Genomic DNA, 56,002 nt, shown 5'->3' on the forward strand with positions numbered 1-56,002 from the left:
GACGCCGGCGGTGAGCAGCGCGTCGCGCTCCTTGTCGGAGTAGACGTACTCGTGGTCGGAGTTGGTCCACTTCAGGCGGTACAGCGGCGGCTGCGCGAGGTACACGTAGCCGAGCTCGATGAGCGGGCGCATGTAGCGGAAGAGGAGCGTCAGCAGCAGGGTCGTGATGTGCTGGCCGTCGACGTCGGCATCGGCCATGAGCACGATCTTGTGGTAGCGCGCCTTCTCGGTGTTGAAGTCTTCGCCGATGCCGGCACCGAACGCCGTGATCATCGCCTGCACCTCGTTGTTCGCGAGTGCGCGGTCGAGCCGGGCCTTCTCGACGTTCAGGATCTTGCCGCGGAGCGGCAGGATGGCCTGCGTCTCGGGGTTGCGACCCTGCACGGCGGAGCCACCGGCCGAGTCGCCCTCGACGATGAAGATCTCGGAGACCGAGGGGTCTTTCGACGAGCAGTCCTTGAGCTTGCCGGGCATGCCGCCCGACTCGAGCAGGCCCTTGCGCCGGGTCGCCTCACGCGCCTTGCGGGCGGCGATGCGGGCGGTGGCGGCCTGGATCGCCTTGCGGATGATGTCGCGTGCGACCGTGGGATTGCGCTCGAACCAGTCGCCGAGCTGGTCGGAGGTGACCTTCTGCACGAACGACTTCGCCTCGGTGTTGCCGAGCTTGGTCTTCGTCTGGCCCTCGAACTGCGGCTCGGAGAGCTTCACCGAGATGACCGCGGTGAGCCCCTCTCGCACGTCGTCACCGGAGAGGTTGTCGTCCTTCTCCTTGATGATGCCCTTCTCGCGGGCGTACTTGTTGACGAGGGTCGTCAGCGCCGCACGGAAGCCCTCTTCATGCGTGCCGCCCTCGTGCGTGTTGATCGTGTTCGCGTAGGTGTGCACCGACTCGGTGTACGACGTCGTCCACTGCATCGCGACCTCGAGCGCGATCTTGCGGTCGGTGTCTTCGGACTCGAAGGAGATGATCTCCTCGTTGACGAGGTCGGACTTCTTCGAGCGATTGAGGTACTCGACGTAGTCGACGAGGCCGCGCTCGTAGAGGAAGGTGTCGGTGCGCTGGCCGGGAGCCGCGGCATCCGCTTCGCTCTCGGCCGTGTCGATGGGATCGATCTCGACGTGCCCGCTGCGCTCATCGGTCAGGGTGATGCGCAGGCCCTTGTTGAGGAAGGCCATCTGCTGGAAACGGCTGCGGAGCGTCTCGTAGTCGAACTCGACGGTCTCGAAGATGTCGGGGCTCGGCCAGAACGTGATCGTCGTGCCGGTCTCGTCGCTCGCCTCGTCTTTCGAGAGGGGCGCGTCGGGCACGCCGACGCTGAACGACTGACGCCACACGTGGCCCTGACGGCGCACCTCGACGTCGAGCCTGGTCGAGAGCGCGTTGACGACGGATGACCCGACGCCGTGCAGCCCGCCCGAAACCGCATACCCGCCGCCGCCGAACTTGCCGCCGGCGTGCAGCACGGTGAGCACGACCTCGACCGTCGAGCGGCCCTCGGTCTTGTGGATGTCGACAGGAATGCCGCGACCGTCGTCGATCACGCGCACACCGCCGTCGGGCAGGATCGTCACGTCGATGGTGGTGGCATGGCCCGCAAGCGCTTCATCGACGGAGTTGTCGACGATCTCGGAGACGAGATGATGCAGGCCTCGTGGGCCCGTCGAGCCGATGTACATACCCGGCCGCTTGCGAACCGCTTCGAGCCCCTCGAGTACCTGGATCTCATCAGCACCGTAAGCCGGTGACTGCTGGGGCTTCGTCGGTTCCGCTGTCATGTGTGAATCGGGCTCCTGACCGTCATTCTGGCGACTCTCGATCCTATCAAATCGAGGGTCGTCGGGGGCCTCGAAGCGCCGTCTGGGGCGTTTTCACATTCCCAGTGACCGAATTTGCCTGCCTAGCCGTAGGTATCGCGCGGACCACGCCCTGGAACCGATCTGGGACCCTTTTTCCAGGTGGGGGCATCCGGGCCCTGAAAGCGGATCGTGTCGACGCCGGCCCCGGGGAATCTCGTGGTGATCTCGGTGACCAGTTGCGTGCGCATCATGCGGAGCTGCGTCGCCCACGCGGTCGACTCGCATCGCACCTGCAGCACCCCGCCCTCGATCGCGATGGGCTCGGTGTGCCGCGCAGTCTCTTCACCGGCGATTTCGGCCCACGATGCGAGCACGTCGTGCTGCGACAACGGACCACTCCAGCCGAGCTGCGCGCTCAGCGAGTCGATCGTGTCGCCGAGCGGCTTCGGGTCGCGGCCCGGGCTGAACGGTTCGCTGCCGGATGCCTCGCGGGTGCGCACCTTTCCCGGCCGGCCGGTGCGCGTGCGCGGCTCTCCACCGAAGATCTCGCGGAAGTGCTGGTAGACGCGGGAGGCCTCAGACATCGGCGGCCTCGCTCTCGGTCGTCGCCGATGAAGGGTCGGGTGGGTCGGTGGGTTCGGCAGCAGCCTCGCGGCTCGGCTCGGCGTCGACGATGCGGCCGGCCGCGATGTGCACGACGCGCGCGGTCAGCGGAGCCGGGACGTCTTCGAGCACGGCCGCCGTGACGAGCACCTGCTCGAAGCCGGCGATCGCGTGGGCGAGCCGCTCGCGCCGCAGGCGGTCGAGCTCGGCGAAGACGTCATCGAGCACGAGCACGGGGTCGCCCGTCATCGAGTCGCGGCGCAGGAGTTCGGCCGAGGCGAGACGCAGCGCGAGCGCGAACGACCACGACTCGCCATGGCTCGCGTAGCCCTTGGCGGGCAGGCCGTTCAGCAACAGCACGACGTCGTCTCGGTGCGGGCCCACCAGCGTGACCCCGCGCTCGAGCTCTTTCGGGCGCAGCATGCGCAGCGCCTCGGCGAACCGCCCGCGGGTGTCGACTGTCGACGCCGTGGCGCCGATCACCTGGTCTGCATCCGCATCGGGGTCTGCACCGTCGATCGAAAGCAGCGGAGTCATGCCCGGCCCGTGATCGGCGTCGACGATCGCCCGGTAGGCGGCGGCGAGCGGTTCGCGGAGCTCGTCGACGAGCGCGAGTCGCTGATCGATGAGCTCGGATCCGAATGCGACGAGCCGCTCGTCCCAGATGTCGAGCGTCGTCAGCTTCTCGACCGCGAGCCCGCGGGCGCGCGCGCTCTTCAGCAGCGAGTTGCGCTGCTTGAGCACGCGCTCGTAGTCGGCCATGACACCGGAGAGGCGGGGTGTGCGCTGGATGAGCAGTTCGTCGAGTACGCGCCGGCGAACCGAGGGCTCGCCGCGCACGATCGCGAGGTCTTCAGGGGCGAAAAGCACGCTGTGCGCATAGCGCGGCAGCTCGCGAGTCTTCACGGGCGAGCGGTTCAGTTGGGCGCGATTCGCGCCCTGCCGGTTCAGTTGCAGTTCGACGAGCAGCTCGCGATCGCCGTGCGAGAGCAGCGCCCGCACGATGGCCGCATCGGCGCCGGCCCTGATCAGCGCCTGGTCGCCCGAGACGCGGTGCGAGCCGAGGGTGGCGAGGTAGCCGATCGCCTCGACGAGGTTGGTCTTGCCCTGGCCGTTGCGGCCGACCAGCACGGTCGCGCCCGGGCCGAGTTCGAGCTCGGCGCGCTCGTAGTTGCGGTAGTCGGTCAGTGAGAGCCGGGCGACGTGCACGCTGGGCTCCCTTCAGCAACGAGGCATCCGGATGCCCCGGAGCCGACGGATTCGCAATTGACCACGCTACCCCGCACCGCCGACGGCCGACCTCCGCTGGCGGCCTCCTCAACCCGCAGGTTCGACCGACGTCAGCGCAGCAGCAGGTTCGGCTGCAGCAGGTAGCGGTAGCTGTCGGCGCCGGCCTGCTCGCGCGACGACTGGCTCGTGATGAGCACGGGGCCCGGCTTGTTGGGATTCTCGGTCTTCGTGAACGAGACGCGCACGAACTCCGAGTGCACCGCGCCGAGACCGTCGAGCAGGAACTGCGGCTTCAGCGAGACGACCGTGTCGTCGCCCGTGAGGATCGCGTCGATCGTCTCGGAGGCCTGGGCCTGCTCGCTGCCGATCGCCTCGAGGGTCAAGCCGTCGGTCGTGAAGCTGTAGCGGAGGGCGGCCTCGCGCTCGAGCACGAGGGCGACACGACGGGTCGCCTCGATGAGCTCGGCCGTGTTGACCACCGCGTAGTTGTCGACCGTCTCGGGGAAGAGGCGGCGCACGGGCGGGAAGTTGCCCTTGATGAGGAGCGACGTGACCGTCTTCTTCTCGGCGCTGAACGCGATGAGTTCGCGGTCGTCGCGGCTCGTGATCGAGACGGAGATGGTGCCGGAGTGGCCGAACGTCTTGCCGACCTCCTGCAGGGTGCGCGCGGGCACGAGCGCCGTGACCGACTCCTCGCTCGCGACGGAGCCGCCGTCCCAGTCGAGTTCGCGCACGGCGACGCGGTAGCGGTCGGTGGCGACGAGGCTGAGGTTGTTCTCGCGCACCTCGAGCTGCACGCCAGTGATGACGGGCGTGACGTCGTCGCGCGAGGCGGCGACCGCGACCTGCGCGACCGCTGCGGCGAACTCCTCGGCGGGAACGACGCCCGACTGCTCGCCGATCTCGGGAATGGAGGGGTACTCCTCGACCGGCATCGACAGCAGCGTGAAGCTCGCTGAGCCGCAGCTCACGGAGATGCGACTCTCTTCGGTCGCTACACGCACGGGTGCGTTCGGCAGACGGCCGGCGATCTCGGCGAGGAGACGGCCGGAGACGAGCACTGTGCCGGTCTCTTCGACGTCGGCCTGGATCTCGGTCTGCGATGAGACCTCGTAGTCGAACGAGGAGAGCACGAGGCCGTCGGCGTTCGCCTGGATCAGCACGCCCGACAGGATCGGCAGCGTGGTGCGCTGAGGCAGCAGCTTGACGGCGAAGGAAACGGCCTCACTGAAGACGTCGCGGTTGACCTGGAACTTCACGGTACTCCCGTCGTGGATGTCGCTGGGTGGCTCCCATGCTATCCGCAGAGATCGTTCAGTCGCGGGCGAATCGAGCACGAACCGGGCGACGAAGACCTTCGTTCGACGTGCGCCGATCCACAAGGTTGTGGGAATCCCCACTTAAACCCTTAACTCTTAACAGTGTTAACCGCTGTGGAAACTGTGGATGGTGTTCGGAGACCCGCGGAACGGCGCTGATCGCGAGGCATCCGATCTGTGCACAGTGTGTGGGTTCATGAGCGGATGCCGCCCTCCGATGCCGAACGCATGACACCGTTCTGCACAGGCGAGCGGGCTGTCTCAACAGGCGCTGGGCGGTTGCTCGTTAACAATCCACAGGTTCTCCACAACTGTGGGAATCGGTCGGCAGAGGCCTGCAGAGGGCGTGCAGACCGTGGTTCGCGACGTTTTCGGGCGCGCCGATGGTCGGTCGAGGGGACGACTCGACCGACCACGCGTCGAACTCAGCGGTAGCGGCTGACCTGCTTGATGCGTGCGGTGAGCTCGGTGACCTGGTTGTAGATGGAGCGGCGCTCCTTCATGAGTTCCGAGATCTTCTTGTTCGCGTACATGACAGTGGTGTGGTCGCGGTTGCCGAAGAGCTGCCCGATCTTCGGCAGCGAGAGACTCGTGAGTTCGCGGCAGAGGTACATCGCGATCTGACGCGCGGTGGCCACGGCCTGGGATCGGCTCGAACCGTAGAGGTCGTCGACCGTCAGCTTGAAGTAGTCGGCCGTCGCCGTGATGATGTCGACCGGCGAGACGACGTTGTCCGAGTCATCCGTGATGAGGTCTTTCAGCACCGTCTGCACGAGCGGCATGTCGACCGGCGTGCGGTTGAGGCTCGCGAACGCCGTGACCCTGATGAGAGTGCCCTCGAGCTCGCGGATGTTCGACGACACCTTCGACGCCATGTATTCGAGGATGTCGTCGGGCACCTGGAGCCGCTCTGACTGCGCCTTCTTGCGGAGGATCGCGATGCGCGTCTCGAGGTCGGGGGCCTGGACATCGGTGATGAGGCCCCACTCGAAGCGGCTACGCATGCGGTCCTCGAAGCCCGTGAGGTGCTTCGGCGGCACATCGCTCGTGATCACGACCTGCTTGTTGTGATCGTGCAGGGTGTTGAAGGTGTGGAAGAACGCCTCCTGCGTCTCCGCCTTGCCCTGCAGGAACTGGATGTCGTCGATCAGCAGGATGTCGATGTTGCGGTACCGCTGCTGGAAGAGCGAGCCGCGGTTGTTGGCGATCGAGTTGATGAAGTCGTTCGTGAACTCCTCGGAACTCACGTAGCGCACCCGGATGCCTGGATACAGGCTCATCGCGTAGTGGCCGATGGCGTGCAGCAGGTGGGTCTTGCCGAGGCCCGAGTCGCCGTAGATGAAGAGCGGGTTGTACGCCTTCGCCGGCGCCTCGGCCACCGCGACCGCCGCGGCATGGGCGAACCGGTTGGACTGGCCGATGACGAAGCTCTCGAAGGCGTACTTCGGGTTCAATCGGGTGTCACGCGATGCGACGGGACTCGTGTTCTCGAAGACCGACTGCGGCGACGCCGGCGTCTCGACCGGGTCGAGCATCTCGTCGACGAACGGCGACTGCGGTTCGGCCGCGCGTGCCTCTTCGAGTTCGGGATTGACGACGACGTAGAAGGAGGTCACCGGCGACGGAGCCTCGACCACGCTCATGGCCGACAGCAACGACACCCGCATGCGCTGGTTGAGCATGCTCGCGGTGAAGTCGTTCGGGACCTCGAGATAGAAGGTGCCCGCCGCGATGCCCTTGGGTTCGACCAGGTTCAGGAACCCCTGGAGCATCGGAGTGATCGCGTCGTCGTCTGACAGCCGATCGAGGATCGTCGCCCACGTATCCGTGATGGGCTGTTCTGTCATCGTTCCCCGCAATCATTCGGTAGCCGTCGTTCTAGCCGCTCATCGATCCCCCGATCGACGGAGCAAGCGGCGCGAGGCGCGTGTTCTCTGCGTTGTCCACGGCCTGTGGGGAGATTTCGGAAGAAGCCCGAGAATCCGCGCACCAAGCTGGGGATAACTGGTGTCAAACGCTATCCGAGGAAGGCGCTCCCGACAAATGCCGATTGGGGGATTCGATAGCTCGGGTGTGTCGTTCCACAGGCGATCCCGAGGTTCGGGCGATACTGTCTCTTTTGAACTGCGGCCGTTTCGGACTCGGTTCGGTTTGACCCCGAGCCGTCGAGGCCGTAGTTTTAATCAGTTGACCCCAGCCCGTCAAGGGCACCCAGTTTTCCCGCCACCACGCAACCAGCGAATTCGGCGAGGAGATCCGAACGCCGGAGAAGAAGAATGAGCAAGCGTACCTTCCAGCCGAACAACCGTCGTCGCGCCAAGAAGCACGGCTTCCGCCTTCGCATGCGCACCCGCGCCGGCCGTGCCATCCTGTCGGCACGCCGCGGCAAGGGTCGCACCGAACTCTCCGCGTAGTTCTTCGGTGCTCGCCAAAGCCAATCGCATCACGAGCGCCGACGACTACCGAGTCATCGTGCGCCGTGGGGCGAAGGTCGCCGGTGCCCACACCGTGAGCTATGTGCGCTCACGGGAGTCGGGCACCGACGCACGCTTCGGCTTCATCGTCTCGAAGAAGGTCGGCGGCGCCGTCCGTCGCAATCTCGTGCGCCGACGGCTCAAGGCCGTCTGCCACGAGGCACTCGGCGACGGCATCTCCGATGTCGACGTCGTCGTGCGAGCACTGCCGTCGGCGTCCCTCGCCGACTGGAACGAGATCCGTGCCGAAGTACTCGGCGCACTCCAACGTCGGCGCGCACGATCGTCGGCCGCAGCAGCGCAGGAGAAGGGCGAATAGCGTGAAGAACGCCGTCCTGTTCGCCGCGCTCATCCCCCGCAACGCCGGGGTCCTCCTTATTCGCGGCTATCGTGCCGCGATTTCGCCGTTGTACGGCGACGTCTGCCGGTACTACCCGTCATGCTCGGCCTACGGCCTGGGCTCGGTGCAGCAGCGCGGCCTCGTCATCGGGTCGGCCCTCACGGCATGGCGCATCCTCAGGTGCAACCCCTGGACGGCCGGCGGCATCGACGACGTCCGCGCCGCGAAGCACTCCAGGTATCGCGTCACCCGGTTCGGGTGGGTCATCCCCGCCGGGTGGGCCGGCCCCGCGGCATCCGCTTCGCTCGACGCGACACCTCACGACCACTCCCATGCTTCCGCCGCACCTCTCCGCGACGACGCGGAGCTCGCACTCTTCTCCCCCACCCTGTCCCGGAAGGACTGATCCAGCTCAATGGACATCATCAGCATCATCCTCTGGCCCATCAAATGGGTCATCGAGCTGATCCTCGTCGCGTTCCACTCCCTGTGGACATTCGTGGGACTCGACCCCAATGCCGGCGTCACCTGGGTGCTGTCGATCGTCGGTCTCGTGATCGTCGTGCGCGCCGCGCTCATCCCGATCTTCGTCAGGCAGATCAAGAGCCAGCGCCGCATGCTCGAGGTGGCGCCGCAGCTCAAGAAGATCCAGGACAAGTACAAGGGCAAGAAGGATCAGTTCTCCCGCGAGGCCATGTCGCGCGAGACGATGGAGCTCTACAAGAAGACCGGCACCAACCCGCTCTCCTCGTGCCTCCCGCTCCTCCTGCAGATGCCGATCTTCTTCGGCCTCTTCTCGGTGCTCAACGACGCGTCGATCCACTCCGCGCGCGGCGGCGTCGGCGTGCTGACGCCGGAGCTGGCCGGGTCGTTCTCGAATGCCGAGTTCCTCGGGGCGCCGCTCAACGAGACCTTCATCAACGCCTGGAACAACAACTTCCAGCCGTGGCAGGTGATGGTCGTCGCGTCGGTCATGATCGTGCTGATGACGGCGTCGCAGTTCATCACGCAGCTGCAGATCGTCTCGAAGAACATGTCGCCTGAGACCAAGGCGAGCCCGATGTTCCGTCAGCAGCGGATCATGTTGTACCTGCTCCCCCTCGTCTTCGCGTTCTCGGGTGTCGCCTTCCCGATCGGCGTCATGTTCTACTGGCTCGTCTCGAACTTCTGGACCATGGGTCAGCAGTTCGTGGTCATCCGCAACATGCCGACGCCCGGCAGTGAGGCCGCGAAGGCACGCGAGGAGCGCCTCGCCCGAAAGGGCAAGCTCGTCGTCGAAGAGAAGACGCAGACCGAGATCGAAGCGACTGAGGCGAAGAAGACCCAGCGCCAGCAGCCCGTGAGCAAGGCTCGCGCGAAGAAGCAGGGGAAGTAACCCATGACCGACGTACAGCACGACGCCGCAGAACGCTCCACCTCGCAGCTCGAGGAAGAGGGCGACATCGCGGCCGACTACATCGAAGAGCTCCTCGACATCATGGATCTCGATGGCGACATCGACATCGACGCACGCAACGGTCGCGCTTACGTTTCGGTGAACGCCGGTGAGGGTGCGAACCTCAACCTGCTCGCGAAGCCCGAGACGGTGAGCGCCTTCCAGGAACTCACCCGCCTCGCCGTGCAGACGAAGACCGGTGCGTTCTCGCGCCTCATCCTCGACATCGGCGGTTCGCGCGATGCACGTCGCGACGAACTGGCCGGCCTCGTCGAGCGCGCCGCAGAGCGCATCGAGGGCGGCGCCGCCGAAGCATCCCTGCCCCCGATGTCGTCGTACGAGCGCAAGCTCGTGCACGACCTCGTCGCCGAGCGCGGGCTGCACTCGGAGTCGCGTGGCGAAGGCTCCGACCGTCACACGGTCATCACCCGCGTTGGCTGATGTTTCACGTGAAACGATGACCGACGGACTCGAGCCCGAACCGGCCGCCGCGGTCGAACTCTTCGGCGAGCACATCGAGGGCGGGCGCGCGTTCGCGAACGCCCTTGCTCGTCACGGCGAAGAGCTCGGCCTGATCGGCCCGCTCGAACTGCCTCGCCTCTGGACGCGTCACATCCTGAACAGCGCTCTGGTCGCACCACTGCTGCGACCGGGGCGGGTCGGCGACGTCGGTTCCGGTGCGGGCTTGCCCGGCATCGTGCTCGCGATCATGCGACCGGATGTCTCGTTCACGCTCATCGAGCCGATGGAACGCCGGGTCGCATGGCTCGAGCGTCAGGCCGACGAGCTCTGTCTCGAGAACGTGACGGTCGTACGTGCCCGCGCCGAGGAGTCCAAGCTCTTCGACTCCCTCGACCAGGTGACGGCGCGGGCGGTGAGTGCCCTGCGCACGCTGATCCCGGTGACCGCTCCCCTGCTGCGCCCCGGCGGCGAACTGGTGCTCATGAAGGGCGCTGGCGTCGACGGCGAGATCGGCGCGGCCGAGAAGGTCATTCGCAAGTACCACCTGCACGATGTCGAGGTGCTCGTGCTCGGCGAAGGCGTCGTCTCCGAGGTCACGAGGGTTTTCCGCGCCACTGCGGGCTGATCACTCCCTTGCGCAACTCGCGGGGCATGAGACGGTGCGCTGGCGTGCCGAACTCCTGGCTGACCGCAGTCGAATCCGTCTCGATGCGCTGATCTTGGCCATTGCTGGTCGCAGCTCGTCCGTGACCGGTCATTGTCGAGAGGGTCGTCGATGTTTCACGTGAAACATCGGCTCGTGGAACGCTCTTCAGGTTGTCTCCCGTGCTCTGCTGCCCGACTGAGCGCAGCAGATGACGAGGCGCTTGCACCTCGATGCCACTACGGGCGGGATGTGTTCCGCTGAGCCTGCACCTTCGCTTCTCTGTTGTGCACGCTGCCGGGCTCGGAGACGAGATCGCGGGCGGGGATCGCAGATGTCGCGTCGGGATGCGGAGTCGCTCGAGGCGCGGGGTGCGAGTCCTCGCACTTGGACGCTCGTTCCTGAACGCGCACTTTTGCCCACCGATGTGAGGAGCGCACCGTTTCACGTGAAACGCTCCCGGCCGGGTGCCGCATCGCCGTCGCGTCGCTTCGGCTGTCCTCCCCGGTCAGCGCTACGAGGTGGATTGGCCTGTGGTGCGTCGATGCCGTGCAGGCGTACGTACGTCGAGACGATGCGGCTTGACTCCATCCTCACTCGCGGTCCGTGGTTGCCGACTCAGCCGAGCAGGTTGTCGCCCGCTCGACAACGTCGACGATCGCGGACTTCCCGTTGCCTGCTCCGTTGCGCGCTCCCCCGGGCTAGCCGCGCCCCGGTATTCCGCTCCCAGTCGCGGTCTGGCGATCGATGCATCGGGGGCGCGGGCTCAGCGCTCGCACGGCAGAGCTCATGCACCGCCCGCACATCGTGAGACACGGATGTGCTCTCGCCGCCGAATCGTCCGGTGGGCTATTCGCCATCAACGGAGCGCGTTCCCGGGTTTCGGCACCAAGTCGTTCCGTAATCGACCGATCTGCCGTTACTCGTCCACGACGCTCACTCATCGAGTTGTTGCGCACTCGCGCCGCGGAACCGCGCGCTCATTGCTGGCGTCGAACCCACTCGTATGGTGAACCACCGCCTCATGCTCGTTCGTGAACTCGCCGGAAGGTTCACGCCCGTACCAGGGCCGGCGCTTCAGGCCGGGGTGACTCACGCTCCTCGTCGGCTGGCCGCGCACCTTGCATCGCGTTCCCTCGGTTCGCGGCATTCGCCGCGGTGCCCGAGCCAGGTCTCGCGTGCGGGTCAACCCGGCGCGATCGAGTTCGGATGAGCGCGTGCAGAAGCACGCCTTCGACGCACCGTGAATTCCGGCATCAGCTCTCGCGCTCTTCGTCCTCCGAGCGCCGCCTGGATCAGGAGTTCCTGCGGGTGATGCAGCAGTTCGCCAGGTGTTCCGCTCCCGCGTTCGACCTTCGCCGCGCACCGCTCCGGCTTCGAGCCGGCGCCGGCGTCGCACGGGCCGCAGTCTGACTCGTCGTCGTCACGTCAGAGTGCCCGTGGAGCTCGAGGAGCTCCAGCACCCATGGCGAAAGTGATTGCGAGACGAAGAACGAGATGTTTCACGTGAAACACTGCTCTCGAGAGGATGGTTCATCAGTGGTGCCGTGACTGAGCGTCGCCGTCCTCCGGTCTCCTTGGTGTCGTCGGCAACTCGGGTCGAGCGAAGATCCGTGTTGTTCAAGTCCGCCCTGATCTGGATCAGTGATGCGCGGAGCGCTGCAACGTCAGTGGCGGAGCGTAACCTCGGCCTCGTGGCAGCGAACACGACACGACGACCCCGCGTCGTGATGATGTGCGCGCCTGGTGGTGCCGGCAAGACCACCTACGCCAAGCGTCTGGAGCGCGAGGGGTGGACGCGGCTGTCGTTCGAGGTGGAGTTCTGGGATCGCGGAATCTCGACGATGCCCTCCGCTGCAGTGGTCGCCGAGGTGGCAGCAGACCTGAAGACGCGCCAGCTGCGCCATGTTTCGGCGGGCGACGATGTTGTACTCGACTTCGGATTCTGGTTCCGCCGACAGCGCGATGAGTTCCGTGCTCTGCTCGCACCCAAAGACATCGTGCCGGAGACGGTCTACATCGCGACGAGTCTCGAGACCATCCTGAGCCGCGTCGGCGACCGACACGGCAGGCGGGCCGACGATTGGCCGCTCACCGAGCAGACGGCGACGGAGTACTTCGATCGGTTCGAGCCGCCGACGCTCGAGGAGGGACCACTCGCTGTGGTGCGCTCGGCCACCTGAATCAGGTCAGTCCTGATCCAGACCAGCGTGGTGGCGAGAGTGATCGCGGCACGAGAACTTCGGATGGTCTTGGTTGAAGGCATGCCTTTGTCTCGCCGATGCGCGACAGTGTTGAATCACTCCCCCACATCGCTGCGGTCCGCGTAGTGCTCGTCGCTGATCTTGAGCGATCTTCTCGGGTTCCTCTGGCCGAGGCCGATCTGGACATCGGGCTCGGGGATCTCGTCACGGCGGTACTCGCAACCGCAGCAGAGCCCGGCCGTCCTCGACGGGTGGCGTTGTCTGCGCCGATGGGCACGCTGAGCGGCCGGTTCGCGTGGCGCTCGGCACCCTACAGTTCGTGCGGCTCCACGAGTGTCGCATGGCTCGTGCGTCGACTCACCTCTACCTCTCTTGGCTCCTGCGTGCCGCTCCCCAGTCGAGCGGTTCCGCCTTCAGGCCGGACTGAGACTGGCGCGTCACGCCCGCGTCACGCCCGCGTCACTCGTGCACCGCGCGGCGGCCGTGCAGCCAGAACGATGTTCGCGCAGATGTGTGCGTTCGGGATGCCACCGTTTCATCACGCGGCTCTTCGGTGCTTTCGTCCGCCTCGCACTGTTGCACGACCCTCGCGGGTGGCGTATGCACACCCACTTCACATCCCGCCACGCGTGTGCCGCCGCCTCACGGCCCCCGAGCTGCGCCACCCTCGGCGCCCGTTGGTTCACGCGTGCCGCGCGTCTCGTGTCACGCGCAGCACCGACTCCTCGAGGCGCGCCGCTCCCGAGGGTAATCCGTTGCTGGAGGTCGAGCGTCATGAGCACAAGAGGAATCCGGCGAAGTGCCCTGTGTTTCACGTGAAACATCTGAGACGACAGTGCCGATGGGTGTGCCCCGTAATCGCGGTGCCGAGGGCTTGCTGGCCGCATGAAATGGCAGGGGCGGGCGGGGAAGGACGTGACGGGACGCACGGCGGCCACAGGGCATGACTGTCACCATCGCGTCATCCAGTCGAGATCGTGGGCTGTTCCGCCACCGAGAATTCAACAGCCCGATACGCGGCGGCTCCTCTGCGACGCGGAGCGGCCGGCACTGAGCAGCAGTGCACTGACCCACTCGTCGATGACCTCGGGGCGGCGCGACCCAGCCCACTGTGAGCTCCGGCAGACGGGGTCGGTCCGAGCATCGTCAGGAGTTCGCCAACGCGTGGGATGCCCGCGTTTGGGCGCATGCCGCTTCGATGTTTCACGTGAAACATGACCGTGCTGGCGACGCTCGGTGTCGATGCACGGCACGCACCAGGCCTCCACACAGGACGATCGGCACGGATCTCCTCGAGTTCGCACGTCTTTCAACTCGAGAGTCGGTTGCGCCGGTTAGGCTTGACTCTCGGATCGAAGACACCGCAAATGCGGTGATTCTCTCGAAAACCAAAGGATTTGGAGCAGGTATGGCACAGGGCGGGGGACGTGGATGGTTTCACCGCAAGCGCCCTCAGCCCTCCCCTGATGAGCCTGCTCGCGGCACCACACACTCGAAGTCCGGGCCGCTGACGCAGCCCGACATGCCGACCGGAGCGCCGCAACCGGCACAGTCCGTGCCTCCCGAGGTGCAACGCCCCGACGAGTGGAGTCCGGAGGCTCGGGTGGGCGCAACGCCCGTCGGCGCTGATACCGATGCAGTAGTGACCCACGGATCCCTTGCCGAGCAGTCACCGTCCCTCGAGCAAGCCGTGGTTCGCACAGCGGTTCGTGAAGCAGACGATGCACCCTCGCCATCGCCAACGAGCGAAGCCGCTGAGGGAGCCGGTGCGCCGGATCCAACTCCAGCGCCCGCAGTTGACACACCGGCGTCGTCGGGCATCGATTGGGATGCTGCGACGGCGGCGGCGCTCAGCGCAGACACGGATCCCGAAACCGACGCCGTGGAGCACCACCCCGCTGCGCCCGACCGCCTCCTCGAAGATCTGATCCGGGAGATCGTCGGCGATGCGGCGGCAGAAACTGCGTCATCACTTCACCCCACCCGCTCCCCCGGCGAGTCCGCACTCAGCGCACACGTCAGTGTGGAGTCGGACACTCTTGCACCGAAGGAGTCGGCGCAAGCAGGTCATTCACCAATCGCCGAGCCGGGCGTGGTCGAGCCGCCGCAACCGATCGCGCACCAGGCGTTCGAATCGACCGCGTCGCCAGTGCTGCCCGCGCCGCCTGCGCAGGCGTCGGCATCACTCGCTCCTGAGCCCCAGGCAGGCACAGACGTACCGGCCGCGCCAGCCATGGTGCCCGAAGCCGAGGTGCCCGAAGCCGAGGTGCCCGAAGCCGAGGTGCCCGAAGCCGAGGCGCCCCAAGCACCAACCGAAGCCCCCGATGTTTCACGTGAAACATCGTCAGATCACGGAGGAACCCCCCTGGCCTACGAACTCGCCGACGAGACCCGTCGGCGCACCGCTCTCGACGAAGCGGTACTTCCGCTTCCTCCCTCGACTCGCGTGCTGACGATCTCCAATCAGAAGGGCGGCGTCGGCAAGACGACCACCGCCGTGAACCTCGCCGCAGGGCTCGCCCGATCGGGCGCACGAGTGCTCGTGATCGACCTGGATCCGCAAGGGAACGCCTCGACGGCGCTCGGCGTCGATCACCGATCCGAGCGCAAGAGCGTCTACGAGGTGCTCGTCTCCGATGTCTCACTCGCCGAGGTCATCCAGCCCTCCACGGAACATGAGCTGCTCGACTGCGTGCCGGCAACGATCCACCTTGCCGGTGCCGAGATCGAACTCGTATCGCTGGTGGCTCGCGAGCAGCGTCTCCGCCGAGCACTCGACGCGCACCTCGCCTCGATGGATCGCCCGTACGACTACGTCTTCATCGACTGCCCGCCATCACTCGGCCTTCTGACCATCAATGCATTCGTCGCCGCTCGCGAGGTGCTCATCCCCATCCAGTGCGAGTACTACGCACTCGAGGGTCTGTCCCAACTGCTCAGCAACATCGAGCTGATCGAGAAGCACCTCAACCCCGAGCTCAGACTCTCGACGATCCTGCTGACCATGTACGACTCGCGCACCAATCTCGCCCAGCAGGTGGCGCAGGAGGTCCGCGACCACTTCCCCGAGCAGACCCTCGAGACGATCATCCCCCGATCGGTCCGCGTCTCGGAGGCACCCAGCTACGGCCAGAGCGTGATCAGCTACGACTTCGGATCGACTGGATCCCTGTCGTATCGAGAGGCCGCCGCAGAAATCGCTCGTCGCGGAGCGGCAAGACCCGAGGAGTCCAACTGATGGCAACGAAACGAACCGGCCTCGGACGTGGAATCGGTGCACTGATTCCGAGCGGTGAAGACAGTACCCGAGCTCGCCCGGTCGATGTGTTCTTCCCCGAATCTGAAACACAGACAACCACCGCGGTCGCGGTCGTCGAACAGGCGGCCGCTGCGGAGGGTCTGGTCACCGTTCCCGGCGCGCACCTCGCTCGGCTCGACCCCTACGATATCGTTCCCAACGCCCACCAGCCGCGTAGCGTCTTCGACCCCGACGACCTTGCGGAGCTCGTGCACAGCGTGCGCGAGTTCGGCGTGCTGCAGCCGATCGTCGTTCGACGTCATCCCGAGCTCGCCGGCAAGTACGAGCTGGTCATGGGCGAGCGCCGACTTCGTGCCACGAAGGCTGCCGGCCTCGACTCCATTCCCGCGGTCGTCAAGGACACGGCGAACGAAGACATGCTGCGCGATGCGCTGCTCGAGAACCTGCACCGCTCGCAGCTGAACCCGCTCGAAGAGGCGTCGGCCTACCAGCAGTTGCTGGCCGACTTCGGCATCACGCAGGAGCAGCTTGCTTCGCGCATCGGTCGCTCGCGGCCGCAGATCTCGAACACCCTCCGCCTCCTGCGTCTGCCCGAACCGGTGCAACTCCGAGTCGCGGCCGGTGTGCTGAGCGCGGGTCATGCTCGCGCCATCCTGTCGATCGGTGACGACGCGGCCGAGATGCAGCGATTCGCCGACAAGATCGTGAACGAGGAACTGTCGGTCCGTGCCGCTGAAGCGGTGGCCACGAAGGAGCCGAAGGCGTCCCGCCCCAAGCCGGCGGCGGGCAAGCGCCAGGACTTTCTCGAGGACTTGGCGTCTCGGCTCGGCGATCGCTTGAACACGCGCGTGAAGATCACGTTGGGCTCGAGGAAAGGCCAGATCACGGTCGATTTCGCGACGGTACAGGACTTGCGCCGCATCCTCACGGAACTCGGCGAGAATCTCGACGGCGTGTGATCGCATTTCGCCCGGAGAATCCGTCCTGACGAACCGAAATCCTGCGATTTCAGCTTGATACGCGGCGCACGGGCGCACGGTGCGCTGGGGATCGGAGCATGAAAGAGGGTCGGCCCGAATGGGCCGACCCTCTTCGCGTGGCAGGTGTCAGTCGATGCGGCCGTCAGACCGAACGTGCGTGAGCCGCTTCCACGAGAGACCCGTAGATCGCCGCAGCGCTCGAGCCCGACGCCTCGATGGCGAGCGGCACGAGCGACGTCTCGGTGAGACCGGGGATGACGTTCGCCTCGAGGAACCAGGGTCGTCCGTCGGCATCCACGATGAAGTCGACGCGTGAGAGGTCGCGGAGCCCGAGGGTGCGATGCGCGAGCACCGCGGCATCCGACACCGCCGAAACGACAGCGTCGCCGAGTCGCGACGGCGCATAGAAGGTCGTCTCCCCCGCGTTGTAGCGAGCCTGGAAACTGTAGACACCGGCGGTCGGCTCGATCTCCACGGCGGGCAGGGCCCGCGGGCCATCCCCCGAATCGACGACGGCGACTGCGATCTCGGTGCCGTGGATGCGACGTTCGACGACGGCCACATCGTCGTAGGTGAAGGCCTCGACCATGGCGCGCGGCAGGTCGTTCGTGTCTTCGACGATCGTGACACCCTGGGCCGAACCACCGGAGGCCGGCTTCACCACGAGGTCTCCCTCGAGGGCCGAGCGCACGACCTTCAGCACGCTCGACGCACCGAGCTCCCTGAAGGCCTCGTGGGAGAGCACGATCGACTCGGGAACATCGACTCCGGCGGAGGCGAGCAACGAACTCGCAACGGGCTTCGACCAGGCCCGCCGCGAGGCAGCACCCGAGGAACCGACGGTCGGGACCCCGATCGCCGCGAGCAACTCGAGCAGCGAACCATCCTCACCGCTCGATCCATGCAGCGCGGGGAATACGACATCGGGTCGCTCGTTCACGAGGAACGGCAGCAGGCCGGCATCGGGGTCACGGAGCACCACGCGGTGGCCGGCCGCGATCAGCGCGTCGGCCACGCGTCGGCCGGACCGCAGCGACACATCGCGCTCGTGTGAGATCCCGCCGGCGAGAACGACGACGTAGAGACCAGAAGAATCGCTCATGATCAGGGGTTTCTCCACTACTTCAGGTCGGACGGCGGTGCGGAGTCGTATCCGGCACTCGGTGGCAGTTGCAGCGAGCCCGTCCCCGCGAAGGTGTCGAGCAGATCGAGCTCGCCGTTCACCACGGTGGCGAGACGACGGATGCCGAGTCGGATCGCGTCGGGCGTCGGGTAGCAGAACGAGAGGCGCATCGCGTGCCGGCCGCGACCATCGGCGAAGAATGCCGTTCCGGGCGTATACGCCACGAGCTCCTTCACCGCGCGCGGCAGCATCTGCTTGGAGTCGAGCACGTCGGGCATCGTGACCCAGACGTAGAACCCGCCGTTCGGGTTGGTCCAGTTGAGCTGCGGCAGGTACTCCCCCAGTGCCTCGATCATCGCGTCCTTGCGCTCGCGATACACGCCGCGGAAGGTGTCGATCTGCGCGCGCCAGTCGGCCGTCGCGAGGTACTCCGACACGACCATTTGGCTGAAGGAGCTCGGCGAGAGGATCGCGGATTCGGCCGCGAGGATCAGCTTTTCGCGGATGGCGTGCGGCGCGAGCGCCCACCCGACGCGGAAGCCGGGAGCGAGCGTCTTCGAGAACGACCCGAGGTAGATGACCCCCTCGGGATCGAGCGAGCGGAGTGCGTTGGGGGCCGGTTCGTCGAAGTGCAGCAGGCCGTAGGGATTGTCTTCGAGCACGAGGATCTCGTTCGAGCGGCAGATCTCGAGGATCTCGGGCCGGCGCTCGGCCGAGAGCGTGACGCCGGCCGGATTGTGGAAGTTCGGGATCGTATAGAGGAACTTGATGCGACGCCCCTGGCCGCGCAAGGCGGCGATCGTCTGGCGCAGTGCCTCGGGGATGACGCCGTGCTCATCGGTGGCGACGTGAGCGACGTTCGCCTGGTACGAGCGGAAGATGCCGAGCGCACCGACGTAGCTGGGCGACTCGGCGAGGATCACGTCTCCGGGATCGATGAAGAGCTTCGCGACGAGGTCGAGGGCCTGCTGCGACCCGGTCGCGGTCACGACGTTGTCGACGCTGCCGTGGATGCCCTCGAGCGACATGACTTCGAGGATCTGCTCGCGGAGCTCGGGGATCCCCTGGCCGGAGCCGTACTGCAGCGCCACGGCACCGCGCTCGCGCATGACCTTCTCCATCGAGGAGGTGATGAGGTCGTGCGGCAGCGCCGAGACGTACGGCATACCGCCGGCCAGCGAGACGACCTCGGGGCGGGAGGCGACGGCGAACAGGGCTCGGACCTCGGAGGCGGCCAGGCCGGCGGCTCGCTCGGCGTAATTCGCATACCAAGGATCGAGATTGTTGCCGGTCCGCTGGGGGACGCCGTCAGATGTCACTGCGCTGCTTCCGTTCTGTTCAGGGTTTCCACTGTAGTTGCTGGGTTCCGGGGTGGTCGTTCGGTGTCGCGGGGCCGCGACATCCGTTCAACTGACGCCCGAAGCCGAAGCCGAAGCCGAAGCCGAAGCCGAAGCCGAAGCCGAAGCCGAAGCCGAAGCCGAAGCCGAAGCCGAAGCCGCGAGACGCCGGAGACGCGAAAGACCCGCCCGGCTTTCGCCGGACGGGTCTGGAGATCGACCGCCGACTACGAGATGTAGGCGGCGAGGTCGGCCTCGAGTGCGGGCTTCGGTTTGGCGCCGATGACGGTCTTGACGACCTCGCCCTTCTCGAAGACCTTGAACGCGGGAATCGCGGTGATCTGGTACTTCATCGCCAGACCGGGGTTCTCGTCGACGTTGAGCTTGACGATGTCGAGCTTGTCGGCGTGCTCCGTCGCGATCTGGTCGAGGATCGGGCTGACGGCGCGACACGGGCCGCACCACTCGGCCCAGAAGTCCACGAGGACGGCCTTCTCGTTGTTGAGGACCTCCTGCTCGAAGGTGGCCTCGGTCACTGCACGTGCAGTCATTGCGTTCTCCTTTGGTGAAACCTCGGTGATCGGATGCCGCGGAGCGGGGCTTGCGGCGATCGGTGACGTCGCTCGTGAGAGCGGCGAACGATCAGGTGATGACGGCGAACTCCGTCTCGAGCACGGCCTCGGCGGCGTTCTCGTTACCGAGTGCTGCGAGGTAGTGCTCGGCGTCGAGTGCGGCGGCCGCGCCGGAGCCGGCGGCGGTGATCGCCTGACGGTAGTGGGGGTCGATGACGTCGCCGGCGGCGAAGACGCCCGGCTGCGAGGTCTTCGAGGTGCGCCCCTCGAGTGCGATGGTGCCCTCGGGGGTGAGGTCGAGCTTGCCGTGCACGAGGTGCGTGCGCGGGTCGTTGCCGATCGCGACGAAGAGGCCGTCGAGGGCGAGGTCGCGCTCGTCACCCGTGACGGTGTCGCGCAGCGTCACGCCGGTCACGGCCGACTCGCCGAGCAGGCGCGCCACTTCGGCGTTCCAGATGAACTCGATCTTCTCGTTGTCGAACGCGCGCTGCTGCATGATCTTCGAGGCCTTGAGCGAATCGCGGCGGTGGATCACGTAGACCTTGTCGGCGAAACGGGTGAGGAACGTCGCCTCCTCCATCGCCGAGTCGCCGCCGCCGATGACGGCGATGGTCTTCTGACGGAAGAAGAATCCGTCGCACGTCGCGCACCACGACAGGCCGTGGCCCGAGAGCACCTCTTCTTCGGGCAGGCCGAGCTTGCGGTACGCCGAACCGGTCGCGTAGATGATGGACGCGGCTTCGTGCTCGTCGCCATTGCCGAGCTTCACGCGCTTGACGGGGCCGTCGAGTTCGAGCTCGACGACGTCGTCGTAGACGACCTCGGTGCCGAAGCGTTCGGCCTGCTCCTGGAACTTCGTCATGAGATCGGGGCCCATGATGCCCTCGGGGAAGCCGGGGTAGTTCTCGACCTCGGTCGTGTTCATCAGCTCGCCGCCGATCTCGACCGAACTCGCGATGAGCAGGGGTTTCAGCTGCGCGCGTGCGGCGTAGATCGCGGCCGTGAAACCGGCCGGTCCCGAGCCGATGATGATGATGTCGCGCAAAGCCGCTCCCGTCGTTGCTGGTGATTCGTAGCATTCAACGAATCGGATGCCACGAGATGCTCAACACAGTCTAAGCGGCGACTATTCCGCCGCCGGCTCGGTGACCAGCGTGTGACGGATGCCGCGTGGCCGACGTCAGTCGCGACGGAGCCGCCGCACCAGCGGCTCGGCGAACCCGCGCAGCTCGGGGGTGCGGATCATCCAGAGGATTCCGAAGTACACGACCGACATGGCGGTGCCGATGACGATCATGGTCGTGATTGCCGCCGCGATGCCCGACATCGCGAAGCCGGTCTCGGTGAGACCGCCGAGCGCGACGAGCAGCACGAAGCCGACGATGAGCGCGGGAACGGCGCCGATCGCATACCGCACGAAGCTCGACGTGATGCGCCATCCGTCGATCTCGCCGAGTCGTCGGCGCAACAGGAAGGTCGCGAGCACCGTCTGCGCGAAGCACGCGAGCGAGGTGAGCAGCGCGATGCCCATCGCGATCCACTCGGGGATGACGTTGATGAGGAGCAGCGCACCCACCGAGAACACCGCGACCTGGAAGAGCGTGAAGAAGAACGGCGTCTTCGTGTCGCCCAGCGCGTAGAACGCGCGTTGCACGATGAACAGGAAGCTGAACGGGATCAGCCCGACCATGTACGCCATGATGACGTTTCCGAACTCGAGGCTCGACTCGAACTCGGCGCCGGACGTGAACACCGTGGCGAACGGGTACGCGCATGCGATGAGCACGATCGCGGCGAGGACGATGATGAGGCTGACCCCCCGGATCGCGCTCGAGACGTCGGCCCGCACGCGGTCGATGTCGCCGATGGAGGCGTGTTCGCTCATCCGTGTGAAGTACGCCGTCGCGATCGACACCGTGATGACAGAGTGCGGCAGCATGAAGATCAGCCAGGCGCTGCCGAGTGCGGCGACCGACGCGCCTTGGCCTGAGGCGAGACCGACGACGTTCGTCTCGACGATGCCCGCGAACGTCGTGAGCAGGAGCATCCCGAAGGTCCAGCTCGCCATGCGGCCGGCGTCGCCGAGACCGACGCCGCGCCAGTGGAAGTCGGGTCGATACCGCAGCCCGATGCGGCGCCAGAACCAGAACAGCACGACGGCCTGCAGCGCGATGCCGAGCGTGGCTGAACCCGCGAGCACGGCGACCATGGCGAAGGTCCAGTCGCCCGGCGCCCGGGTGCCGTTCGGGTCGGCCCCCCACAGCGCCATGAACACGACGAGGCCCGTGATGGCCACGATGTTGTTGAGCACGGGCACCCAGGTGAACGGCCCGAACGACCGGCGGGCGTTCAGCACTTCGCCGAGCAGGGTGTAGAGCCCGTAGAAGAAGATCTGCGGCAGGCACCAGTAGGCGAAGAGGATCGCGAGGTCGATCGTCGCCTGGCTGAGCTGCGTTCCATACAGGCGGACGAGCAGCGGCGCCGCGATGGTGGCGACGACGGTCGCCCCGCCGACGATGACGAGCGCCAGCGTGACGAGCCGATTGATGTAGGCGCTGCCGCCGTCGGCGTGGAGCCCCGCGCGCACGATCTGCGGCACGAGCACAGCACTCAGCACCCCGCCCGCGACGACGACGTAGATCGTGTTCGGCAGCTGGTTCGCGACCGTGAAGGCGTCAGCACCGGCCGAGGCGATGAGGCCGATCGCGTTCGCGAGCACGATCGCCTTCACGAACCCGAGGATGCGGGAGACGATCGTGCCCGAGGCGAGGAATGCGCTCGCGCGCCCGATGCGGTCTTCAGCCATCGCGGCGATCGTCTCCTTGCAGGTCGGGTTCGGTGTGCTTCGTGGCGTCGGCCTCGGCCTCGAGCGTGTCGCCTGAGGCATCCGACTCGGCTGCGGCATCCGCTTCGCCTGCCGCAGCGATCTCGGCGGCCTCCGCCTTCTTCTTGCGGTGGCGACGGATGTTGCGCCAGATGCCGACGCCGAAGAACACGACGACGATGACGCCGATGATGGCGGCGCCGAGGCCCTCCCAGTCGGCCTGCACGTTGACGGGAATCGACACGGGGCTGCCGACCGGCACTCCTTCGGGCGACGTCAGTGAGACAGTGAGCGTCACCTCGCCATTGCCGATGCCCGCGGCGACCGGAACCGTGACGGTGCTGCGAGACTCGGGGTCGATCGTGAGGGTCGCCTGGTCTTCGACGACCAGGCGACCGTTCGACGGTGTGACGTCGACGACCACGGTGACGGGGTACGGCAGTGCGTTCAGGATGGTCGTCGGCACCCCGGTCTCGGACGATACGACATTGATGGGGCTGCTCGGCACGACCGAGACGGCGTCGAGCGTTCGGCGCTGGGCGACCAGCCACTCGCCGACCGCGGCGTCCCATGCCGGCCGGTCGTCGATCCAGTCGACATCGAGCAGGGCGAGGGCGTCGCGCCGGGTCGGCCCGGTGAGCAGTCGAGGATCGTCGAGCACCGTCGCGAATGCGGTCACGTTCGCGTCGGTGCGGATGATGCGGTCGACGTTGTCGATGCGCTGCTGGCCCTCGGGCTCGTCGATGAGCGTGCGCTCGACCGGCGGGGCGCCGATGGCGGCCGTGAGGGAGGCCGGCTCGACGCGCGGATCCGCGGCGAGGGCGTCGAGCGTGGCGGCGACACGTGCCGACTGCGCTCCGGCGCCGCGGCCGAGCGTCGCCAGCAAGGCGACGGGCCGGTCGCCGTCGCCGTCGAGCAGTGCGAGCTCGGCGCCGAGTCGGCCCACGGCGGCCTGCCACTCCGTGTCGCTGAGCGCTTCGGAGGCAGCGCGGAGCGGCTCCGTGAGCCGGTCGTCGGCCACGACGGCGGGTGAGCCGTCGACGCTCGACGCGGCGTTCGCCCACGGTTCGGCGGCCGCGACGTTGCCCGGGGCCAGGATCGGCGTGGTCAGCCCGACGGCGGCGAGGTAGGCGAGATCTCCGGCGGCGACCGTGTCGTCGGCGGGCCAGGCGATGTCGGCTCGGGTATACGGCCAGGCGAGCAGCTCTTCGGTCGTCGGCACTTCGCCCGCGGCCGGTTCGGTCGGCGCCGGCGTCGGCGCATCGTCGCCCTCTGTGGGGTTCGCGGCGTCATCGTCGTCGTCGGCGTCGTCGGCACCGCCACCGTCGCCGGCAGCGCCGTCACCGGCAGCGCCGTCCGCGGCCCCGGTGAAGTTCGCGGGGTCGAGCACGTCGGTGAAGGAGGTGGGGCCGAGCAGTGCCGGCAGGCCGAGCTGCGCCTGCGCCGCGACATCCGCATCTGCATACGCGAGGGGGAATATCTCGTTCGTGAGGCCGGCGAGGCGATCGAGCCAGGCCGTCGCGGTGCTCGGCGCCGAGGTGCCGAGCGTGCGGATCGACGCGATGATGCGCGGGTCGATGCCGATGGCGACGGGGCGGCCTTCGACGGCGTCGAGCTGGCGCGAGAGGAGCCCGAACGGGGAGGTCCAGGTGGCCAGGTCTGCGGCAGCCAGCACGCCGGACGCGGAGGCGGGAACGGTGACGGGAACCGCGACCGCGACCGCGGTCTGGCTCGAGATCGGCGCCGCCGCATTGGCGAAGGCATCGGTGGCGGAGGAGACGAGCGCGTCGCCCACGAGGAGTTCGGCTCCGAACCCGAGCACCGGCGATTCATCGATCTCGGCGATCGCCTCGGCCGGCAGCGTGATCGTCACGACCTCGACGGCGCCCGGAGCGATCGAGGCCGACGGCGCCTCGGCGACGTCGACGCCGTCGATCGGCGTCGCCTCGGGAACGTCGACGTCGACGCCCGCCTCGGCTGCCACGGGGTCGGGAGCCTGCGCGAGCCACGCATCGAGCTCAGTCGTGTCGTCGATCTCCGACGCCGATCGGACGAGTCGGAGGGTGCCGGCCGCGACCGGTTCGGATGTCGCGTTCTCGACCTCGATCTCGAAGGTCACCGGCGCGCCGGGAGCGACGCTCGTGGACGCCGTCGGCGCGACCCGCATGACGACGCCGGAGACGGCGCGCGTCTCGGCCTGGGTGGATCGGGCGCCGGCCACCTCGGACGAGGCGCCCGTCGCAATGCCCGACGAGGCGCCCGTCGCCGCAGTCGCCGCGAGCGGCGCGGTCGCCAGCATCGCTGCCGCAGCGACGGTCGCACCGAACGCCGTGAGGCCGCTTCGGCGGAGCCGGGTCGCGTGCGGTGACGAGGGCGGCCGCTGGGCGCCATCCGTCGATTCGACCCGTGAGCACCGGCGGCGCGCAGGGTTCGACTCGGGCACCATGGTGGCGATTCTACGGCGTGGCACCCGGGCGTTCGCTCGGCATCCACAGGCGCTTCGGGTTCCGTGCGGACCGCGGCATCCGGCGCCGGGCGTTTAACATGGTGGCATGCAGAGTGTCGCGACGGCCCTCGACCGGCTGGGCGAGCTGGCGGCTTCGCCGACCGTTTCGCGACTTGCAGCGGCATTCGAGGCGGCCGGCCACGAGCTCGCCCTCGTCGGCGGCCCGGTGCGCGACGCCTTCCTCGGCCGGCCCGTCAACGACCTCGACTTCACGACGGATGCCACGCCCGACGAGATCCTCTCGATCGTCAAGCCCATCGCCGAGGCCCACTGGGACATCGGCCGCGCGTTCGGCACGATCGGCGCGAAGATCGCCGGCGAGACCGTCGAGATCACGACCTACCGCGCCGACGCCTACGACGGCGCCTCACGGAAGCCCGAGGTCGTCTTCGGTTCGAGCCTCGACGACGACCTCACGCGCCGCGACTTCACGGTCAACGCCCTCGCGCTGCGCCTGCCGAAGCTCGAGCTCGTCGACCCGTCGGGCGGCGTCGAAGATCTCGTCGCCAAGACACTGCGCACCCCGGCGGCTCCCGAGCAGTCGTTCGGCGACGACCCGCTGCGGATGCTCCGTGCCGCACGCTTCTCGGCCCAGCTCGGGTTCGCCGTCGAACCCGCGACGGAGCAGGCCATGACCGACCTCGCCGCCGAGATCGACCGCATCTCGGCCGAGCGCGTGCGCGACGAGCTGACGAAGCTGCTCCTGTCGAGGGCTCCGCGCAGCGGCATCCGACTGCTCGTCGAATCGGGGCTCGCCGAACGCGTGCTGCCCGAACTGCCGGCCCTCTCGCTCGAACGCGACGAGCACCACCGCCATAAAGACGTCTACGAGCACAGCCTCACCGTGCTCGACCAGGCGATCGACTACGAGATCGAGCGCGGCGTGCTCGACTCCCCCGACCTCATCCTGCGTCTCGCCGCGCTGCTGCACGACATCGGCAAGCCCGCGACCCGGCGGTTCGAGCCGGGCGGGGCGGTCAGCTTCCATCACCACGACGTCGTCGGAGCAAAGCTCGCGCGCAAGCGGCTGCGCGCGCTGCGCTTTGACAACGACACCATCGCGGCCGTCTCGCGGCTCATCGAGCTGCACCTGCGCTTCTTCGGGTACACGGATGGCGCGTGGAGCGACTCGGCCGTGCGCCGTTACGTACGCGATGCGGGCGACCAGCTCGAGCGCCTGCACATCCTCGCGCGTGCCGACGTGACGACCCGCAATCGTCGCAAGGCCGACCAGCTCGCGTTCGCCTACGACGACCTCGAGGAGCGCATCGCCGTGCTCACCGAAGAGGAGGAGCTCGCCGCCGTGCGGCCCGAGCTCGACGGCGCCGACATCATGCGCCTGCTCGGCATCGCGCCGGGCCCCGTCGTCGGCGAGGCCTACCGGTACCTGCTCGAGGTGCGGCTCGACGAGGGCCCCATCGGCCCGGATGCCGCGACCGAGCGCCTGCTCGCCTGGTGGGCGTCGCGCGAAGCCACGTCCGACGCCTGAAGCGCGGACGTGGACGCCGCGCCACCGCCCTGGCCCTGTGCACAGCTGCGCGGAGCGGACCGATGAGCCGGGTAGCATCGGCGCGGACTTCAATCGCCGACTTCCGGGGGAACACACGCATGACTGCGACGACCATCGACCGCGCCCACCTGACGACCTTCACGAGATCGCGCGTTCGCTTCCACGTGCTCTGGGGCATCGTGCTGGCGATCGGCGTCGGCTTCTGGTCGCTCGTCTTCGTCGGCCCGGTCGTCGCTCAGGCGACCGAGCGCACCGAACAGGTCACGGCCTCCGCGGTCGAGGAGACGACGATCCTGCAGACGCAGGGGTCGCGCCGGAACCGACACATGGAGAACGTCCGCGCTCTCGTGGTCGAGTTCGAGTACGCCGGCACGCAGTACCGCGAGACGCTCGCGACTGACGACGAGCAGCTCGGAGACGTCACGGTGTACCTCAACACGAGCACCGATCGGGTCTCGTTCGATGCGCCCGAGCCCATCGACTTCTGGGGCTGGTTCTGGGGCGTCGCGGGCGGCCTCGTGCTCGTGGGCGGCGTCATCGCCTACGTCCGCTCGATCGCCGACACCGTTCGACTGTCGCGGTTCGATCCGTCGTCGCGTGCGCCAGAGCTCGTGCTCGATGTCACCGGCGTCAACGTACGCGTCGTGAACCAGAAGAAGGCCGCGACGCCGAAGAACACCGCGATCGACATCACGACCGTCGCCGCGTCGGCGACGGCGACGATCCCGGCCGGCACCGAGCTGGTGCTGACGGCGCAGGCCACTGCCGCGCCGGGCGTCCCGCAGCCGGGTGCCTGCCTCGAGGCCGTCTTCGTGAAGCCGGGCTCGAAGAGCGGGCTCGCGGTCGTTCGATTCGGTGCGGATGCCCCGTGGTGGCCGGTCTCCGCCGGTGAGAAGGCGCCCGAGGCCTGAGACCTGAGAGGCCCGAGCGAATGCTCGGGCCGGCGCGCGCGGCCGAATGGCGCGGGTGCGGGGCATCCGCTATGCTGTCTAGGTTGCCCGTGTGCCGCGATTGTGCGGCCTCCATGGCGTGACGTATGCACAACCCTCCTGCTGCAGAGATCCTGTAGCCGTTTGAGTCCGAAGGAGGTGGGTTAGTCATGCACCAATACGAGCTGATGGTTATCCTCGATCCCGAGATCGATGAGCGCACCGTTGCTCCCAGCCTTGACAAGTTCCTCAACGTCATCCGAAACGATGGCGGCACGGTCGACAAGGTCGACATCTGGGGACGTCGTCGTCTGGCGTACGAGATCAACAAGAAGAACGAGGGCATCTACGCCGTCGTCGACTTCACCGCCGAGTCCAAGACCACCGATGAGCTCGACCGCCAGCTGAACCTCAGCGAAGCAGTCATGCGCACCAAGGTCCTCCGCGCCGAAGAAGCGATCGCACAGGTCGCCGCTCACGCGAAGGCCCAGGAGGCGAAGGCCGCGAAGAAGGCCGCCGCTCAGGCGAAGGCCGGCGCCAAGGCTGCAGCTCCTGCTGCCGCGGTCGCCGCAGCTCCCGCCGCGGCCAAGAAGGACGACTAGTCCTCATGGCCGGCGAGACCATCATCACCGTGGTGGGCAACCTCACTGCAGATCCCGAGCTGCGTTACACGCAGAACGGCCTCGCGGTTGCCAACTTCACCATCGCTTCCACTCCTCGTACGTTCGACCGTCAGGCGAACGAGTGGAAGGACGGCGAAGCGCTGTTCCTGCGCGCGAGCGTCTGGCGTGAATTCGCCGAGCACGTGGCCGGTTCACTCACCAAGGGATCCCGGGTCATCGCTTCCGGGCGTCTCAAGCAGCGTTCCTACGAGACGAAGGAAGGCGAGAAGCGCACCACCATCGAGCTCGAGGTCGATGAAATCGGCCCGAGCCTGCGCTACGCCACCGCGTCCGTGACCCGCGCTCAGTCCAACCGTGGTGTCGGCGGCGGGGGCGGCTCCTTCGGGGGCGGCGCCGGTGCCGACGAGCCGTGGGCACCCAGCGCACCCGCAGCAGCAGCCCCTCAAGGTGGCGGCAGCGGCGGAGACGTCTGGAACACCCCCGGTACGAGCTACGGCGACGAGACCCCCTTCTAGGCCCAGGCGCTTTCGTAGCGCAGCGGCCGGTGAACGGATGCCGCAGGCATCCGCTCGCTCGAATCGTTTTCAATAGACAGGAAAGACAATGGCTGGAAAGTCGAGCGGCGATCGCCGCAAGCCGACCCGCGGGAAGGGCGCGAAGAACGCCGCCCCGGCGAAGTCCATCAAGGTCGGTGTCATCGACTACAAGGACGTCGCGACCCTCCGCAAGTTCATCTCCGAGCGTGGAAAGATCCGCGCCCGCCGTATCACCGGTGTCTCCGTGCAGGAGCAGCGCCTGATCGCCCGTGCCGTCAAGAACGCACGCGAGATGGCCCTCCTGCCCTACTCGGGCTCTGGCCGCTAAGGAGCACGACAATGGCTAAGGTAATTCTCACGCACGAGGTCACCGGCCTCGGCACGGCCGGCGACGTCGTCGAGGTCAAGAGCGGTTACGCTCGCAACTACCTCGTTCCCCAGGGCTTCGCTGTGGCGTGGTCGCGCGGTGGCGAGAAGCAGGTCGAGCAGATCAAGGCGGCTCGCGCCGCTCGCGCCCTGCACTCGCTCGAAGACGCGCAGGCCGTCAAGGCCAAGCTCGAGTCGACGAAGGTCAAGCTGGCCGTCAAGGCCGGCACCGGCGGGCGCCTCTTCGGCTCCGTCAAGACCTCGGATGTCGCGGCTGCCGTCGCGACCGCCGGACTCGGCGAGCTCGACAAGCGCAAGATCGAGATCACGACCCCCATCAAGGCGGTCGGCGACCACGAGGCGACGGTTCGCCTGCACGACGAGCTCTCGGCGACGATCACCCTCCAGGTGGTCGCCGCGAAGTAGTTCGCAGCAACGCACGGAAACGGCGGTTCGGGCCTCGGCCCGGGCCGCCGTTTTCGCGTTCACGCGGCGTTTCGCGTACACCCGCGGCGGTGCCGCGCGCAAGTCGACATCGGTGTTTCCTGAGATGGTTGTACACAGGTCGACTCACAGGATCAGGGGACTTCAAAAGAAGTTTTCCCCCACAGGTGTGAATAGATGAATTGCCTGATCATGACTGAATTCAACCGGTGTAATTCACCGAGTTTCCACAGTTATCCACAGGCGTAGTGCACACATTCCACGGCGTTTCGCCCAGTTTGTCCCCAGAGTTATCCACAGGCTGGGTTGTGCTGTGCACACCGGCTTCCCTATCGTGAAGCAGCGTCCCTTCCACCCCTCGTGAACTCCCGGTTCGTCAGCCATGTCGGCGGCACCCGAGACACTGGGTCATGGGCGCGGGTCGCTCGCCCGTCGGAGCCCGAACCGGAGGTCATCAAGTTGTCGATCGCGCACATCGGGCTCGCTGAACCGGTCGACGACGGTGACGCCCGACGGGGCGAACGCGTTCCGCCGCACGACCTCCTCGCCGAGCAGAGTGCACTCGGCGGCATGATGCTCTCGAAAGACGCCGTCGCCGACGTCATCGAAACCGTGCGCGGCGTCGACTTCTACGTGCCGAAGCACGAGGTCGTCTTCAACGCGATCCTCACCCTCTACTCGCACGGCGAGCCCACCGATGTCATCGCCGTTACCGACGAGCTGACGAAGACCGGCGATCTGCAGCGCGCCGGCGGCGTCGAGTACCTGCACACGCTCACGAGCATCGTGCCGACCGCCGCAAACGCCGGCTTCTACTCCTCGATCGTCGCCGAGCGCGCGATGCTGCGCCGCCTCGTCGAGGCCGGCACCCGCATCGTGCAGATGGGTTACCAGGGCGAGGGCGAGGTCACCGACCTCGTCAACAACGCCCAGGCCGAGATCTACGCGGTGACCGGCTCCGTCGAGACCGAAGACTACGTGCCGCTCTCCGAGGCGGTCACCGTCGCGATCGACGAGATCGAGGCGGCCAAGCACACCGACGGCAAGTTCACGGGCGTGCCGACCGGCTTCGCCGACCTCGACGACCTGACGAACGGCTTCCACCCCGGCCAGATGATCATCGTCGCCGCGCGACCCGCCATGGGAAAGTCGACCCTCGCGCTCGACTTCGCACGCGCCGCATCGATCACGAACGGCCAGCCCTCGGTCTTCTTCTCACTCGAGATGGGCAAGAGCGAGATCGCGATGCGCTTGCTGAGCGCCGAGGCATCCGTGCCCCTGCAGATGATGCGAAAGGGCACCGTCGACTCACGCGACTGGACGACCATCGCCGCGACCCGCGGGCGCATCAACGATGCGCCGCTCTACATCGATGACTCCCCCAACATGACCCTCGTCGAGATCCGCGCGAAGTGCCGGCGTCTCAAGCAGAAGGTCGGGCTGAAGATGGTGGTCATCGACTACCTCCAGCTCATGACGAGCGGCAAGCGCGTCGAGAGCCGCCAGCAAGAGGTCTCGGAGTTCTCGCGTGCGCTCAAGCTGCTCGCGAAAGAACTGCAGGTGCCGGTCATCGCCCTCTCGCAGCTGAACCGTGGCCCCGAGCAGCGCGCCGACAAGATGCCCGCCATCAGCGACCTGCGCGAGTCGGGCTCGATCGAGCAGGACGCCGACATGGTGATCCTGCTGCACCGCGAGAGCGCCTACGAGCGCGACAGCCCCCGCGCGGGCGAGGCCGACCTCATCGTGGCCAAGCACCGCAACGGCCCCACCCGCACGATCACGGTGGCGTTCCACGGCCACTTCTCGCGCTTCGCGGACATGGTGCAGGGGTAGCGGCACAGCTGTAGGTTCCGCGGGAAGATGGCGGAACGGTACGTGTCATGCAAATGGCGGATCCGCCAATCGGCGTGGAATCGCCTCGTTAACGAGTCGGTCTTTCCGCCGCTCGACGAGCTGCGAGCTCGGCGAGAAGCAGACGTGAGGCCTGATCGGCGGAGCGCATGTTCTGCCCGGTGATCAGTGGACCGTCGATCACGACATGGGACGTGAACATCGGTGCTTCCGTGAACTGCGCACCGAGCTCGACAAGCCGTTCTTGCAAGAGGAAGGGCACGAGCTCCTGGCGCTCGAGCTCGGTCTCCTCCCGAGTGGTCAGGCCTGTCACGTTCTTGCCTTCGACGAATGAGCGGCCGGTGTCGGGGTGCCGTCCGCAGAGGGCGGCGACGCCGTGACAGACTGCTGCAACAGGCTTGCCCGCATCCAGTGTTCCGGCGACGAGTCTCGCCACCGCCGGATCGGCGGGAAGATCCCACATGCCGCCGTGACCCCCGGCGAAGAACAGTCCATCGACGACGTCGGAGTCGATTGTCGACAACGGACGCGAATCCTGGAACGCCGCCAGCGCCACGTCGTCGGCGATCAGGCGTTGCAATGCGGCCGTCTCGACGCCTTCTCCGAAACTCAACGGGTCGGTGGGTGGCTCGCCGCCCGCGACCGACGCGACCGTGACCTGCACCCCGGCCTCAGTGAGCACGTAATAGGGTGCCGCGAACGTCTGCAACCCGACGCCCGTTGGGATCGTCGACGAGCCGAGCTGGGCATGCGACGTCACGACGAGGAGCACACGCGGCATCGCCGCCTCCATTCCGACGATCCTGCACCTGCAGGACGATCCTGCGCTTGGAGATCGTGAAGGTGTTCGAGATCGTAGCTGACACTGGGCGACGTATGCCGGGTCACCGACCGGGAGGCTGACGCAACTCAACGCTGAGCACCGTGGGTGGAGCGTCCGGGTACTGCTGCACGTCGATCCGTCTGACGTCGCACTCGGCGCATCGCACGTAGACAATTCGACCCTCTGATGTGGAATGCGCCGACTCGACGATCCACCCGTGCTCATGACCCGTGACCAGTTCGTGCGATGCCTGGACCGCGGCATCCGTGCTCACTCCGCTCGTTCTGCCCGTTGCGGGCGCTCTTGTGTCCATGCACCGACCCTGCCGCGTTCGCGCGCTCGTCGGCAGCACCAGCCGACCGATTCGCGCATCCACCGGTCGGTGGATGCGCCATCCCGGGCGGGAACTGGCCATCTTGCGTGGAATTCGGCGCGTTCAGAACTCGACAAGCGCCGTGGATTCGGCGTCGCTGGCGCTCCGCCGCGACGCGTCGCCGTCACACGACCGCGCGCGCCCTGGCGCTCAGCCGCGCGAACGCGCTCTCTGTGCCTCCGAAGAGCGAACCGCCCTCGCGCACGGCCTGCTGCCACGCGTCGAGCACGTCGTGGCGGTCCATCCCCATGACCGCCTCCCACGGATCATCCTCCTCGATGGGAACGCCGCCCATGCCCCATCGCGCCGCCTCGTACAAGAGCGGGATCGCCGCGACGCCGCGCTCTGTCGCCGAGTAGGTGACCTTGCGGGCATCCGTCTCGCTCGGGGTGCGCACAATGATTCCGCTGCGCTCGAGTCGGGCGAGGCGGTCGGCGAGCACGCTCGGACCGATGCGCTCCTCAGACCGAAGGAACTCCCCGAAAGTGTGCTTGCCGAGGGTGAGCAGGTCGCGCATGATCAGCAGCGACCAGCTGTCGCCGAAGGTCTCCACGGTGAAGTTGGTGGGGCAGGTCGACCGCCCTTCTGCTCGCTTCATGCGGCGAGTCTACGGCATTGACTTTGATCATCATAGTGACTTACGCTTCGATCATCGAAGTGAAACGGATGCCGCGGCGGCGGCCTGCAGCGGAGGAGCCACGATGAACGACACGACCCGGCACGAGACGCGCGATCTCGTCGTGAGCCGAGACATCCCCGCCCCCATCGAGGCGGCCTGGAAGTCGTGGACCGAACCCGACCGCGTGCTTCGCTGGTGGGGCCCGAACGGCTTCACCTGCACGGTCGCCGAGCTCGACGTGCGCGTCGGCGGCACGTCCCTCGTGTGCATGAGCGCCCCCGACTGGGGCTTCCCGGCGCTGTACAGCACCTGGGCATACACGCTCGTCGAGGCACCGCACCGCCTCGAGTTCATCCACAACATCGCCGACGAGCACGGCGCCACGATCGACCCCGCGACCATCGGGGCCGCGGGCATCCCGCGCGACGTGCGGCACGTCATCACGTTCGAGTCCATCGGCGACGACACGACGCGACTCACCGTCACCGAACTCGGCTACATCGACCCCGAGCAGCTCGCGCTCTCGAAGAAGGGCCTCGAGGAGTCCCTCGACAAGCTCGTCGCGATCTACGTGTGAACCCAGCCCCCCTGGGCAGGCGTCACGCGCCCGCGGAATCCACACGTCTCGAGGATGTCAGGATGTGATCATGTCGATCGCGCAGACGCCTGAACCGCCGTATACCGCTGTGATCTTCACGTCGCTTCGCACTGCCGGCGAGAACGGCTATGGCGTGATGTCCCAGCGGATGGTCGACCTCGCCGCTCAGCAGCCAGGATTCCTCGGGATCGAGGCCGCACGAGACGGGCTGGGGATCACGGTCTCCTATTGGGAGGGCGACGCTGCGGCAGCAGCGTGGAAACGGGTGACCGAGCACGTGATCGCCCAAGAACGCGGCCGTGCGGTCTGGTACGAGGACTACCAGGTCCGCGTCGCAACCGTCAGTCGCTCGTACGGACCTGACGGCCCGCGTTAGGCCTGCAGCGGCAGAACGCGTCGGCGCGGGCGGGGCACGATGCGGCCGTTGCGGTGCGCCCACACCAGCAGCACCGCCGTCACGGCCGAGCACGCGAGCACCGCGACGAGGCTCGCTTCGGGGCCGAATGCGCCGCCAGTGAGCCAGATCGGCCCCTGGGTCACGCCCTCGACCAGCGAACCCTGCGCATCCGAACCGGACGAGATGGTGCCGAAGAGTGCGACCAGCGCGATGTTCCAGCCGAGGTGCAGCCCGATGGGCAACCACAGCGATCGCGTCGCGACGAACGCGGCGCCGAGCATGAGCCCGGCTTCGACGGCGATGGCCACGGCGCCCCACAGCGTCGCTCCCGGGTTCAGCAGGTGCACGAGCCCGAAGAGCACACTGGAGCCGGCGAGTGCGATCCACGTGCCGAACGCGCGCTGGAGCAACTGAAGGATGACGCCGCGGAAGAGCACCTCTTCGGTCACCGCGATCGCGCACATCATGCCGACGACCGTGAGCGCCCCGGCGACCGTGCCGATACCGGTGACCTGATAGCCGCCGAGAAGTGCGATGATCCCGATCGTGAGCGCGGCGAGGGCGAGCCCGCCCAGCGCGCCGATCGCCAGCCGCGTGGCACGTGGGCGGTCGAGTTCGACGACCGAGCGACCTTCGATGCGCCCGACGAACCAGGCATACAGCCATAACACGAGCACGCCCATCGCAGGCCCGACGACGAGCGAGACGAGCGGGTTCGGGAGAGCGGATGCGACGGTGTTGACGACGAGCATCACGATGAGGAACGTCGCGACGAGCAGAGCGGTACGGCCTGCCGAGTGAGAACGGGTTCGTGCCGGCTTCGAGAGGAGTGAGGTCATGCCGCACACGCTATGGAGGTCATCCCTCGCCGGTCGTCACCCCCGGGTATCCGATCCGGGTAGCTCCGCGGAGCTACCCGGAGCCGGAGCGCTCCCATCCCCACCGCGAGATCGGGTCGGAGCGGCGACGACCTACTGAGGGCTCACGCGTCCTAGGCTGCGGGGATGCGTGTGCTCCGTGTCATCCTGCCGGCTGTGGTTGCTGTGCTCGCCTGGATCGCGAGCGACGCGCTCGCCCGGATCGCGTCCATGAGCACCGAGCCTCGACTTCGCACGGTCCTGCGCGTTCTCGCGCCCGACACGATGTCGATCGCCGCTGAAGGACCGTGGCCATGGGGGGGCGCACTTCTCGCAGCGGTTTCCGTCGCGCTCGCGGGTGGGTACCTCTTCTTCACCACGTTGCTCGGTCCGGCCCGTGGCAGACGCGGCTTCGCAGCGGCGTGGTTCGCCGCGATCGCAGCGGGAACCATCACGATCGCGGTGCCCATGGGTGTCGCCGCGATCGCGGCGGCATCCGCACCCGCAGAGCTCGTGCAACTCTCCCCCGAGCCGCTCGCAGCGGCGGCGCTGTGGGGTCTCGGATGGGGCTGGCTTCCCGCGCTCACCGCCCTGCTCCTCGTCGATCGACGGGAGGACGACGCCGAACGCTCCGACGCCGAACGCACCGCTGGCCGGCGTCGGCACCGCTCACTTCTCGTCGTGGCTGCCGTCATCGCGGTGCTGGGTCTCGGTGCCACGGCCGTGCTCGAGCCGATCTCGCGCGACGCCTGGCACGCCGCACTCCAGGCGGAGATCCCCGAGGAGTCCGCGCCGCCGGCTCCGACGGGCGAGCCCGTGCCCGAGGTCGCACCGGGCGACTGGCAGATCGACCCGCTGTGGTGCACCGACAACCAGCTCGAGTTCAGTGCCTCGGCTCCCGACTCTGCAGCCGGTAGTCGCGCCATGAGCGTCACCGCGACCAACGTCAGCCAGGCACCGTGCGTGCTCGAGGGTTACCCCGACCTGGGATTCAGCGACCCCGTGACGACCGCGCTCGACGTGCGGGTCGAGCACGGCTCCGCGATGGGAGCGGATGACGCCGGCCCAGTGCGAATCGAGTTGGCCCCCGATGCAACGGCCAAGGCGACGATCGCCTGGCGGGCGATGGCGACCTCCGACTCCGATCGGGAACCGGCGGGCTGGTTGCACCTCGCGCCCTACCACGGCGGAATCCGGCAGATGATGCAGGTCGAGACCGACATCATCGGAGGCGAGGTCGTCGTCACGGCATGGCGCGCCGCTGACCCGGGCTGACCTTCGGCAGCATCGTCGGTTGACCGGGATCGCATCTACGACGACAGTTGGCAGCGACTCGTGTTCGTGCCACGGGTCGCGGAAGTGAAGAGTTCTTCGGTAGACACATCAATGGAGGGCAACGAGATGAGACCGCTTCGATACTCGATCAACGTCACGCTCGACGGATGCTGCCATCACGAGGCGGGGCTCCCGCCCGACGAGGAGTCGATGCGCTACTGGACCGCCGAGATGGAGCGGGCCGACGCCCTGCTGTTCGGCCGCGTGACCTACGAGATGATGGAATCCGCGTGGCGGAAGCCGGCCACGGGCGTGTGGCCCGACTGGATGCGCGAGTGGGAGATCCCCTTCGCCGAGACCATCGACCGGGCGAAGAAGTACGTCGTGTCGAGCACGCTGAGCGCGGTCGATTGGAACGCCGAGCTCGTGCACGGTGATCTGGGACCGGCGGTTCAGCGGCTGAAGCAGTCGGGTGAGCGCCTGTGGGTGGGTGGCGTGACGCTGCCCCTGGCACTGGCAGACCTGGGACTGATCGACGAGTACGAGTTCGTCGTGCAGCCGGTGCTCGCCGGACATGGGCCGACCCTGCTCGCTGGTCTGCACGAGCGCATCCGGCTCGAACTCGTGGAACGCCACGAGTTCGGGTCGGGGGCTGTAGCCATGCGGTACCTGCCCGCGGGCGCCGCAGCCTGACGTGACCTACGCCTCGTGGATCGTGCGTCCGCCGACCACCGTGCGCACCACTCGCGTCTCGAGCAGTTCGTCGGGCGCGGCCGTGAACACGTCGCGGTCGAGCACGATGAAGTCGGCGTGGAGGCCCGCCGCGATGCGGCCGTACGATCCATCGGCGTGGCTTGCCCATGCGGCGTCGCGCGTCGCATGCTCGATCGCGGTCATGAGCGGCAGCGCATAGGCCGGAATGTTGGCCGGCAGCGAGGGGTCGAGCGCCGAGCGCCGGGTCGCGGCGATGAACATGTTCGGCAGCGGCGCGTACGGCGACGTCGGCGAGTCGGTGCCGAACACGAGCGGCGCGCCGGCATCCGTCATCTCGGGCCACGGGAAGCCGCGATCGACGCGCGCGTCGCCGAGCACCGCCCGCCAGTTGGCCTGAATCGCCGGGTCGGCGTGCACTGGCTGCATGCTCGCGGTGATGCCGAGCGCGGCCAGGCGGTCGATGTCGGCGCGATCCACGACCTCGAGGTGCTCGATACGGTGACGACGGTGCCGAGGGCCGTTCACGGCGATCGCGTGTTCGACGGCTGAGATCGCGATGCGCACCGCCGCGTCGCCGATCGCGTGCATCGCGACCTGCAGGCCGGCGGCGTCGGCCGCCGCGACGACCGGGGCGAGCTCGTCGAGGCTCCACACCGGCTCGGGGTCGCTGCCGTCGGAGTACGGATGACCGACGGCCGCGGTGCATCCGTCGACCGTTCCGTCGATCATGACCTTGATGCCCACGACCCGCAGCCACTCCGACGAGTGGCTAGCGGCGAGTTCGACCGCCCGCGCGACTTGCCCGAGGTTCGTCGCCTCGTCGCCCATCGGTGCCACGCGCCAGTGCCCCGCGATGTGCGCGGTGAGTGCGCCCGCCGCCTCGGCGCGCACCATCGCGGCGAGGTCGTCTTCGTCGAGGCCCATGTCGGTCGCCGCCGTGACGCCGGCCGCCGCGTACCCGCGCAGTGCTGCGGCCAGCGCCGTGTCGCGGTCGTCGTCGGTCGTGAATCCGGCGAGCACCGGATGCACCAGCAGGTGCATGGCGGTCTCGTCGACGAGTCCCGTGGCGCGCCCATCGGCGTCACGGTGCACCATGCCGCCCGCAGGGTCGGCGGTGTCGTCACCGATGCCCGTCTCGGCGAGGGCCGCGGTGTTGAGCCAGATGGAGTGCAGGTCGTACGCGTCGGCGTACACGGGCCGGTCGGCGACGACCGCGTCGAGCAGTTCGCGAGTCGGGCGACCGCCGACGGCGGCGTGCTGCCAGCCCTGCGCGCGAATGCGCGTCGCGGCGGGGTGCGCCTCGGCGAACTCGCGGATGCGGCGCTGGATCTCGTCGATCGTGTCGGCACCCCACAGGTCGACGAAGCCGGCCGCCTCCCCGGTGCTGACGACGTGCGCGTGCGCGTCGACGAACCCGGGCAGCACCGTGGCGCCGCCGAGGTCGACCGTCACGGCATCCGTTCCGGCGATGCGGCGCGCGGTGTCGTCGTCGCCGACGTAGGCGAAGCGGCCGTCGCGGACGACGATCGCCGTAGCCCGGCGACGCGCGTCGGCAGTGAAGACCTGGGCGTGCATATACAGGGTGGTCATGGCCGACCCGCCTTTCCGAGTGGGCTGCGCAGCAGCAATGCGTAGAGGGATGCCGCCACGACCATGCCGACCGGAACCGACAGGTCGATGTAGCCGAGGGCCTCGGAGATCGGGCCGGCCCACACCGTGGTCGACAGGCACAGCGCCGCCGCGATGCCGCCGACGACCACTGCCCCGACACCGGGGATGCTCCACCCGCCGGTGTACCAGAAGGGTGCCCCGCGTTCGTCGTCGAACAGCTCGACGCCGTCGTAGCGGTTTCGGCGCAGCACGACGTCGGTGACGAACACCGCCATGGTCGGCGCGGACACGATCACGAGGAACTGCAGCATCAGGTTGACGGCGTCGAGGAGGCTCGTCGACAGCACGAGGTAGATCGTGAGCCCCGTGCCGATCACGCCGACCACGATCGCGGCGGGGATGCGACGGAGCGGGATGCCGATCGCCTGCAACGCCATGCTCGAGGTGTACGTCGTCATGCCGTTGAGCGCGATGGTGTTGACGATGACCCCGACCACGAAGACGGGCACGAGCCAGGACGGCAGGAGCGCGAGCAGGGCGGACTCGATGCCCGCATCCATTCCGTTCATCACGACCGTGCCCAGCAGCACGCCGACGATGGTGAACACCATGCCGGGCAGGGCGCCGCCGAGCGCGGTCGCCGCGATGATGTGCGATGGCTTCGTCGAGCGCGGCAGGTACCGCGCGATGTCGGGGCTGTTGATGTAGGAGATCGGGCCTGATGCGATGAGCGTGAAGCCGATCGTGATGGCCGACCAGAGACCGATGCCCGACAGCGGCTCGGTCGCCTCGTAGCTCCAGTCCACCTGCGGCAGGATGAAGGCCGTCACGGTGACGAAGATGACGGCGAGCACGATCGCGAGCCATGAGTAGACGCGCACGATGAGCGCGTGGCCGTAGACGGCGACGAGCACCGTGAGCCCTGCGATGACGAGGGTGACGACGATCGGCACGATGATCGGGTCGGTGAGGCCCATTCCGGCCAGGAGCTCGGCGCCGAGGAACGACGAGGCCAGCCAGTTGAGCGCGAGGAACACCGCGCCGATGAGCCAGCCGGTGAAGGCGACCACCGGCCTGTTGCCGAAGATGCCGTAGACGGCGCGCGTGATGACCGATCCCGAGGTGCCCGCGGCGGGCCCGCTGATCGCGATGATGCCCGGGAACACCCAGAGCGCCGACCCCGCGATGACGACGAGCACGGCCTGCCAGATCTCGAGGCCCAGCAGAACGAGCGTCGCGCCCACGGTGAAGTTCAGGATGCTGACGCTCGGCGCGGCCCAGACGAAGAAGAGGTCGCGCGCGCGGCCGCGGCGCTCCCCTGCGCCGATCAGCTCGATGCCGCGGGTCTCGGGCTGCGTCGCGGCATCCGCGAACTCATCGGACGATGGCGGAGCCTTCGTGGCTTGCGATTCGTGTGACACGGGTTTCCTCTCGGGGCGCCCAGGACGTCGTCGTCCATCTTCGGGCTTCGTTGCTTCGGGGCGGGTCTGCGCGCTATTGGCCAGACGATCAATAGGCTATTGGTCACACATCCAATAACATGTCGGACATGGTGTCAAGCCTCGAAGCCCGACGGGTCCGCAAGCAACCTGATGAGCGCCGCGCCGAGATCCTCGCCGCGGCAGCCGACATCGCGCTCGCGGAGGGGCTGGAGTGCATCACACTGCGCGCCGTCGCCGAGCGCATCGGCGTGCGCCCCGGACTCATCACGCACTACTACCCGTCGGCCGAAGACCTCGTGATCGCCGCGTTCGTTCGCGCGGCCGAGAGCGAGCGCGACGGCGCCAACCCGGTCGAGGGAGCTCCGCTCGCGCGCGTCGCCGCGTTCGTGCGCGACATGGAAGCGCCCTCATCCGACCCGATCTCGAAGCTCTGGCTCAACGCTCGCCACCTGTCACGGTTCATCCCCGCCCTCGCCGAGGCCGTGCACGAGCAGGAGAAGCTCAACGTCGCGAGCCTCCTCGCGATGATCGAGGGCGGCGTGGCCGACGGCACCTTCCGCTGCGAAGACCCGCTCGCGGCGTGCGTGCGCATCCTCGTGGCGATCGACGGCCACGGAGCCTACGTCAACGACATCGGCGGGTTCATCCATGAGGCCTACGGATGCTTCGTGAGCGACACCGCCGAATGGGCGCTCGGGCTGGCCCCTGGGGCGCTCGCAGCAGCCCGCGACTGAGCTGGTTCGCGCGGCCACGGTCGTCACGGGGTGCCGGCACGACATAATGAGGCATGTCCTCTTCAGTCGAACGCCGTTCCAATCCGACTGCCTGGGCCGCGTTCTGGTTCGCGCTGGCCGGTCTCGTGCTCATGCCCATCCCGCTGTTCATCGGGCTGATCCTCGGCGGCGCCCTCTCGATCGTCGCCGCGATCCTCGCCGTGATCGCGCTCCTCAAGGGGCTCGCGCGCAGCGGCAAGGGCATCGCGCCGGTCGTGTTCGCGGCGATCTTCATCGCGCTCACCTGGGGTGGCATCTCGGTTGGGGGCGGCACCGTCTGGTAGGTCAACCAGGCGGTTCCCCCGCGTCAGGCCAGGTGCAGGGCAGCGTGCGCGGGCCCCTCGTTCTTCGCGCGACGGCGCTCGCTGACGATGAAGACGATGAGGAGGACCACGCCCGCCACGACGATGAGGTACGTGCTGAACGCGGCCCAGAGGCCGAACACGTTCGAGACCGGGTCGCCGCCGTGCAGGAAGAGGGTCGGGTCGGTGGTCGCGTGCAGCAGGATCGGCCAGATCAGGTTGCCGGTGACCCGCAGTGCGAGATACATGCAGAAGCCGAAGAAGAACGTGTAGACGACCTGCTGGAGCGTCGTCGCAAGACCTTGGTCGCTCGTGAACACGTTGCCGATGTGCAGCGCTGCGAAGATGCCGGCCGAGGCCATCGCTACGGCGATCTCGCCGTGCCCGGCCTTGCGCATGAGGTTCACGACGTAGCCGCGCGTCAGCACCTCTTCGGCGAAGCCGACGAACAGTCCGGTGAACAGCCAGGCGGCGACGAGCGCGGCGCCCGCCTTGTCGTAGTCGATGCTGAGCAGCGCCGACACGTTGATGGAGAGCACCACGGCGATCGCGACCCACATCCAGCCGCGACCGCGCACCGGCTGCGGGCCGAAGAGCTCCTTCAGCCACCCGAGCGAGAGCGCGAAGACCACCAGGAGGATGCTGGCGAGCACGATCGGCAGCGCAGTGGCGATGAGCACGTCCGCCGGGCCACCGGCTTCACCGCGAGCAGGGCTTCCGGTGTCGCCGAAGACCCAGCCCACGAGGAGCCCCATGAGCTGGTACAGCCCGTAGTAGACGGCGGCGAGCAGGAGCGCCCGCCAGAATCCACCGTGCTCCCAGAACCGCTTCCACGGGTTGGTCGACTGATCGGTCACTGCTTCCTCCGAAAACCACAGCTCAAGCCACAGAAGCAGTCGCTTCCCGGTCATGAGCGTAGTCGAGCACTGTTTCCATCGTGCGTTTCGCACGAACCGTCGAGCAGCGGATGGCGCGGCGCGACCTGGCACCGGACGTGACCAGGGTCTAGCCGCGCGGAGACATCGCGCGTACGGTCGAGCCATGGCGAAGCTCATCGAGAACCTGGCGGAATCCGTGCCCGCGTGGGGCGCGAAGGTGGCATACGGCGAGAAGACCACGGTCGACGGGCGCGAACTCGTGCCGGTGGCCCTCGTGGCATTCGGATTCGGCGGAGGCGAGGGTTCCGGCGACATGCCGGCATCCGAGAAGACCCCGGCCGGACGCGGCGAGGGAAGCGGCGGCGGTGGCGGCGGCTACTCCGTGCCGATCGGGGCGTACATCGGCGGCCCCGACGGGCTGAGGTTCCGCCCCAACACGATCGCGCTCGCCGTGGTCGCGGTGCCGCTGGTCTCTGCACTCGGTGCGGCGCTGGCCGTCATCGTCGGCGCGGCACGGTACACCCGCGGGCGCTGACCTGCCCCGCGACATCCGAGGTGCGTGACCGCCCGCCTCGGAGCTGATCGGCGCGCCTTCGACGACGGTTCGCCGCGCGCGCAGTCGCGATCGCGATGATCTGGCGCCCTGCGGACGGGAACGCCGCGACGCCGCTCGCTGCCAGCCTCTGCCGGCGTCGCCGTCGACCCGGCACGCCCGCCGTGAGGCATCCTTCGGCGCGCGCTCGCAGGCAACCCCGACGGCGCGCGAAGAAGTTCGGTATTCAGTGTTGCTAACTACTGGTACTTGTGATTACTATGTACCAGTAGTCAGCAACACCGAGTAGCTGAACGGAAGGAGGGGTTCCATGGGCAAGCAGACGACCGAGATGCTGAAGGGCACGCTCGAAGGCATCGTCCTCGCGATCCTGGCCGTGCGCCCGGCATACGGGTACGAGATCACGGCTCGACTCCGCGACGAGGGCTTCTCCGACATCGCCGAGGGCACCGTGTACGCCCTGCTGGTCAGGATCGAACAGCGCGGGCTCGTCGACGTCGAGAAGGTTCCGTCGGAGAAGGGGCCGCCGCGCAAGGTCTACACGCTGAACGCACAGGGCGGCGAGTACCTCGAGGAGTTCTGGAAGACGTGGAGCTTCCTGGCAGAGCGGATCGAACAGCTCCACCACCGGATCGAACGAACGAACGACGAACCCACGAACGAAGAAGGAGAGTAGCCATGGCTGCCAAGTGGTACGAGCTGATCACCGGATCGCTCGACGACAAGAAGGCGTACCGCCAGTACAAGGCCCGCATCGCGGCCCTGCCCGAACCGTACGGCACGGCGGCGAAGGCCTTCGAACGTTACTTCATGTACAACGGCGGCATCACCGACGGAGACTCCGCCGTGATGATCACGATGCTGAACGACTTCGCCGATCTGTGGGAGCGCGCCGCCGTCGACCAGACGCCGGTCGAGGACATCGTCGGCGACGACCCGGTCGAGTTCGCCGAGGCCTTCGCCGCGGCGTACGCCGGCAAGCGCTGGATCGACAAGGAGCGCAACCGCCTCACCGAGACCATCAAGAACCTCGAAGGAAAGGACGAACGATGAACACCACCAGCAACACCGCATCGCAACCGGCCATCCGCGTTCGCGGTATCGAGAAGTCGTTCAAAGACCTGCACGTGCTGCGGGGCGTCGACTTCGACGTGAAGGCCGGCAGCATCTTCGCGCTGCTCGGCTCGAACGGCGCGGGCAAGACCACGCTCGTGCGCATCCTGGCGACGCTCCTGAAGGCCGACGCCGGCACCGCCAGCGTGTACGGCTTCGACGTCGCCGCCAACCCGGGCGACGTTCGCAACTCGATCAGCCTCACCGGCCAGTTCGCCGCGGTCGACGAGGTGCTCACGGGCCGTGAGAACCTCGTGCTCATCGCGAAGCTGCGTCACCTGAAGAACCCGGGTGCCATCGCCGACGAGCTGCTCGCCCGCTTCTCGCTCACCGAGGCGGGTGGCCGCAAGGCCGGCACCTACTCGGGCGGCATGCGGCGCCGGCTCGACATCTCGATGAGCCTGATCGGCAACCCGCCGATCATCTTCCTCGACGAGCCGACCACGGGCCTCGACCCGCAGGCGCGCATCGAGGTGTGGCAGACGATCAAGCAGCTTGCCAAGAGCGGCACGACTGTGCTGCTCACGACGCAGTACCTCGACGAGGCCGAGCAGCTCGCCGACCGCATCGCGATCCTGCACAAGGGCACGATCATCCAGAACGGCACCCTCGCCGAACTCAAGCAGCTCCTCCCGGCCGCCACGGTCGAGTACGTCGAGAAGCAGCCCACGCTCGAAGAGGTCTTCCTCACGCTCGTCGGCGAGACCGGCGAAGCCAGCGATACAGAACTGAAGGAGGCATCATGACCACCCACGCCCTCGCCGACACCCGGGTCCTAACGGGCCGGTCGCTCACGCACATCCTCCGCAGCCCCGACACGATCATCACCACCGCGGTCACCCCGATCGCGCTGATGCTGCTCTTCGTGTACGTGCTCGGTGGTGCGATCAACACGGGAACGAACGAGTCGTACATCGACTACATGCTCCCCGGCATCCTGCTCATCACGATCGCCTCGGGCATCGCGTACACCGCGTACCGCCTGTTCCTCGACATGCAGGGCGGCATCTTCGAGCGGTTCCAGTCGATGCCGATCGCGAGGTCGAGCGTGCTGTGGGCGCATGTGCTCACGTCGCTCGTCTCGAACCTGATCTCGGTCGGGATCGTGATCGGCGTGGCGTTCATCATGGGCTTCCGCACCGGGGCATCCGTCGGTGCCTGGCTCGGAGTCGCCGGCATCCTCGTGCTGTTCACCCTCGCCCTGACCTGGCTCGCGGTGATCGCCGGGCTCTCGGCGAAGACCGTCGACGGTGCGAGCGCGTTCAGCTACCCGCTGATCTTCCTCCCGTTCATCAGCTCGGCGTTCGTGCCGACCGATTCGATGCCCGCCCCGGTCGCGTGGTTCGCCGAGAACCAGCCGGTGACCTCGATCGTGAACACGATCCGCGCGCTGTTCTCGGAGCAGCCCGTCGGCAGTGAGATCTGGATCGCGCTCGCCTGGCTCGTCGGCATCCTCGTCGTCGCCTACGCCTGGTCGGTCGCCATCTACCGTCGCAAGCTGAGCTGACACCGAGCGGATGCCGCGGAGCTCCGTTGCCCGCACCGCACGACGATGCCGCCCGTTCCCATGAGGGGAGCGGGCGGCATCGTCGTCGTGTGCCACAGCGGCCACCGGTTGACCTGACGGGCGGAGACCCGCACAGTGGAACAGTGCAGTGGGCCATGGCCATCCTCACCGTCGTCGCGTACGTGACGTTGCCGCTCGGGTCTGCGCGCTTCGAGCAGCAGCCGCTGCCGACTCTGCTCGTCGGCTTCGCATTCACGCTGCTCGCGATCTTCGGGTTCCGCTTCGTGCAGGGCCGCTCGATCTGGTGGGCCTTGACCTACGTGGCCGTGCAGTTGCCGCTCGGCTTCGTGCTGTTCTCCCTGTCGGGCGCGGCGGTCGGATCGATCCTGCTGCTCGTGGTGCTCGTGTCGCAGAGCGTCCTACTCCTCCCGCTGCCCGTCGCTGGGGCGGTCGCCGCTGTCATTCCGCTGGTACACCTCGGTATGGATTGGGGGGGCGGGCTCCGCGAGGGACTCGGCACCCTCGCGGTCACGATGTTCACCCTCGTCGTGACCTGGCTCCTCGTGCGTGAGCAGAAGGCGAGGGCACAGCTCGCCGACGCCAACGAGCGCTTGCGGGACTATGCCGCCCAGGCCGAGCAGTTGGCCGTCATCCAGGAGCGGAACCGGTTCGCACGCGACATCCACGACGGTGTCGGTCACCACCTGACCGTCGTGCAGATGCAACTCGAGGCGGCTCGGGCGGTCATCCGAACCGCCGATCCGGAGCGCCTCGACGCGATGTTGGCGGCGGCGCAGGATCAGTCGGGTCAAGCCCTCGCCGAGGTGCGCCGGTCGGTGGCGGCTCTGCGTGAGCATCGCCCCGCGCTGACCGAGGCGTTGGAGGTGCTGGCCTCGGAGGCGACCGAGGCCGGCGTGCCCACCGAGCTCGCGGTGCTCGGGCGCCCACGGCCGATCCGTGCGGAAGTCGACGAGTCGCTGTTCCGGGCGGCTCAGGAGGGCCTCACGAACGTTCGCAAGCATGCGGACGCGAGCAGCACGAGGCTCGTGCTCGACTTCTCCGACGAGGATCACGTCAGGCTCGAGGTTCGCGACGACGGCAAGGGCCTTCCCGAGCCGCCGGGGGACGGCTTCGGCCTCACCGGGTTGCGCGAGCGGATGGCGAACCTCGGCGGACGGATTTCACTCGACCCGGCCGGCCCCACCGGAATGACCCTCACCGTGGAGGTGCCGGGATGACGATCCGAGTGCTCGTCGCCGACGACCAGGCGCTGTTCCGCGAGGCACTCACGACCTTGCTCGAGGTGCAGCAGGGAATCGAGGTCGTCGGCGAGGCCGGCAACGGCGAGGAGGCGGTGCTGCGGAGCAGCCTGCTGCATCCCGACGTCGTGCTCATGGACCTCCGGATGCCGGTGCTCGACGGCATCGCCGCCACCGCTCGCCTCCGCACCGAGCAACCTGAGGTACGAGTACTCGCACTGACGACCTTCGACGACGACGAGGACGTCTTCGCCGCGCTGCGTGCCGGTGCCGTCGGATACCTCCTCAAGGACGTCACCTCGACGAAGCTCGTCGAAGCCCTCGGCGCAGCCGAGCGGGGCGAATCCGTGCTCCAGCCGTCGGTGGCCGCGAAGGTCGTCGCGCGGGTGGCGCAATTGCCGCAGGAGGCACCGGCGCCGGAGCATCCGCTGACCGGGCGAGAGGTCGAGGTGGTGCGGCTGCTCGCCGAGGGTCGCAGCAACCGGGAGATCGCCCGGGCGCTCTTCCTGGCCGAGGGCACGGTGAAGAACCTCGTCACCAGCGTGCTGGCGAAACTCGAGGTGCGCGACCGGACGCAGGCGGCCCTCCGTGCGCGAGACGTCGGCATTCTCTGACGCCCCACACCGGTGCCGTCGGCCGGGGTCGAACACCGAACGGGGTCACACACCGAACATGACCCGAGGCGTGACCTTCCGCACCTGACGCACGCCGCCGACTCTCGGAGGATTCCGGTATCCGAACGCTGGAATTCCGAGAGGAGTCGTGATGAACCACGAAACGACGACCCGACGACGACCGTCGCTGTGGCGGTTCGCGCTGCACGGGCTCGAGATGGTGATCGCCATGGTGCTGGGCATGGTCGTGCTGGGACCGGTCTGGGCATGGGCGTGGCCGGGGCTCAGCGAGAACCCGACCGCGCAGGTGCTGGTGATGGCCACCGACATGTCGATCGGCATGGCCGTGTGGATGCGGATCCGCGGGCACGGGCTTCCGGCTATCGCCGAGATGGCGGCCGCGATGTACCTGCCGTTCCTGGTGCTGCTCCCCTTCCACTGGGTCGGCGCGCTGTCGGCCATGGCACTCATGACAGCCGGTCACGTGCTGATGCTGCCGGCCATGCTGGTCGCGATGCTGCGCCGCCGGCGCGAGTACGGGTGGTGAGCAAATGCGTGCATTGCTTCGAGTCCTCGTGCTCGTGCTCGCCGCGGTGGCGCTCCCCGCGGCGCTCGGCATCCCGGCCGTCGTCGGCGCGCTCGCCCTGAACGAACCGAGAGCCGACGGCATCGCCCCGCCTCCTGCGCCGGTCGAACACGACCCGACCAAACCCACTGCGGTCGTCGTCGTCGGAGACAACGGCGCGGTCGTGTCCGACACGCTCGCCCCCTACGAGATCCTCGGCTCCACCAAGGCGTTCAACGTGTACACCGTGGCATCCGATACGCGCCCGGTGGCGCTGACCGGCGGGCTCGACCTCGTGCCCGACCTCACCTTCGGGGGCCTCGAAGATCTCGTGGGCGGGCCCGCGGACCTCGTGGTGGTACCCGCCATGCCCGATGTCGGCCGGCCGACGACGAAGCCCGTCACCGACTGGCTCCAGGGGCAGGCGAACGGTGGCGCGCTGATGCTCAGCGTCTGCAACGGGGCCGCCGTCGTCGCCTCGGCCGGCCTCCTCGACGGCCGCCGCGCGACCGCGCACTGGCTGCGCCTCGCCGAATGGGAGGACACGTACCCGGCCGTCGACTGGGTGCGCGGCACGAGATACGTCGACGACGGCGACGTCGTCAGCACCGCCGGCATCCTGTCGGGCATCGACGGGACCCTGCACATCGTCGACCGCCTCATCGGTGCGGATGCCGCGGCCGAAGCGGCGCGCGCGATCAAGTGGCCGCACTTCGACCCCGACGGCGCCGCGCCGATGGAGCAGGCGCAGCTTGCGACATCCGATGCCGTCGTGGCGTTCAACTCAGCATTCGGCTGGGACCGGCCGCGGATCGGTGTCCAGCTGACCGACGGGGTCGGTGAGATCGAGCTCGCCTCGGTGTTCGACACCTACGGGCAGTCGCTGGCGATCGACACGGTCGCGGTGGGTACCGGCCCGGTACGTTCTCGCCATGGGCTCACGTTCGTGCCGCGCGCCGGCACCGGGGCCGGACTCGACCGTTTGGTCGTTCCGGGCACGACCGACCATGAGGCCCTCCCGGGGATGGACCCGGTGCAGCACCCGCATCATGGCCCGGGCTTCGCCTTCGACGCGGTGTTGCAGGACCTCGCGCGAACGACCGATGTGGCAACTGCGCAGTGGACGGCGAAGGTGCTCGAGTACCCGGTGGACGACCTGACGCTCGAAGGCCCGGCGTGGCCGTGGGCGGAGACGTTCCGGCCGCTCGCGCTCGCACTCCTCGGCGTGTTCATCGGGCTGGGCGTCTTCGCGCTCCTGCGCCGCAAGCGTGAGACGAGGAGGACACGATGACGAGCGAGCTCTCGCCCCGGTTGCGCCGCGTGGTCGATGCGCTGCCCCTCGAACCCGGCATGCGCGTCCTGGAGATCGGCGGTGCGCCCGGCGCCGCCGCGCGCGAGGTCGCGGCGCGCGTCGGACCGCGGGGGCATGTGCTCGTGCTGGACCGCTCCGAGGCGGGCATCCGGCGCACCCGCGCGAACTGCAGGCTGGAGGTCGACGCCGGCCGGCTCTCGACGATGTGCGCAGCGGTCGAGGACTTCGAGTTGGAGCCCGGCACTGCGCTCTTCGATCTCGCGTTCGCCTGCCGCGTCGGTGCGCTCGACGGCCGCCACCCGCGGCTGTACGCCCCCGCCCTGGCCAACATCCGCACGGCACTCGTCCCGAACGGGAGGCTGTACGTGGACACGGGGTCGCCGCTGTCCGCCATCCGGCTCGAGTGAGCGTCAGGGCACCGCACGACGCGGGTACTCGCGACCCGTTGAGATCACCCCGACGTACTACGTGGGTGACACGGGCGAATCGGATGCATCCATGCCGACGAAGCCGATCGCGGCGAAGTAGCACTTGGAGAAGTCCACCGAGGCATCGCGCAACTGCGTGTTGTCGATGACGTAGGCGATGTTCACCGCGAAGTCCTGCATGGCGAGGTGAATCGTCTCGCCGGCCATCCGGGCGCACATCACCAGCCCGAAGATGACGAGGTCGACCGAGCCGTCGTCGTGCACCCGGATCATCTGCGGGTCGGCCGCACCCGGGTCGACACCGGCCTGCTCGAGGGCTGCCAGGGTGGTGCGGAAGTGGATCGGCTTCTTCGCGACGGCCAGGCTGTAATCGGGTCGGTCGGATCCCGGCAGGATCCGCACCAGCTCGGCGTGCACGGGCAATTGCTCCACGAGGTCGTCCGGCGCCGAGTCGACGCTGGTGATGACGATCTTCGGGCGCACGTTGGGCTGAGTCACGCTCGAAGCCTAGCTTCGGCGACCGTCGTGCAACGGTGATGGCGGCGGCATCCGGAGCCGGTGCAGCGGTGTTACCGTGTGCCCATGCGCTGGGGTCGGAGGTACTTCGCCGTGCAGGCGGTCGCCGGTGCGGCGTGGTGGGTCGCGGTGTTCCTGTCACCCGTCGTGCGCGAGGCGACCCTCGGCGGACTGGATCCCGTCATGGTCGCCGCCCTCGACGTGCCGCTCTTCGTCGGCGCCTCGGCGGCGGCCGCGTTCGGGATCCGGTTGGCCGCTGTCGCGGCCACGGGATGGACGATCGCCGTCACGGTCGCCCTGGCCGCGTACGCGACCATCACGTCCGAGGCGGGCTGGGGCGTGCTCTTCATGATCGCAGCGGCCGGCGCATCCGTCTTCGCTCTCTGCCTCCTGCTCCTCGGGCGGGTGCCGACCGAGTGGATTCTCGTCGGTCCGTTCGCCTTCGCGTCTGCCGATGCTCGGGTGGGTGCACGGGTGCACGCCGCCCGCACGGCCGCCCAGATCGTCGTGTTCTGGGGCCTGTTCCTCGTGGTCGGCCCGATCGCAATCGACCTGGTCGAGCAGCGTTGGGGACTCGCGGTCGAGTTCCCGGCGATGCTCCAGGTCGCCGCGCTCGTCGTGCTGCCGCTCGCGAGTGCGCTGGGAATCTGGTCGGCCGCGGCGATGTCGTCGAAGGGTGGCGGCACTCCACTCCCGGCGGCGATGCCGAATCGACTCGTCATCGCCGGCCCGTATCGATACGTCCGCAATCCGATGGCGATGTCTGGGATCGTTCAAGGGGTCGCGGTGGGGCTCCTCCTGTCCTCCTGGCTCGTCGTCGTGTACGCGGTCCTCGGATCGCTCGTGTGGAACTTCGCCGTGCGGCCGCACGAGGAATCCGACCTGGAGGTGCGGTTCGGGGACGAGTTCCGGCGCTATCGCGCAGCCGTGCGGTGCTGGTGGCCGCGAATCACCGGCGTTCGTGCTGCCAGCGCTGCCGACGCCGGGTGAGCCATTCGGCGTTGCCCGCCCTTCGCGGCAGGGTTATGCTGGGTGCGCGATATGAGAATGGTGCATTCGATTATCGAACACCCGGCGTTCGGCCCGACAGCCGCCGAGACGTGCCCACAGAGCAGTGAGGAGAAACCGTGCAGTTCCACCACCACGGCTACGTGTCCGGCGACCCGCGGGTGCAGCCCGCAGCGGGCGTCGGCCTCGACCGCCCCGAGGAACTTCCCGACGAGATCGACGTGCTCATCGTCGGCTCCGGCCCGGCCGGAATGCTGCTCTCGGCCCAGCTCTCGCAATACCCCGACGTCGTCACCCGCATCATCGAGCGGCGCGCCGGCCGGCTCGTGCTCGGCCAGGCCGACGGCATCCAGCCGCGCAGCGTCGAGACCTTCCAGGCCTTCGGCTTCGCCGAGCGCATCACCGCCGAGGCGTACAACATCGGCTACATGAACTTCTGGGGTCCCGACCCCGAGGCGCCGCAGAACATCGTGCGCACGACGCGCACTGAAGACTACGGCTACAAGATCAGCGAGTTCCCGCACCTCATCGTCAACCAGGCGCGCGTGCTCGACTACTTCGCCGAGGCGGCCGCCCACGGCCCGGGCCGCATCGTGCCCGACTACGGTATCGAGTTCACCGGCCTCACCGTGCACGAGGCGGGTTCGCCGCTCGCGGGCGAGTACCCCGTCGAGGTGTCCCTTCGGTACACCGCGGGCGATCGCGCCGGCGAGGAGCGCACGGTGCGCGCCAAGTACGTCGCCGGGTGCGACGGCGCCCGCAGCGGGGTGCGCGAGGCGATCGGCCGCAAGCACGTCGGCGCCATGGCGTCGCACGCGTGGGGCGTCATGGACGTCGTCGTGAACACCGACTTCCCCGACTGGCGCACGAAGTGCGCGATCAATTCCGAAGCGGGCAACATCCTGCACATCCCTCGCGAGGGCGGGTACCTGAGCCGCATGTACATCGACCTCGGCGAGGTCGCCGAGGGCGACGACCACGCGGTGCGCAAGACCCCGATCGAGGCGATCATCGCGAAAGCCAACGACATCCTGCACCCGTACACGCTCGAGGTGCGTGACGTCGCCTGGTTCAGCGTCTACGAGGTCGGGCACCGCGTCACCGACCACTTCGACGACCGAGTGAGCGACGACGAGGATGCCGCGCCGCGCGTTTTCCTCACCGGTGACGCGTGCCACACGCACAGCGCGAAAGCGGGCCAGGGCATGAACGTCTCGATGCAGGACGGCTTCAACCTCGGCTGGAAGCTCGGCTCGGTGGTCTCGGGGCGTGCGCCCGAGTCGCTGCTCTCGACCTACTCGGCCGAGCGCCAGCCGGTCGCCCAGCAGCTCATCGACTTCGACCGCGAGTGGTCGTCGCTCATGGCCCGCAAGCCCGAGGAGATCTCGGACCCGCAGGAGCTCGCGACCTTCTATCTCGGCACCGCCGAGTTTCCGTCGGGCTTCATGACGCAGTACGGGCCCTCGATGATCACGGGTTCGGCCGCGCATCAGGAGCTTGCGACCGGGTTCCCGATCGGCAAGCGCTTCAAGTCGTCGGAAGTGTCGTTCGTGTGCGACGGCAACGTCGTGCACCTCGGCCACCACGCCAAGGCCGATGGGCGCTGGCGCCTCTACGCCTTCGCCGACGCGCCCGGTGCCGGCGAGGCATCCGCTCTGACCGACTGGGCCGACTGGATGTCGACGTCTCCCGACTCGCCGGTGTCTCGCTTCACGCCGGCCGGCGCCGACGTCGATGCGGTGTTCGACGTCAAGGTGATCTACCAGCAGCCGCACGAGCACATCGACGTCACTCGGGCGCCCGAGGTGTTCCGGCCGAAGACCGGTCCGCTCGCGCTGATGGACTGGGAGAAGGTCTTCGCCGCCGGGCCGAGCTACTGGTGCCGCACCGACATCTTCGACGAGCGCGGCATCTCACGTGACGGCGCGGTCGTGGTCGTTCGCCCCGACGGGTACGTCGCGCACGTGCTGCCGCTGACGGCGACGGCCGAACTCGCCGGGTTCTTGGCGGGGCAGATGCTCGAGCGCTGAGCGCCCTGCCTGCGCCCCTGTGCCCTCGGCTGCGGCCGGCTCAGGCGCCCGACGCCCGGCGCAGGTTCGCTGCTGCCGAGAGCAGGCGTTCGGCGAGTTCGGCCTCGGGCAGGGGGAACGACACGTGGATCACGGCGATCGCGGCCGGCGGCTGACCCGGCAGCGTGAGCGGAACCGCCACCGACTGCAGCGAAGGCACGACCTCGTCGTGGCTGACGGTGTACCCGCGCGCCCGGCTCTCGGTCATCTCGGCGCGCAGCGCGTCGGGCACTTCGGGCCAGCGCGACTCGGGCAGGCCCAGCAGGATCGCCTTGCCCGGCCCGCCTCGCGTGATCGGATGCCGGTGCCCCGGCCGGTACGACACCGCGGCGGTGCGGCGGGGCGAGGCGCTCACGAGCGTCACGGCCTCGTCGCCGTCGAGCAGCACGGCGAGCAGGCAGGTCATGCCGAGCTCCTCGGCGACCTCAGCGAGTTCGGGGAGTGCGAGCTGCTGCAGGTCTCGCTGCACGCCGGCGGCGAGGGCGGCGAGCCCCGCCCCCAGCGCGATGCGCCCCGCCGCGTCGCGCGATGCGAGACCGTGGTGCTCGAGCGTGCGCAGCAGGCGGTAGGCGACCGAGCGGTGCACGCCGAGCTCGGCGGCCACCTCGTCGATCGAGAGGGCGTGGTCGGCGTCGGCCAGGATCTCGAGAATCCGGATGCCGCGGCTCAGCGTCTGCGAACCGGCGCGGGCGCCGTCGTCTGCGACCATCGGCCGACCCCCTGCGTCTCACGAACAGGCGACGAGTGTCGCCTGTTCGATACTAGGACGCTACGTTCGATCAGCGGACGGTGGCGACGCGATGCTCCCGCGATACGGGACGCTGCCGATAGTGGTCACATCGACCGCTCGCGCGGAGTCATCGACCCGGTACAGCCCGTCGTCGGCGGCGAAGAAGATGGGCGCCTCGGGGTAGGCGAGTTCCTCCGGCAGTGGCTCCTTGTCGGTCCACGTGAAGAAGGAGCGCCCGAAGGCGTCGCGGTCCTTGCGCCCGTAGATGCTCAGGTCGCCTGCCGTCAGCGGGCTCAGGATGCACCAGTGCAGATCGTCCTCGACCCAGTACGCGCGATCGGAGAGCATGACCGACTGCCGCTCGGACGACTCGAACACCCGATCCCAGAACGACTCGTCGATCGGGAGCCAGTCGGTGAGGAACATGAGGTCGTGCGAATGCCAGGCGGTGCTCGGCGAGACATCCGCTTCGTTGTGCCAGCCGGTCGCCGACGCGAAGTAGCCCGCGGGCGCCTGGTAGCTCGCGTAGGTGGCGAGGCAGCGCTCGACGAAGCCCGAGAGCTCGGCATCGTCGCCGTCGCGCAGCACCTCGGCGATGCCGCGGAGCGTCAGCCCCATGCCCGCGATGAGCATCGGCGTCGTCGACAGCAGGGCGCGGTCGCCCTCGAGGTACCAGTAGCGGTGGTACCGGGTCTCGCCGCGGTCGTCGGTCCACGCGGAACGCACCACGTGCCGGCAGATCGCACGAGCCTCCTCGAGGAGGTCGGGCCGGTCATAGCGTCGGGCAGCGAGCACGAGGGGCACGATCATGAGGCCGTAGTACTCGGCCGGTTCGAGGATGCCGCCGCGCTCGCGATCGGCCGCGACGCGGAACGTGCCGGCGCTGTCGGCATCGGGCACCCCGCGCACGTGATGGAGTTCGATGAGCGTGTCGAGGTCGTCGAGGATCTGGTCGGCGTAGGTGACGTCGCCCGACAACTCGGTGTACAGGAGCTTGACCCACACGCGGGCGTACTCCTGGTTGCACGTGCCGTCGGGGCCGGGCCGGCCGCCGCCGTAGATCGTGCAGGCATCGAGGTTCGCGCGGACCGCGGCGAGCACCTCCCCCCGCTCGTCGTCGGAGAGGAGGAGTCCGGCGTGACGGAGGCCCTCGAGGAGGCCGATGCTGCCGACCATGTTGTGGATGAGGCCCGAGGTTGCCGACTCCCCCACCTGGAACCCGATGTGCCGGTACTGGCCGCCGGGCTGCACCGTGCGGGCCTGGAAGCGCATCATCCGCCGCCAGAGCTCGAGTCCGCGTTCGTCGAATCGACGGCCGAGCGCCTCGCCGAACGCCGCCGTGGCGGGGGCCGAGAACGCCTGATGGCCGCTCGTGAAGTCGAGGAAGGTGAACGGATTCGTGCCCCAGACACTGTGGTTGTGGAATCCGCGGATCTGGCCCTCGTCGCCGACCCAGGTGCGCATCCAACGCGCCAGGGCCGTGACGTCGGGAATCAGCGGCGACGATCCGGGCTCGCCGGTGCGGTGACTGCCGGTGCGGTGGTCGAACGGGGTTTCAGGGGCGACGCTGGTCACGGTCGGTGCCTCTCGGGTCGGTCGGAACGCGACGCCCACAGGAGTCCGCGCTCGATCATGGTGGTCGTCGGATGCTGGCGGAGGTCGGACGCCTGATGGCCGAGCGTGCACACGAACACGCGGCCCGCACCCCAGCGCCGGGTCCAGGTCACCGGCATGATCGCGGGCTCGGCCCATTCGCCGCCGTCCTCGATTGCGAAGGTCGTGGTCGCGAGCACGGTGCTCGCCGAATCGGAGAGCACCCAGTACTGCTCGGTCAGCACCTGGTAGTCGTCGAGGCCCTCGACGATCTCGCCGTCTCGCACTGGCGACCGGGAGATGTTCACGGTGTAGTCCTGGAAGCCCTCGGGGTGGTGGACGAACCGGCCGCCGACCATGCGCAGGTAGGCGGCGTTGGCGACGTTGGTACCGATGATGCCGCCGTGCCATCCGGCCAGGCCCGTGCCGTGACGCACGGCGGAGACGAGATTCGCCTCCTGCGCCGACGTGAGCATGCCGCCCGACCAGCTGTGCACGACGAGGTCGGTCGCGGCGATGCGACCTGCGTCGTCGTACACGGACAGGTCGTCGGCGACCGCGACCTCGAAGCCCTGTGCCTCGAGGAACGGGATGAAGACCTCGGTGCACCCCACCGGGTCATGGCCTTCCCAGCCGCCGCGGACGACGAGCGCCGTGCGCGTGCTCATCGTGCTCCTCCGCCGATCGACTCGGGGTGGGCGAACGG

55 protein-coding genes and 1 pseudogene (2 of these 56 running past the window's edge) are annotated in these 56,002 nt (G+C 68.0%); 34 read left to right on the forward strand and 22 right to left on the reverse strand.

Translation table 11 applies throughout. From position 1 onward, the window contains the following. The 5 genes from gyrB to dnaA form a co-directional block, all read right to left on the reverse strand. On the reverse strand, positions 1-1,776 hold the 5' portion of the coding sequence (gyrB, locus tag VPH61_RS04850) for a DNA topoisomerase (ATP-hydrolyzing) subunit B (protein ID WP_332062374.1). 243 nt of this gene lie to the left of the window's left edge; only the first 1,776 of its 2,019 coding nucleotides appear in the window; its start codon is at positions 1,774-1,776; the stop codon falls past the left edge of the window. A 122-nt stretch (positions 1,777-1,898) separates the two neighbouring features. Then, positions 1,899-2,381: a DUF721 domain-containing protein gene (locus tag VPH61_RS04855; protein WP_332062375.1), complete on the reverse strand. Its 483-nt coding sequence runs from the start codon at positions 2,379-2,381 to the stop codon at positions 1,899-1,901. Further along, on the reverse strand, positions 2,374-3,609 hold the full coding sequence (gene recF / locus VPH61_RS04860) for a DNA replication/repair protein RecF (protein ID WP_332062376.1): 1,236 nt from the start codon (positions 3,607-3,609) through the stop codon (positions 2,374-2,376). Before recF ends, VPH61_RS04855 begins: the two co-directional genes overlap by 8 nt. A 131-nt stretch (positions 3,610-3,740) precedes the next feature. Beyond that, entirely contained in the window at positions 3,741-4,889 is a 1,149-nt protein-coding gene (gene dnaN / locus VPH61_RS04865) for a DNA polymerase III subunit beta (RefSeq protein WP_332062377.1), read from the reverse strand. A 485-nt stretch (positions 4,890-5,374) separates the two neighbouring features. Continuing rightward, positions 5,375-6,796, reverse strand: coding sequence for a chromosomal replication initiator protein DnaA (dnaA, locus tag VPH61_RS04870; protein ID WP_332062378.1), 1,422 nt, complete (start codon positions 6,794-6,796; stop codon positions 5,375-5,377). Between the two features lie 429 nt (positions 6,797-7,225). Here dnaA and rpmH point away from each other — a divergent pair, with 429 nt between their 5' ends. The 9 genes and pseudogenes from rpmH (at position 7,226) to VPH61_RS04915 (ending at position 16,725) form a co-directional block, all read left to right on the forward strand. Continuing rightward, positions 7,226-7,363, forward strand: a complete 138-nt coding sequence (rpmH, locus tag VPH61_RS04875) for a 50S ribosomal protein L34 (protein WP_022892375.1) — start codon at positions 7,226-7,228, stop codon at positions 7,361-7,363. 7 nt (positions 7,364-7,370) lie between these two features. Beyond that, positions 7,371-7,742, forward strand: coding sequence for a ribonuclease P protein component (gene rnpA / locus VPH61_RS04880; RefSeq protein ID WP_056007093.1), 372 nt, complete (start codon positions 7,371-7,373; stop codon positions 7,740-7,742). A 1-nt stretch (position 7,743) separates the two neighbouring features. Beyond that, positions 7,744-8,034, forward strand: a pseudogene (gene yidD, locus VPH61_RS04885) (membrane protein insertion efficiency factor YidD); the annotation flags it as partial. A 144-nt stretch (positions 8,035-8,178) separates the two neighbouring features. Next, positions 8,179-9,138, forward strand: coding sequence for a membrane protein insertase YidC (gene yidC, locus VPH61_RS04890; RefSeq protein WP_332062379.1), 960 nt, complete (start codon positions 8,179-8,181; stop codon positions 9,136-9,138). A gap of 3 nt (positions 9,139-9,141) precedes the next feature. Next, positions 9,142-9,639, forward strand: coding sequence for a Jag family protein (locus VPH61_RS04895; protein ID WP_129231534.1), 498 nt, complete (start codon positions 9,142-9,144; stop codon positions 9,637-9,639). Positions 9,640-9,655: 16 nt separating this feature from the next. Beyond that, positions 9,656-10,285, forward strand: coding sequence for a 16S rRNA (guanine(527)-N(7))-methyltransferase RsmG (gene rsmG / locus VPH61_RS04900; RefSeq protein ID WP_332062380.1), 630 nt, complete (start codon positions 9,656-9,658; stop codon positions 10,283-10,285). Between the two features lie 1,712 nt (positions 10,286-11,997). Beyond that, the gene (locus VPH61_RS04905) at positions 11,998-12,486 is read left to right on the forward strand and encodes an AAA family ATPase (RefSeq protein ID WP_332062381.1); all 489 of its coding nucleotides are present in this window, start codon (positions 11,998-12,000) and stop codon (positions 12,484-12,486) included. Between the two features lie 2,254 nt (positions 12,487-14,740). Then, positions 14,741-15,745, forward strand: coding sequence for a ParA family protein (locus VPH61_RS04910; protein ID WP_332062539.1), 1,005 nt, complete (start codon positions 14,741-14,743; stop codon positions 15,743-15,745). Further along, positions 15,745-16,725, forward strand: coding sequence for a ParB/RepB/Spo0J family partition protein (locus tag VPH61_RS04915; RefSeq protein ID WP_332062382.1), 981 nt, complete (start codon positions 15,745-15,747; stop codon positions 16,723-16,725). Before VPH61_RS04910 ends, VPH61_RS04915 begins: the two co-directional genes overlap by 1 nt. A 163-nt stretch (positions 16,726-16,888) precedes the next feature. On the opposite strand, the gene VPH61_RS04920 is transcribed toward VPH61_RS04915, so the two are convergent. The 6 genes from VPH61_RS04920 to VPH61_RS04945 all read right to left on the reverse strand — a co-directional run bounded on the left by VPH61_RS04920 (position 16,889) and on the right by VPH61_RS04945 (position 25,048). Beyond that, a complete protein-coding gene (locus tag VPH61_RS04920) occupies positions 16,889-17,848 on the reverse strand; it encodes a D-alanine--D-alanine ligase family protein (protein ID WP_332062383.1) in 960 nt (319 codons plus the stop codon). Positions 17,849-17,865: 17 nt separating this feature from the next. Further along, positions 17,866-19,188, reverse strand: a complete 1,323-nt coding sequence (locus tag VPH61_RS04925) for an aminotransferase-like domain-containing protein (RefSeq protein WP_332062384.1) — start codon at positions 19,186-19,188, stop codon at positions 17,866-17,868. Between the two features lie 245 nt (positions 19,189-19,433). Beyond that, positions 19,434-19,757, reverse strand: a complete 324-nt coding sequence (gene trxA / locus VPH61_RS04930) for a thioredoxin (protein ID WP_056007113.1) — start codon at positions 19,755-19,757, stop codon at positions 19,434-19,436. 91 nt (positions 19,758-19,848) lie between these two features. Continuing rightward, entirely contained in the window at positions 19,849-20,823 is a 975-nt protein-coding gene (gene trxB, locus VPH61_RS04935) for a thioredoxin-disulfide reductase (protein ID WP_332062385.1), read from the reverse strand. Between the two features lie 135 nt (positions 20,824-20,958). Next, positions 20,959-22,584 carry a murein biosynthesis integral membrane protein MurJ gene (murJ, locus tag VPH61_RS04940; protein ID WP_332062386.1) on the reverse strand — a complete coding sequence of 542 codons (1,626 nt, stop codon included), beginning with the start codon at positions 22,582-22,584 and terminating at the stop codon, positions 20,959-20,961. Continuing rightward, the gene (locus tag VPH61_RS04945; protein ID WP_332062387.1) at positions 22,577-25,048 is read right to left on the reverse strand and encodes a DUF6049 family protein; all 2,472 of its coding nucleotides are present in this window, start codon (positions 25,046-25,048) and stop codon (positions 22,577-22,579) included. Before VPH61_RS04945 ends, murJ begins: the two co-directional genes overlap by 8 nt. A 106-nt stretch (positions 25,049-25,154) precedes the next feature. Between VPH61_RS04945 and VPH61_RS04950 the strand changes: the two genes are divergently transcribed. The 7 genes from VPH61_RS04950 to dnaB all read left to right on the forward strand — a co-directional run bounded on the left by VPH61_RS04950 (position 25,155) and on the right by dnaB (position 31,349). Next, positions 25,155-26,597 (forward strand): CCA tRNA nucleotidyltransferase, encoded by a 1,443-nt coding sequence (locus tag VPH61_RS04950; protein ID WP_332062388.1) that lies wholly within the window; start codon positions 25,155-25,157, stop codon positions 26,595-26,597. Positions 26,598-26,716: 119 nt separating this feature from the next. After that, entirely contained in the window at positions 26,717-27,529 is an 813-nt protein-coding gene (locus VPH61_RS04955) for a hypothetical protein (RefSeq protein WP_332062389.1), read from the forward strand. Positions 27,530-27,717: 188 nt separating this feature from the next. Then, positions 27,718-28,149 carry a 30S ribosomal protein S6 gene (rpsF, locus tag VPH61_RS04960; protein WP_332062390.1) on the forward strand — a complete coding sequence of 144 codons (432 nt, stop codon included), beginning with the start codon at positions 27,718-27,720 and terminating at the stop codon, positions 28,147-28,149. Between the two features lie 5 nt (positions 28,150-28,154). Then, positions 28,155-28,685, forward strand: coding sequence for a single-stranded DNA-binding protein (locus VPH61_RS04965; protein ID WP_332062391.1), 531 nt, complete (start codon positions 28,155-28,157; stop codon positions 28,683-28,685). Between the two features lie 88 nt (positions 28,686-28,773). Then, complete coding sequence (gene rpsR, locus VPH61_RS04970) at positions 28,774-29,034, forward strand: 30S ribosomal protein S18 (RefSeq protein ID WP_022892391.1); 261 nt, start codon at positions 28,774-28,776, stop codon at positions 29,032-29,034. 11 nt (positions 29,035-29,045) lie between these two features. Beyond that, the gene (gene rplI / locus VPH61_RS04975; protein WP_074260448.1) at positions 29,046-29,498 is read left to right on the forward strand and encodes a 50S ribosomal protein L9; all 453 of its coding nucleotides are present in this window, start codon (positions 29,046-29,048) and stop codon (positions 29,496-29,498) included. A 477-nt stretch (positions 29,499-29,975) separates the two neighbouring features. Continuing rightward, the gene (dnaB, locus tag VPH61_RS04980; protein WP_056007924.1) at positions 29,976-31,349 is read left to right on the forward strand and encodes a replicative DNA helicase; all 1,374 of its coding nucleotides are present in this window, start codon (positions 29,976-29,978) and stop codon (positions 31,347-31,349) included. Between the two features lie 88 nt (positions 31,350-31,437). Here dnaB and VPH61_RS04985 read toward each other — a convergent pair whose 3' ends face one another. After that, on the reverse strand, positions 31,438-32,160 hold the full coding sequence (locus VPH61_RS04985; protein WP_332062392.1) for a type 1 glutamine amidotransferase domain-containing protein: 723 nt from the start codon (positions 32,158-32,160) through the stop codon (positions 31,438-31,440). Between the two features lie 527 nt (positions 32,161-32,687). Further along, positions 32,688-33,161, reverse strand: a complete 474-nt coding sequence (locus VPH61_RS04990; RefSeq protein WP_332062393.1) for a winged helix-turn-helix transcriptional regulator — start codon at positions 33,159-33,161, stop codon at positions 32,688-32,690. A 103-nt stretch (positions 33,162-33,264) separates the two neighbouring features. Here VPH61_RS04990 and VPH61_RS04995 point away from each other — a divergent pair, with 103 nt between their 5' ends. Together VPH61_RS04995 and VPH61_RS05000 are read left to right on the forward strand one after the other, a co-directional pair. Then, positions 33,265-33,759 carry an SRPBCC family protein gene (locus VPH61_RS04995; RefSeq protein WP_332062394.1) on the forward strand — a complete coding sequence of 165 codons (495 nt, stop codon included), beginning with the start codon at positions 33,265-33,267 and terminating at the stop codon, positions 33,757-33,759. A gap of 70 nt (positions 33,760-33,829) precedes the next feature. Further along, positions 33,830-34,156 carry an antibiotic biosynthesis monooxygenase family protein gene (locus VPH61_RS05000; protein ID WP_332062395.1) on the forward strand — a complete coding sequence of 109 codons (327 nt, stop codon included), beginning with the start codon at positions 33,830-33,832 and terminating at the stop codon, positions 34,154-34,156. On the opposite strand, the gene VPH61_RS05005 is transcribed toward VPH61_RS05000, so the two are convergent. After that, on the reverse strand, positions 34,153-35,016 hold the full coding sequence (locus tag VPH61_RS05005) for a CPBP family intramembrane glutamic endopeptidase (RefSeq protein ID WP_332062396.1): 864 nt from the start codon (positions 35,014-35,016) through the stop codon (positions 34,153-34,155). The two genes, VPH61_RS05000 and VPH61_RS05005, sit on opposite strands and share 4 nt — an antisense overlap. A 165-nt stretch (positions 35,017-35,181) precedes the next feature. Here VPH61_RS05005 and VPH61_RS05010 point away from each other — a divergent pair, with 165 nt between their 5' ends. Together VPH61_RS05010 and VPH61_RS05015 are read left to right on the forward strand one after the other, a co-directional pair. Further along, positions 35,182-36,309 carry a DUF4232 domain-containing protein gene (locus tag VPH61_RS05010; RefSeq protein WP_332062397.1) on the forward strand — a complete coding sequence of 376 codons (1,128 nt, stop codon included), beginning with the start codon at positions 35,182-35,184 and terminating at the stop codon, positions 36,307-36,309. Positions 36,310-36,435: 126 nt separating this feature from the next. Further along, a complete protein-coding gene (locus VPH61_RS05015) occupies positions 36,436-37,002 on the forward strand; it encodes a dihydrofolate reductase family protein (RefSeq protein WP_332062398.1) in 567 nt (188 codons plus the stop codon). Positions 37,003-37,008: 6 nt separating this feature from the next. Here VPH61_RS05015 and VPH61_RS05020 read toward each other — a convergent pair whose 3' ends face one another. Beyond that, complete coding sequence (locus tag VPH61_RS05020) at positions 37,009-38,613, reverse strand: amidohydrolase (protein WP_332062399.1); 1,605 nt, start codon at positions 38,611-38,613, stop codon at positions 37,009-37,011. After that, positions 38,610-40,055, reverse strand: coding sequence for a purine-cytosine permease family protein (locus VPH61_RS05025; RefSeq protein WP_332062400.1), 1,446 nt, complete (start codon positions 40,053-40,055; stop codon positions 38,610-38,612). Before VPH61_RS05025 ends, VPH61_RS05020 begins: the two co-directional genes overlap by 4 nt. Before the next feature lie 128 nt (positions 40,056-40,183). Here VPH61_RS05025 and VPH61_RS05030 point away from each other — a divergent pair, with 128 nt between their 5' ends. After that, entirely contained in the window at positions 40,184-40,810 is a 627-nt protein-coding gene (locus VPH61_RS05030; RefSeq protein WP_332062401.1) for a TetR/AcrR family transcriptional regulator, read from the forward strand. A 53-nt stretch (positions 40,811-40,863) separates the two neighbouring features. Further along, entirely contained in the window at positions 40,864-41,133 is a 270-nt protein-coding gene (locus VPH61_RS05035; RefSeq protein WP_332062402.1) for a hypothetical protein, read from the forward strand. Positions 41,134-41,156: 23 nt separating this feature from the next. Here the strand turns inward: VPH61_RS05035 and VPH61_RS05040 are convergent, their stop codons facing one another. Further along, positions 41,157-42,008 carry a CPBP family intramembrane glutamic endopeptidase gene (locus VPH61_RS05040; RefSeq protein ID WP_332062403.1) on the reverse strand — a complete coding sequence of 284 codons (852 nt, stop codon included), beginning with the start codon at positions 42,006-42,008 and terminating at the stop codon, positions 41,157-41,159. 184 nt (positions 42,009-42,192) lie between these two features. Here VPH61_RS05040 and VPH61_RS05045 point away from each other — a divergent pair, with 184 nt between their 5' ends. From VPH61_RS05045 to VPH61_RS05090, 10 genes are all read left to right on the forward strand, one after another. Further along, positions 42,193-42,564, forward strand: a complete 372-nt coding sequence (locus VPH61_RS05045) for a hypothetical protein (protein WP_332062404.1) — start codon at positions 42,193-42,195, stop codon at positions 42,562-42,564. A 328-nt stretch (positions 42,565-42,892) separates the two neighbouring features. After that, positions 42,893-43,258: a PadR family transcriptional regulator gene (locus tag VPH61_RS05050; RefSeq protein ID WP_332062405.1), complete on the forward strand. Its 366-nt coding sequence runs from the start codon at positions 42,893-42,895 to the stop codon at positions 43,256-43,258. A 2-nt stretch (positions 43,259-43,260) separates the two neighbouring features. Then, positions 43,261-43,635, forward strand: a complete 375-nt coding sequence (locus VPH61_RS05055; protein WP_332062406.1) for a DUF1048 domain-containing protein — start codon at positions 43,261-43,263, stop codon at positions 43,633-43,635. Continuing rightward, on the forward strand, positions 43,632-44,441 hold the full coding sequence (locus VPH61_RS05060) for an ABC transporter ATP-binding protein (protein ID WP_332062407.1): 810 nt from the start codon (positions 43,632-43,634) through the stop codon (positions 44,439-44,441). The genes VPH61_RS05055 and VPH61_RS05060 overlap by 4 nt, the downstream gene beginning before the upstream one ends. Beyond that, positions 44,438-45,202, forward strand: a complete 765-nt coding sequence (locus VPH61_RS05065) for an ABC transporter permease (protein ID WP_332062408.1) — start codon at positions 44,438-44,440, stop codon at positions 45,200-45,202. Before VPH61_RS05060 ends, VPH61_RS05065 begins: the two co-directional genes overlap by 4 nt. A 155-nt stretch (positions 45,203-45,357) precedes the next feature. Further along, positions 45,358-46,440 carry a sensor histidine kinase gene (locus tag VPH61_RS05070; protein WP_332062409.1) on the forward strand — a complete coding sequence of 361 codons (1,083 nt, stop codon included), beginning with the start codon at positions 45,358-45,360 and terminating at the stop codon, positions 46,438-46,440. Then, positions 46,437-47,075: a response regulator transcription factor gene (locus VPH61_RS05075; protein ID WP_332062410.1), complete on the forward strand. Its 639-nt coding sequence runs from the start codon at positions 46,437-46,439 to the stop codon at positions 47,073-47,075. Before VPH61_RS05070 ends, VPH61_RS05075 begins: the two co-directional genes overlap by 4 nt. Positions 47,076-47,226: 151 nt before the next feature. Then, a complete protein-coding gene (locus tag VPH61_RS05080) occupies positions 47,227-47,622 on the forward strand; it encodes a hypothetical protein (RefSeq protein ID WP_332062411.1) in 396 nt (131 codons plus the stop codon). 4 nt (positions 47,623-47,626) lie between these two features. After that, on the forward strand, positions 47,627-48,931 hold the full coding sequence (locus VPH61_RS05085; protein WP_332062412.1) for a DJ-1/PfpI family protein: 1,305 nt from the start codon (positions 47,627-47,629) through the stop codon (positions 48,929-48,931). Next, positions 48,928-49,359, forward strand: a complete 432-nt coding sequence (locus tag VPH61_RS05090) for an SAM-dependent methyltransferase (RefSeq protein ID WP_332062413.1) — start codon at positions 48,928-48,930, stop codon at positions 49,357-49,359. Before VPH61_RS05085 ends, VPH61_RS05090 begins: the two co-directional genes overlap by 4 nt. Positions 49,360-49,416: 57 nt before the next feature. Here the strand turns inward: VPH61_RS05090 and VPH61_RS05095 are convergent, their stop codons facing one another. Then, positions 49,417-49,878 (reverse strand): hypothetical protein, encoded by a 462-nt coding sequence (locus tag VPH61_RS05095; RefSeq protein ID WP_332062414.1) that lies wholly within the window; start codon positions 49,876-49,878, stop codon positions 49,417-49,419. A gap of 84 nt (positions 49,879-49,962) precedes the next feature. On the opposite strand from VPH61_RS05095, the gene VPH61_RS05100 reads away from it, so the two are divergent. Both VPH61_RS05100 and VPH61_RS05105 read left to right on the forward strand, forming a co-directional pair. After that, positions 49,963-50,886: a methyltransferase family protein gene (locus VPH61_RS05100; protein WP_332062415.1), complete on the forward strand. Its 924-nt coding sequence runs from the start codon at positions 49,963-49,965 to the stop codon at positions 50,884-50,886. 137 nt (positions 50,887-51,023) lie between these two features. Continuing rightward, a complete protein-coding gene (locus VPH61_RS05105; RefSeq protein WP_332062416.1) occupies positions 51,024-52,934 on the forward strand; it encodes an FAD-binding monooxygenase in 1,911 nt (636 codons plus the stop codon). 40 nt (positions 52,935-52,974) lie between these two features. Here the strand turns inward: VPH61_RS05105 and VPH61_RS05110 are convergent, their stop codons facing one another. The 4 genes in view from VPH61_RS05110 to VPH61_RS05125 are tightly spaced (at most 60 nt apart) and all read right to left on the reverse strand, a layout consistent with a single transcriptional unit that may run on beyond the window. Next, positions 52,975-53,682 (reverse strand): IclR family transcriptional regulator, encoded by a 708-nt coding sequence (locus tag VPH61_RS05110; protein WP_332062417.1) that lies wholly within the window; start codon positions 53,680-53,682, stop codon positions 52,975-52,977. 60 nt (positions 53,683-53,742) lie between these two features. Then, entirely contained in the window at positions 53,743-55,278 is a 1,536-nt protein-coding gene (locus tag VPH61_RS05115) for a hypothetical protein (protein ID WP_332062418.1), read from the reverse strand. Beyond that, complete coding sequence (locus VPH61_RS05120; RefSeq protein WP_332062419.1) at positions 55,275-55,964, reverse strand: ThuA domain-containing protein; 690 nt, start codon at positions 55,962-55,964, stop codon at positions 55,275-55,277. Before VPH61_RS05120 ends, VPH61_RS05115 begins: the two co-directional genes overlap by 4 nt. After that, positions 55,961-56,002 carry the 3' end of a hydroxyacid dehydrogenase gene (locus tag VPH61_RS05125; RefSeq protein WP_332062420.1) on the reverse strand. Its footprint extends 954 nt past the window's final position, so 42 of the gene's 996 nt are visible here — the last part of the coding sequence; its start codon lies beyond the right edge, outside the window; it ends in the stop codon at positions 55,961-55,963. The genes VPH61_RS05120 and VPH61_RS05125 overlap by 4 nt, the downstream gene beginning before the upstream one ends.

Origin of the sequence: Agromyces sp. CCNWLW203, assembly GCF_036576125.1 — a bacterium.
Taxonomy (GTDB): domain Bacteria; phylum Actinomycetota; class Actinomycetes; order Actinomycetales; family Microbacteriaceae; genus Agromyces.

What these genes read in the sequence shown, in the direction of transcription:
- VPH61_RS05050 (WP_332062405.1), top strand. Translation starts at nt 42,893, where the DNA reads ATGGGCAAGCAGACGACCGAGATGCTGAAGGGCACGCTCGAAGGCATC.
- VPH61_RS04990 (WP_332062393.1), bottom strand. Translation starts at nt 33,161, where the DNA reads ATGAAGCGAGCAGAAGGGCGGTCGACCTGCCCCACCAACTTCACCGTG.
- VPH61_RS05100 (WP_332062415.1), top strand. Translation starts at nt 49,963, where the DNA reads ATGCGCTGGGGTCGGAGGTACTTCGCCGTGCAGGCGGTCGCCGGTGCG.
- VPH61_RS05000 (WP_332062395.1), top strand. Translation starts at nt 33,830, where the DNA reads ATGTCGATCGCGCAGACGCCTGAACCGCCGTATACCGCTGTGATCTTC.
- rpsF (WP_332062390.1), top strand. Translation starts at nt 27,718, where the DNA reads ATGCACCAATACGAGCTGATGGTTATCCTCGATCCCGAGATCGATGAG.
- VPH61_RS05055 (WP_332062406.1), top strand. Translation starts at nt 43,261, where the DNA reads ATGGCTGCCAAGTGGTACGAGCTGATCACCGGATCGCTCGACGACAAG.
- VPH61_RS05035 (WP_332062402.1), top strand. Translation starts at nt 40,864, where the DNA reads ATGTCCTCTTCAGTCGAACGCCGTTCCAATCCGACTGCCTGGGCCGCG.
- VPH61_RS04895 (WP_129231534.1), top strand. Translation starts at nt 9,142, where the DNA reads ATGACCGACGTACAGCACGACGCCGCAGAACGCTCCACCTCGCAGCTC.
- VPH61_RS04855 (WP_332062375.1), bottom strand. Translation starts at nt 2,381, where the DNA reads ATGTCTGAGGCCTCCCGCGTCTACCAGCACTTCCGCGAGATCTTCGGT.
- murJ (WP_332062386.1), bottom strand. Translation starts at nt 22,584, where the DNA reads ATGGCTGAAGACCGCATCGGGCGCGCGAGCGCATTCCTCGCCTCGGGC.
- VPH61_RS04950 (WP_332062388.1), top strand. Translation starts at nt 25,155, where the DNA reads ATGCAGAGTGTCGCGACGGCCCTCGACCGGCTGGGCGAGCTGGCGGCT.
- VPH61_RS04910 (WP_332062539.1), top strand. Translation starts at nt 14,741, where the DNA reads ATGGTGCCCGAAGCCGAGGTGCCCGAAGCCGAGGTGCCCGAAGCCGAG.
- VPH61_RS04955 (WP_332062389.1), top strand. Translation starts at nt 26,717, where the DNA reads ATGACTGCGACGACCATCGACCGCGCCCACCTGACGACCTTCACGAGA.
- rplI (WP_074260448.1), top strand. Translation starts at nt 29,046, where the DNA reads ATGGCTAAGGTAATTCTCACGCACGAGGTCACCGGCCTCGGCACGGCC.
- VPH61_RS05065 (WP_332062408.1), top strand. Translation starts at nt 44,438, where the DNA reads ATGACCACCCACGCCCTCGCCGACACCCGGGTCCTAACGGGCCGGTCG.
- VPH61_RS05090 (WP_332062413.1), top strand. Translation starts at nt 48,928, where the DNA reads ATGACGAGCGAGCTCTCGCCCCGGTTGCGCCGCGTGGTCGATGCGCTG.
- yidC (WP_332062379.1), top strand. Translation starts at nt 8,179, where the DNA reads ATGGACATCATCAGCATCATCCTCTGGCCCATCAAATGGGTCATCGAG.
- trxA (WP_056007113.1), bottom strand. Translation starts at nt 19,757, where the DNA reads ATGACTGCACGTGCAGTGACCGAGGCCACCTTCGAGCAGGAGGTCCTC.
- VPH61_RS04995 (WP_332062394.1), top strand. Translation starts at nt 33,265, where the DNA reads ATGAACGACACGACCCGGCACGAGACGCGCGATCTCGTCGTGAGCCGA.
- dnaA (WP_332062378.1), bottom strand. Translation starts at nt 6,796, where the DNA reads ATGACAGAACAGCCCATCACGGATACGTGGGCGACGATCCTCGATCGG.
- rpsR (WP_022892391.1), top strand. Translation starts at nt 28,774, where the DNA reads ATGGCTGGAAAGTCGAGCGGCGATCGCCGCAAGCCGACCCGCGGGAAG.
- VPH61_RS05120 (WP_332062419.1), bottom strand. Translation starts at nt 55,964, where the DNA reads ATGAGCACGCGCACGGCGCTCGTCGTCCGCGGCGGCTGGGAAGGCCAT.
- VPH61_RS05030 (WP_332062401.1), top strand. Translation starts at nt 40,184, where the DNA reads ATGGTGTCAAGCCTCGAAGCCCGACGGGTCCGCAAGCAACCTGATGAG.
- rsmG (WP_332062380.1), top strand. Translation starts at nt 9,656, where the DNA reads ATGACCGACGGACTCGAGCCCGAACCGGCCGCCGCGGTCGAACTCTTC.
- rpmH (WP_022892375.1), top strand. Translation starts at nt 7,226, where the DNA reads ATGAGCAAGCGTACCTTCCAGCCGAACAACCGTCGTCGCGCCAAGAAG.
- VPH61_RS04920 (WP_332062383.1), bottom strand. Translation starts at nt 17,848, where the DNA reads ATGAGCGATTCTTCTGGTCTCTACGTCGTCGTTCTCGCCGGCGGGATC.
- VPH61_RS05010 (WP_332062397.1), top strand. Translation starts at nt 35,182, where the DNA reads ATGCGTGTGCTCCGTGTCATCCTGCCGGCTGTGGTTGCTGTGCTCGCC.
- VPH61_RS04965 (WP_332062391.1), top strand. Translation starts at nt 28,155, where the DNA reads ATGGCCGGCGAGACCATCATCACCGTGGTGGGCAACCTCACTGCAGAT.
- VPH61_RS05080 (WP_332062411.1), top strand. Translation starts at nt 47,227, where the DNA reads ATGAACCACGAAACGACGACCCGACGACGACCGTCGCTGTGGCGGTTC.
- VPH61_RS05015 (WP_332062398.1), top strand. Translation starts at nt 36,436, where the DNA reads ATGAGACCGCTTCGATACTCGATCAACGTCACGCTCGACGGATGCTGC.
- VPH61_RS05070 (WP_332062409.1), top strand. Translation starts at nt 45,358, where the DNA reads ATGGCCATCCTCACCGTCGTCGCGTACGTGACGTTGCCGCTCGGGTCT.
- VPH61_RS05005 (WP_332062396.1), bottom strand. Translation starts at nt 35,016, where the DNA reads ATGACCTCACTCCTCTCGAAGCCGGCACGAACCCGTTCTCACTCGGCA.
- VPH61_RS05060 (WP_332062407.1), top strand. Translation starts at nt 43,632, where the DNA reads ATGAACACCACCAGCAACACCGCATCGCAACCGGCCATCCGCGTTCGC.
- VPH61_RS05020 (WP_332062399.1), bottom strand. Translation starts at nt 38,613, where the DNA reads ATGACCACCCTGTATATGCACGCCCAGGTCTTCACTGCCGACGCGCGT.
- VPH61_RS05045 (WP_332062404.1), top strand. Translation starts at nt 42,193, where the DNA reads ATGGCGAAGCTCATCGAGAACCTGGCGGAATCCGTGCCCGCGTGGGGC.
- VPH61_RS05085 (WP_332062412.1), top strand. Translation starts at nt 47,627, where the DNA reads ATGCGTGCATTGCTTCGAGTCCTCGTGCTCGTGCTCGCCGCGGTGGCG.
- VPH61_RS04985 (WP_332062392.1), bottom strand. Translation starts at nt 32,160, where the DNA reads ATGGAGGCGGCGATGCCGCGTGTGCTCCTCGTCGTGACGTCGCATGCC.
- VPH61_RS05110 (WP_332062417.1), bottom strand. Translation starts at nt 53,682, where the DNA reads ATGGTCGCAGACGACGGCGCCCGCGCCGGTTCGCAGACGCTGAGCCGC.
- VPH61_RS04945 (WP_332062387.1), bottom strand. Translation starts at nt 25,048, where the DNA reads ATGGTGCCCGAGTCGAACCCTGCGCGCCGCCGGTGCTCACGGGTCGAA.
- VPH61_RS05075 (WP_332062410.1), top strand. Translation starts at nt 46,437, where the DNA reads ATGACGATCCGAGTGCTCGTCGCCGACGACCAGGCGCTGTTCCGCGAG.
- VPH61_RS04915 (WP_332062382.1), top strand. Translation starts at nt 15,745, where the DNA reads ATGGCAACGAAACGAACCGGCCTCGGACGTGGAATCGGTGCACTGATT.